47 protein-coding genes, 4 pseudogenes and 1 riboswitch (2 of these 52 cut by a window edge) are annotated in these 57671 nt (G+C 33.5%); of the genes and pseudogenes, 37 read left to right on the top strand and 14 right to left on the bottom strand.

What is annotated here, in order from left to right; all coding sequences use genetic code 11:
• From AC0IXC_RS13770 to AC0IXC_RS13730, 9 genes and pseudogenes are all read left to right on the top strand, one after another.
• Positions 1 to 164 carry the final stretch of a pentapeptide repeat-containing protein gene (locus tag AC0IXC_RS13770; protein WP_002031189.1) on the top strand. 442 nt of this gene lie to the left of the window's left edge, so 164 of the gene's 606 nt are visible here — the last part of the coding sequence; its start codon lies beyond the left edge, outside the window; it ends in the stop codon at positions 162 to 164.
• A 122-nt stretch (positions 165 to 286) separates the two neighbouring features.
• The gene (locus tag AC0IXC_RS13765; RefSeq protein WP_002086281.1) at positions 287 to 646 is read left to right on the top strand and encodes a YunG family protein; all 360 of its coding nucleotides are present in this window, start codon (positions 287 to 289) and stop codon (positions 644 to 646) included.
• Positions 647 to 699: 53 nt separating this feature from the next.
• Positions 700 to 2025, top strand: a complete 1326-nt coding sequence (locus AC0IXC_RS13760) for a bifunctional S-methyl-5'-thioadenosine deaminase/S-adenosylhomocysteine deaminase (protein WP_471652964.1) — start codon at positions 700 to 702, stop codon at positions 2023 to 2025.
• 164 nt (positions 2026 to 2189) lie between these two features.
• Positions 2190 to 3818 (top strand): peptide ABC transporter substrate-binding protein, encoded by a 1629-nt coding sequence (locus AC0IXC_RS13755; RefSeq protein WP_471652963.1) that lies wholly within the window; start codon positions 2190 to 2192, stop codon positions 3816 to 3818.
• 400 nt (positions 3819 to 4218) lie between these two features.
• A pseudogene (locus tag AC0IXC_RS13750) lies at positions 4219 to 5019 on the top strand (ABC transporter ATP-binding protein).
• Positions 5020 to 5050: 31 nt separating this feature from the next.
• On the top strand, positions 5051 to 5275 hold the full coding sequence (locus AC0IXC_RS13745; protein ID WP_307838400.1) for a hypothetical protein: 225 nt from the start codon (positions 5051 to 5053) through the stop codon (positions 5273 to 5275).
• A 77-nt stretch (positions 5276 to 5352) separates the two neighbouring features.
• Positions 5353 to 5733 (top strand): BA_1872 family lipoprotein, encoded by a 381-nt coding sequence (locus AC0IXC_RS13740; protein WP_002031172.1) that lies wholly within the window; start codon positions 5353 to 5355, stop codon positions 5731 to 5733.
• A gap of 339 nt (positions 5734 to 6072) precedes the next feature.
• Positions 6073 to 8118, top strand: coding sequence for a class I SAM-dependent methyltransferase (locus AC0IXC_RS13735; RefSeq protein ID WP_088032484.1), 2046 nt, complete (start codon positions 6073 to 6075; stop codon positions 8116 to 8118).
• Between the two features lie 27 nt (positions 8119 to 8145).
• Positions 8146 to 8292, top strand: a pseudogene (locus AC0IXC_RS13730) (radical SAM/SPASM domain-containing protein); the annotation flags it as partial.
• 166 nt (positions 8293 to 8458) lie between these two features.
• Here AC0IXC_RS13730 and AC0IXC_RS13725 read toward each other — a convergent pair.
• Entirely contained in the window at positions 8459 to 8983 is a 525-nt protein-coding gene (locus tag AC0IXC_RS13725) for a GNAT family N-acetyltransferase (RefSeq protein ID WP_002031168.1), read from the bottom strand.
• A 54-nt stretch (positions 8984 to 9037) separates the two neighbouring features.
• On the opposite strand from AC0IXC_RS13725, the pseudogene AC0IXC_RS13720 reads away from it, so the two are divergent.
• Positions 9038 to 9310 (top strand): annotated as a pseudogene (locus tag AC0IXC_RS13720) (M23 family peptidase); the annotation flags it as partial.
• A 59-nt stretch (positions 9311 to 9369) separates the two neighbouring features.
• Here the strand turns inward: AC0IXC_RS13720 and AC0IXC_RS13715 are convergent.
• Positions 9370 to 10665: an Nramp family divalent metal transporter gene (locus AC0IXC_RS13715; RefSeq protein WP_240380179.1), complete on the bottom strand. Its 1296-nt coding sequence runs from the start codon at positions 10663 to 10665 to the stop codon at positions 9370 to 9372.
• Between the two features lie 492 nt (positions 10666 to 11157).
• Between AC0IXC_RS13715 and trhO the strand changes: the two genes are divergently transcribed.
• Positions 11158 to 12117 (top strand): oxygen-dependent tRNA uridine(34) hydroxylase TrhO, encoded by a 960-nt coding sequence (gene trhO / locus AC0IXC_RS13710; protein ID WP_002086277.1) that lies wholly within the window; start codon positions 11158 to 11160, stop codon positions 12115 to 12117.
• A 58-nt stretch (positions 12118 to 12175) separates the two neighbouring features.
• On the opposite strand, the gene AC0IXC_RS13705 is transcribed toward trhO, so the two are convergent.
• A complete protein-coding gene (locus tag AC0IXC_RS13705; RefSeq protein ID WP_016103142.1) occupies positions 12176 to 13651 on the bottom strand; it encodes a hypothetical protein in 1476 nt (491 codons plus the stop codon).
• A 175-nt stretch (positions 13652 to 13826) separates the two neighbouring features.
• Here AC0IXC_RS13705 and panE point away from each other — a divergent pair, with 175 nt between their 5' ends.
• Complete coding sequence (gene panE / locus AC0IXC_RS13700; RefSeq protein ID WP_088293568.1) at positions 13827 to 14759, top strand: 2-dehydropantoate 2-reductase; 933 nt, start codon at positions 13827 to 13829, stop codon at positions 14757 to 14759.
• Between the two features lie 62 nt (positions 14760 to 14821).
• Here the strand turns inward: panE and AC0IXC_RS13695 are convergent, their stop codons facing one another.
• Complete coding sequence (locus tag AC0IXC_RS13695) at positions 14822 to 14950, bottom strand: hypothetical protein (RefSeq protein ID WP_002086273.1); 129 nt, start codon at positions 14948 to 14950, stop codon at positions 14822 to 14824.
• Positions 14951 to 15089: 139 nt separating this feature from the next.
• A riboswitch (cyclic di-AMP (ydaO/yuaA leader) is annotated at positions 15090 to 15236 on the top strand.
• A gap of 144 nt (positions 15237 to 15380) precedes the next feature.
• Here AC0IXC_RS13695 and AC0IXC_RS13690 point away from each other — a divergent pair.
• The 5 genes from AC0IXC_RS13690 (at position 15381) to AC0IXC_RS13670 (ending at position 22293) form a co-directional block, all read left to right on the top strand.
• On the top strand, positions 15381 to 17207 hold the full coding sequence (locus tag AC0IXC_RS13690; protein WP_471652962.1) for an APC family permease: 1827 nt from the start codon (positions 15381 to 15383) through the stop codon (positions 17205 to 17207).
• 604 nt (positions 17208 to 17811) lie between these two features.
• Complete coding sequence (gene nheA, locus AC0IXC_RS13685) at positions 17812 to 18972, top strand: non-hemolytic enterotoxin NHE subunit A (protein ID WP_002135640.1); 1161 nt, start codon at positions 17812 to 17814, stop codon at positions 18970 to 18972.
• Positions 18973 to 19009: 37 nt separating this feature from the next.
• Entirely contained in the window at positions 19010 to 20218 is a 1209-nt protein-coding gene (gene nheB, locus AC0IXC_RS13680; RefSeq protein WP_000162968.1) for a non-hemolytic enterotoxin NHE subunit B, read from the top strand.
• Positions 20219 to 20351: 133 nt separating this feature from the next.
• The gene (nheC, locus tag AC0IXC_RS13675; protein ID WP_471652960.1) at positions 20352 to 21431 is read left to right on the top strand and encodes a non-hemolytic enterotoxin subunit C; all 1080 of its coding nucleotides are present in this window, start codon (positions 20352 to 20354) and stop codon (positions 21429 to 21431) included.
• A 235-nt stretch (positions 21432 to 21666) separates the two neighbouring features.
• Positions 21667 to 22293 (top strand): LysE family translocator, encoded by a 627-nt coding sequence (locus AC0IXC_RS13670; protein ID WP_044440497.1) that lies wholly within the window; start codon positions 21667 to 21669, stop codon positions 22291 to 22293.
• 556 nt (positions 22294 to 22849) lie between these two features.
• Here AC0IXC_RS13670 and AC0IXC_RS13665 read toward each other — a convergent pair.
• Positions 22850 to 23503 (bottom strand): CPBP family intramembrane glutamic endopeptidase, encoded by a 654-nt coding sequence (locus tag AC0IXC_RS13665; RefSeq protein WP_326996442.1) that lies wholly within the window; start codon positions 23501 to 23503, stop codon positions 22850 to 22852.
• Positions 23504 to 24178: 675 nt separating this feature from the next.
• Between AC0IXC_RS13665 and AC0IXC_RS13660 the strand changes: the two genes are divergently transcribed.
• Complete coding sequence (locus AC0IXC_RS13660) at positions 24179 to 24769, top strand: TetR/AcrR family transcriptional regulator (RefSeq protein ID WP_107887682.1); 591 nt, start codon at positions 24179 to 24181, stop codon at positions 24767 to 24769.
• 387 nt (positions 24770 to 25156) lie between these two features.
• Positions 25157 to 26104, top strand: coding sequence for a sugar-binding transcriptional regulator (locus AC0IXC_RS13655; RefSeq protein WP_088039203.1), 948 nt, complete (start codon positions 25157 to 25159; stop codon positions 26102 to 26104).
• Positions 26105 to 26152: 48 nt separating this feature from the next.
• Here AC0IXC_RS13655 and AC0IXC_RS13650 read toward each other — a convergent pair whose 3' ends face one another.
• Positions 26153 to 26515, bottom strand: coding sequence for a hypothetical protein (locus AC0IXC_RS13650; protein WP_215591148.1), 363 nt, complete (start codon positions 26513 to 26515; stop codon positions 26153 to 26155).
• Between the two features lie 156 nt (positions 26516 to 26671).
• On the opposite strand from AC0IXC_RS13650, the gene deoC reads away from it, so the two are divergent.
• The 6 genes from deoC to AC0IXC_RS13620 all read left to right on the top strand — a co-directional run bounded on the left by deoC (position 26672) and on the right by AC0IXC_RS13620 (position 31437).
• Complete coding sequence (gene deoC / locus AC0IXC_RS13645) at positions 26672 to 27343, top strand: deoxyribose-phosphate aldolase (protein ID WP_002012110.1); 672 nt, start codon at positions 26672 to 26674, stop codon at positions 27341 to 27343.
• A gap of 105 nt (positions 27344 to 27448) precedes the next feature.
• Positions 27449 to 28630, top strand: a complete 1182-nt coding sequence (locus AC0IXC_RS13640; protein WP_002035026.1) for a NupC/NupG family nucleoside CNT transporter — start codon at positions 27449 to 27451, stop codon at positions 28628 to 28630.
• A 36-nt stretch (positions 28631 to 28666) separates the two neighbouring features.
• Entirely contained in the window at positions 28667 to 29968 is a 1302-nt protein-coding gene (locus AC0IXC_RS13635; protein WP_002165965.1) for a pyrimidine-nucleoside phosphorylase, read from the top strand.
• 33 nt (positions 29969 to 30001) lie between these two features.
• Complete coding sequence (locus AC0IXC_RS13630; protein ID WP_000358532.1) at positions 30002 to 30397, top strand: cytidine deaminase; 396 nt, start codon at positions 30002 to 30004, stop codon at positions 30395 to 30397.
• A 146-nt stretch (positions 30398 to 30543) separates the two neighbouring features.
• Positions 30544 to 30939 (top strand): DUF2871 domain-containing protein, encoded by a 396-nt coding sequence (locus AC0IXC_RS13625; RefSeq protein ID WP_326996443.1) that lies wholly within the window; start codon positions 30544 to 30546, stop codon positions 30937 to 30939.
• A gap of 15 nt (positions 30940 to 30954) precedes the next feature.
• Positions 30955 to 31437, top strand: coding sequence for a CcdC family protein (locus AC0IXC_RS13620; protein WP_060751261.1), 483 nt, complete (start codon positions 30955 to 30957; stop codon positions 31435 to 31437).
• A 50-nt stretch (positions 31438 to 31487) separates the two neighbouring features.
• Here the strand turns inward: AC0IXC_RS13620 and AC0IXC_RS13615 are convergent, their stop codons facing one another.
• Complete coding sequence (locus AC0IXC_RS13615; protein WP_002035023.1) at positions 31488 to 31718, bottom strand: DUF896 domain-containing protein; 231 nt, start codon at positions 31716 to 31718, stop codon at positions 31488 to 31490.
• A gap of 246 nt (positions 31719 to 31964) precedes the next feature.
• On the opposite strand from AC0IXC_RS13615, the gene AC0IXC_RS13610 reads away from it, so the two are divergent.
• Positions 31965 to 32882: a hypothetical protein gene (locus AC0IXC_RS13610; protein WP_326996444.1), complete on the top strand. Its 918-nt coding sequence runs from the start codon at positions 31965 to 31967 to the stop codon at positions 32880 to 32882.
• 51 nt (positions 32883 to 32933) lie between these two features.
• Here the strand turns inward: AC0IXC_RS13610 and AC0IXC_RS13605 are convergent.
• From AC0IXC_RS13605 to AC0IXC_RS13595, 3 genes and pseudogenes are all read right to left on the bottom strand, one after another.
• Positions 32934 to 33500 (bottom strand): annotated as a pseudogene (locus AC0IXC_RS13605) (urease accessory protein UreH domain-containing protein); the annotation flags it as partial.
• Positions 33501 to 33596: 96 nt separating this feature from the next.
• Entirely contained in the window at positions 33597 to 33770 is a 174-nt protein-coding gene (locus tag AC0IXC_RS13600; protein ID WP_193652712.1) for a hypothetical protein, read from the bottom strand.
• Between the two features lie 55 nt (positions 33771 to 33825).
• A complete protein-coding gene (locus AC0IXC_RS13595) occupies positions 33826 to 34818 on the bottom strand; it encodes a F510_1955 family glycosylhydrolase (RefSeq protein ID WP_471652959.1) in 993 nt (330 codons plus the stop codon).
• Positions 34819 to 35041: 223 nt separating this feature from the next.
• Between AC0IXC_RS13595 and AC0IXC_RS13590 the strand changes: the two genes are divergently transcribed.
• Positions 35042 to 36325 (top strand): aminopeptidase P family protein, encoded by a 1284-nt coding sequence (locus AC0IXC_RS13590; RefSeq protein WP_471652958.1) that lies wholly within the window; start codon positions 35042 to 35044, stop codon positions 36323 to 36325.
• A gap of 118 nt (positions 36326 to 36443) precedes the next feature.
• A complete protein-coding gene (locus AC0IXC_RS13585; RefSeq protein WP_471652957.1) occupies positions 36444 to 38078 on the top strand; it encodes a multicopper oxidase family protein in 1635 nt (544 codons plus the stop codon).
• A 51-nt stretch (positions 38079 to 38129) separates the two neighbouring features.
• On the opposite strand, the gene AC0IXC_RS13580 is transcribed toward AC0IXC_RS13585, so the two are convergent.
• Entirely contained in the window at positions 38130 to 38675 is a 546-nt protein-coding gene (locus tag AC0IXC_RS13580) for a hypothetical protein (RefSeq protein ID WP_002141309.1), read from the bottom strand.
• A 438-nt stretch (positions 38676 to 39113) separates the two neighbouring features.
• Between AC0IXC_RS13580 and topB the strand changes: the two genes are divergently transcribed.
• Both topB and AC0IXC_RS13570 read left to right on the top strand, forming a co-directional pair.
• On the top strand, positions 39114 to 41258 hold the full coding sequence (gene topB / locus AC0IXC_RS13575; protein ID WP_002012275.1) for a DNA topoisomerase III: 2145 nt from the start codon (positions 39114 to 39116) through the stop codon (positions 41256 to 41258).
• 399 nt (positions 41259 to 41657) lie between these two features.
• The gene (locus AC0IXC_RS13570; protein ID WP_471652956.1) at positions 41658 to 42905 is read left to right on the top strand and encodes a DUF4153 domain-containing protein; all 1248 of its coding nucleotides are present in this window, start codon (positions 41658 to 41660) and stop codon (positions 42903 to 42905) included.
• A gap of 125 nt (positions 42906 to 43030) precedes the next feature.
• Here the strand turns inward: AC0IXC_RS13570 and AC0IXC_RS13565 are convergent, their stop codons facing one another.
• Positions 43031 to 43996 (bottom strand): arsenic resistance protein, encoded by a 966-nt coding sequence (locus AC0IXC_RS13565; RefSeq protein WP_471652955.1) that lies wholly within the window; start codon positions 43994 to 43996, stop codon positions 43031 to 43033.
• 312 nt (positions 43997 to 44308) lie between these two features.
• Here AC0IXC_RS13565 and AC0IXC_RS13560 point away from each other — a divergent pair, with 312 nt between their 5' ends.
• The 3 genes from AC0IXC_RS13560 to AC0IXC_RS13550 all read left to right on the top strand — a co-directional run bounded on the left by AC0IXC_RS13560 (position 44309) and on the right by AC0IXC_RS13550 (position 47102).
• The gene (locus AC0IXC_RS13560; RefSeq protein ID WP_113734675.1) at positions 44309 to 45001 is read left to right on the top strand and encodes an FMN-dependent NADH-azoreductase; all 693 of its coding nucleotides are present in this window, start codon (positions 44309 to 44311) and stop codon (positions 44999 to 45001) included.
• A gap of 236 nt (positions 45002 to 45237) precedes the next feature.
• Entirely contained in the window at positions 45238 to 46596 is a 1359-nt protein-coding gene (gene brnQ, locus AC0IXC_RS13555; RefSeq protein WP_002141315.1) for a branched-chain amino acid transport system II carrier protein, read from the top strand.
• Between the two features lie 86 nt (positions 46597 to 46682).
• The gene (locus AC0IXC_RS13550; protein WP_002141316.1) at positions 46683 to 47102 is read left to right on the top strand and encodes a VOC family protein; all 420 of its coding nucleotides are present in this window, start codon (positions 46683 to 46685) and stop codon (positions 47100 to 47102) included.
• Between the two features lie 81 nt (positions 47103 to 47183).
• On the opposite strand, the gene AC0IXC_RS13545 is transcribed toward AC0IXC_RS13550, so the two are convergent.
• Positions 47184 to 48023, bottom strand: coding sequence for a dimethylarginine dimethylaminohydrolase family protein (locus AC0IXC_RS13545; RefSeq protein ID WP_002141317.1), 840 nt, complete (start codon positions 48021 to 48023; stop codon positions 47184 to 47186).
• A 217-nt stretch (positions 48024 to 48240) separates the two neighbouring features.
• Positions 48241 to 48960, bottom strand: coding sequence for a 4'-phosphopantetheinyl transferase family protein (locus tag AC0IXC_RS13540; protein WP_002141318.1), 720 nt, complete (start codon positions 48958 to 48960; stop codon positions 48241 to 48243).
• A gap of 324 nt (positions 48961 to 49284) precedes the next feature.
• Between AC0IXC_RS13540 and AC0IXC_RS13535 the strand changes: the two genes are divergently transcribed.
• From AC0IXC_RS13535 to AC0IXC_RS13520, 4 genes are all read left to right on the top strand, one after another.
• Positions 49285 to 50316 (top strand): serine hydrolase, encoded by a 1032-nt coding sequence (locus AC0IXC_RS13535; RefSeq protein WP_193653588.1) that lies wholly within the window; start codon positions 49285 to 49287, stop codon positions 50314 to 50316.
• A gap of 220 nt (positions 50317 to 50536) precedes the next feature.
• Positions 50537 to 51547, top strand: coding sequence for a fatty acid desaturase family protein (locus AC0IXC_RS13530; RefSeq protein ID WP_002141320.1), 1011 nt, complete (start codon positions 50537 to 50539; stop codon positions 51545 to 51547).
• 195 nt (positions 51548 to 51742) lie between these two features.
• A complete protein-coding gene (locus AC0IXC_RS13525) occupies positions 51743 to 52462 on the top strand; it encodes a thioesterase II family protein (protein ID WP_002141321.1) in 720 nt (239 codons plus the stop codon).
• Positions 52452 to 57671, top strand: partial view of an amino acid adenylation domain-containing protein gene (locus AC0IXC_RS13520; protein WP_471652954.1) — the 5' portion only. 549 nt of this gene lie beyond the right edge of the window; 5220 of the gene's 5769 nt are visible here — the first part of the coding sequence; it begins with the start codon at positions 52452 to 52454; its stop codon lies beyond the right edge, outside the window. Before AC0IXC_RS13525 ends, AC0IXC_RS13520 begins: the two co-directional genes overlap by 11 nt.

Raw genomic sequence — 57671 nt, 5'->3', positions numbered from 1 at the left:
ATTTAACGGGCGCACAATTAGGTAAGGTGAAACTTAGTGGGGCGGATTTAAGAGGAGCTGTAGTTGATAGAGTTGATTTTAAAGCTTTTGATTTAAAAAACGTGAAATTAGATATAGCGCAGGCGGTTGCAGTCGCGAGATGTTATGGAGCAAAGGTGAATTAAATCATTTGTAACACCGTTCAATATATTGAACGGTGTTACAAATAGTAATGATTTTTAAAGATTGCCTTTTACCGCTTTTATAATATGATGTGTGAAATTGCTAATGTCAGGAGATGCTGAATATGGATAGCATAAAGATTAAACAACTATATGAAGCATTAAGAAAATCTTGGTCAATAGAAACGAGTTCTAAGTGGACGAGCGAAAGCCCAGCAAAGGGACAATGTGGTGTAACGGCCCTTATTGTCCAAGAATTGTGCGGGGGAGAGATAATAAAGACGAAGATAGGTGAAGTATGGCATTTCTACAATAAAGTAGATGGGAAAAGGTATGATTTTACTAGGACCCAATTTCATGAAACATTAAACTATATGGACATGAAGTCGAGCCGTGAAGAAGCATTTGCAGATACAAATGAAAAACAATATAGCATTTTGAAGGAAAAGACAACGAAAGAATTAAAATTATCTTTTGACTCTTAATCTTCAATAAGTTACTATAATGGTGGTAACTAATTAAAGGGAACTTCATAGAGTTGAAAGGGGAAATACTTTTGAAAACAACTTATGTAAACGCTACAATTGCAACGATGAATGGACAAAATGAAGTGATAGAAAATGGATATATCATTGTAGAAAATGATCAAATTATAGATGTAAATAGCGGAGAATTCGCTAACGATTTTGAAGTAGATGAAGTAATTGACATGAAAGGAAAGTGGGTTTTACCAGGGCTTGTCAATACACATACACATGTTGTTATGAGCCTTTTGAGAGGTATCGGAGATGATATGTTATTGCAGCCATGGCTTGAGACGAGAATTTGGCCACTTGAAAGTCAGTTTACGCCAGAGCTTGCGGTCGCTAGCACGGAATTAGGATTACTTGAAATGGTGAAAAGTGGTACAACATCATTCTCTGATATGTTTAATCCTATTGGAGTAGACCAAGATGCAATTATGGAAACGGTATCAAGGAGTGGAATGCGTGCTGCTGTTTCAAGAACTTTATTTAGCTTCGGAACGAAAGACGATGAAAAGAAAGCAATTGAAGAAGCTGAGAAATATGTGAAGCGTTACTATAACGAAAGTGGTATGTTAACTACGATGGTTGCACCGCATAGTCCATATACATGTTCCACAGAACTGTTAGAAGAGTGTGCTCGTATTGCAGTAGAAAATCAAACGATGGTTCATATTCATCTTTCTGAAACAGAGCGTGAAGTACGTGATATTGAAGCACAGTATGGGAAGCGTCCAGTAGAATATGCAGCAAGTTGCGGATTGTTTAAACGCCCAACAGTTATTGCGCACGGTGTAGTATTAAATGAAAATGAGCGTGCATTTTTAGCAGAACATGATGTTCGAGTAGCTCATAACCCAAATAGTAATTTAAAACTAGGTTCTGGTATAGCGAATGTAAAAGCGATGCTAGAAGCAGGAATAAAAGTAGGAATTGCAACAGATAGTGTGGCGTCTAACAACAATTTAGATATGTTTGAAGAAATGCGTATAGCGACTTTATTACAAAAAGGTATTCATCAAGATGCAACAGCATTACCAGTTGAAACAGCTCTTTCTCTTGCGACAAAAGGAGCTGCGGAAGTAATTGGTATGAAACAAACGGGATCACTTGAGGTTGGTAAGTGTGCTGATTTTATTACGATTGATCCATCTAATAAGCCACATTTACAACCGGCAGATGAAGTGTTATCACATCTTGTGTATGCAGCTAGTGGAAAAGATATAAGCGATGTAATTATTAATGGTAAACGTGTCGTTTGGAATGGTGAATGTAAAACGTTAGATGAAGAGCGTATTATATTTGAAGCAAGTCGTTATAAACGAGGTTTACAAAGATAGGTATTTATATACCAGTTGAGAAAGCTATCCTTTCTAGAAAATAGAATAGGGTAGCTTTTTTTATTGAACGAATAAATATTCAAAAGAATGTCGCATCTTTCTATTGGTATTTCTGCTATAATATATAACGCTTTATAATATTTTATACTTAAGGAGAACAACTCATGAAGCGAAAAAAGAGCCATTTAATAGTAATGGCACTTGTTACATCTTTATTTTTAACAGCTTGTAATAATAAAGCGAATAAAAGTGAAACAGAGGCAAAAAAACAAGTATTAAATGTAACAGTATCAGAAGAAATTCCTTCTCTTGATACTGCGAAAACGATGGATGGTACATCAGCGCACGTTATGCAAAACATATTTGAAGGGTTGTATGTATTAGATGATCAAGATCAGCCTATTCCAGCAGTAGCAAAATCGTTTGAAAGAAGTAAAAATGGTAAAAAATATACATTTGATTTGCGTAAAGATGCAAAATGGTCAAATGGAGACAGTGTAACAGCCAATGATTTTATGTTTGCGTGGAGACGGGCGGTAAGTCATGAAACAGCGTCTCAATATGCGTATATGCTCTTTTACGTGAAAAATGCGAAAGAGATAAATAAGGGAACAATGCCTCTTGATGAACTTGGGGTTAAAGTTATAAATGATTATAAGTTAGAAGTGGAACTAGAACAGCCAATTCCGTATTTTTTACAGTTGTTAGCATTACCTATATACTTACCACAGCACGAATCATTTTTAAAAGAACAAGGAAAGAATTATGCATTGGAACCTAGTAATCTCATATATAACGGTCCATTTGTATTAGAGAAGTGGAAGCATGAACAAGAATTTCAATTAAAGAAAAATGATACATATTGGGATAAAAAGAAAGTGAAATTAGAAGAAATAAACTTTCAAATTGTGAAGGATACAATGACAGCAGTAAATTTATATGAAGCTGGCGATTTGGATCGAGTACCAATTAATTCTCAATTTGTAGACAAGTATAAAGGGAATAAGCAATTGCATATGTCGAGCGATCCTGGAATTGCTATGCTCCGTTTTAATGAAAAAAATAATGCGTTAGCAAATAAGAAAGTGCGTCAGTCTATTTCATTAGCGTTAAATAAAGAAGATTTTGTAGCTCACTTTATTAATAACGGGGCAAAACCTGCAAGTGGACTTGTACCAGTTGGTCATATAAATGAAGCGACTGACAAAGATTTTAGAAAAGAAAACGGAGATATTTCTCCATACGACTTACAAAAAGCGAAAAAGATTTGGGAAGAAGCGAAAAAAGAACTTGGAGTAGAACAAATAAAACTCGAGTTTTTAACGTTTGAACAAGATAACGCAAAACGTATGGCGGAATATATAAAAGGTGACTTAGAGAAGAATTTGCATGGATTAACGATACAAATTAAACAACAGCCATTTAAGCAAAAATTACAATTAGAACAAACAGGAGATTACGATATATCTATGGCAAATTGGGGACCTGACTATAAAGACCCAATTAGTTATTTAGAACTATTTACGACGGGTAATCCGAATAACAAAATGAATTATTCTAACCTTCACTACGATGAATTAATAAAGAAAGCGAAAAATGATTTTGTACTAGATCCGGAGAAACGATGGGAAGCGTTGGTAGAAGCTGAGCAGGTCTTATTAGAAGACGCTGCTGTGGCACCGCTGTATCATATTGGCTCAGCTTATGTACAAAAGGATTATGTAAAAGGAATTGAAAAACATCAATTTGGTGGTGTTTATACTTATAAGAATGCTTATATCGCTAATAAATAAATACAAAAAACCTTACTTTTTAAAAGTAAGGTTTTTTTAGAGAGGGCAGGGAAATCCTTTGGTGGTGTTCCCAGCATATAAAGAAGATAAATGAAAAATTGTAGTTACGCATTCATAAGAAGTTGCAAAAATCAAAAACAAAAACGGAAAGTTTTTTCGATTTGTTTAAAAATTGAATGTAGTTTCTATTCTTTGTAGGGGTGTAATATCGGAAAAAGAAGAATAGAAATATAGCATATATGGAATAAGAGAATGCAGTACAGATCAGCATACAAGCATTCTCTTTCTGTAACTACGTTTATTTTTAATTATATGAAAAGAATATTAGATTATATATTTTGTCCTTGGTATACTTAAAAGGTAATTTGGGGTATTAAGATGAATTGATAGAGGTGTTTGTGTGGAATTATTTGAGTATTATAAAAAAAGGGGACGGTTTAAGTGTTTAATTGGGACAGGGATTTTTCTCTTTGGATTATATTGTCTGTATAATAGTTGGGGTGATGTTAATTGGGGAGAAATAATATTTATGGTTATAGCTTCGTTTGTTTTTGGGGGAATTGGATTTTGGCAATTAAGAAAAGGGAACTTATTAAAAGAGAATATAGCTAAAAATGATTTGAAGTTTTGGGATATTGATACTTATGTTTTACTAGAATTACCTCAAAATAATAAACATTACGGTTTATATACTCCCGATGGGGCCTATATAGTAGGAACAACTATGATTTCAACTGATATAATTTCTTCAAAATTACCTTTTTAAAAAAACAAGCAAGTTATTGGGTTGGAAGCAAGGGATGGGGAAATTCTTGCATATTTTCATAGTGAAGTTGAAAACTATGATTGGGCTATTTATGACTCAAATTATAATTGTGTAGGTATGTTTAAAGAAAATATGATACAAGGATTTGGAATGGTACGTGGTTCTTTAATGAATGAAAAAGAGATAAAACTTTCTGAAGTAGAAGTTGAATTTGATTTTTTCGAAACTTCTTTTCGTACAATGGATAATCGGATATTAATAAACTGTAAAAGAGGATATATGCCTTTGGAATGGAGCGAAAGATTCGGATTAAATGTACCTATTATTAAATTAGGTAATAATGTTTCTAATGCTGAAAAGATATTTGGTTTAGGGGTTCTTTTCTACATTTTAGAAACAATTAAAGTAAGAAAAAGTAGGGTTTTTAATGATTAGGATTAAAAATTTGTGTTATGAAATTTTTTGAATGCGTTATTGGGATAGGGGGATATTCATGAGGAATATACAAGTTAGACCGGAAGAATTGAGGAGAATTGCAAAGAATTTTAAATATGCTAGTAATATTTCTTCGGAGTATAATTTCTTTTTGAATCATGAAGATATCTCTAGTGTGTTACATCTTGGTTTTATTAATGAAACAGAATTAGAGTTTCAAAAATTATTTAAAAAAGAAATTGAAGAAAAGCAGTGATCCTTTTAAGGTGTTGGTGTTTTTGAAATAGTTAAAGAATGAATCTTAATTCATATACATAAAAAAGGAGGATTTCTATGAAATCATTACGTTTATTTATGATTCTCACTCTTGTCGTATTGTTAAGCGCGTGCAATACAGCAACACAAGTTACAAAGGTTCAAAAAAATGGCGAAACGACTTTAAAAATTGGTTCCCTGCAAGGGTATTACGATGTGCAAACGCTTAAAGCTGAAAAAGGAAATGTGGAAATTCCTTATGAAGCAGCCGTTGAAGAAGGTACGATTTTATTGCAAGTTACAAAAGATGATAAGGTTATTTATGAAGAAGAAGTCACTTCTCAAAAGGAAGGTTTGCTTTCTTTTGAAGCGCCAAAATCCGGATCATATGATTTAATTGTACGCGTGAAGGGTGAAAAAGAGAAAGCAAAAGAAATTCAAATACATACTAAGCTATGAAAAAACGGCAAGTGGAGTGCACCCGCTTGCCGTTTCCATTTTCAGTTGATTCTGTTACAACATATGTTTATGAAGTGATCCGCTGAGTCCTGATGTTTATTCCGCCGAAATTCCTGATGAAGTTAAAATAAGAGATGAACAAAAGAATGTGTTACAAACTTGGCATGTTAGTAACGAAATTGATAACTCTCTTTTACATGATAAAAAGACTGGGTTTGATACATTTGTATTTGAAAGAGATGTAGATGGTAAAAAGCAAGTAGTAGCACTCAGGGGGACATAAGGTGATGATCTTTTTGGAGAAGGTGTCCCAGACCTTACTACAGATATTGATTATATATGGGGGTAAATAAGTTGAAAAACATTGAAGTTCTAAATAAATACATTGAAGGGTTTTCTGATGATCTCCCTACGTGGTTAAAGCATCTAATCGAGGCAGAGGAGATACATCAAAACTATGAGAATGTACAAGTACTTGGTGAATTAAAAACAGATGCGGTGTTGTACTATGTACACCGTACGCTGCAAGTGTTAGATGGATTGTCTTTAGATGAAGAAGCGTATCGCATTATTGAAAAAGTACTAACGTATAGTGAGCTTGCAAAGGTAGGCTCTTTAAAACAGCGAGAGAAATGGAAGAAGAACGGAATCAATCTATTGGTACATAACGAGGGTTCTGCTGATATCTTTAGTGATATTCAGTTTATCGAACATATAGAGACAAACTTAAACTCTACTGAGTATTTGTTTGTTCGAGATTTAATTAGAACACATGGATTAATCGGGCAGTATATCCGCGGAGAGGCTCGTTTGAACTCTCATATTGATTTAATTGACACATATAAAGAAGAATACGGAGACGTTAGGTTAAAGGAGATTCTATACTATCTTAATCAATGTATTATTGAAGGTGTATCAAAATCTTTGTGGAGCGAAGTAAAGAACGATGTGAAGATTACAATTGATGGGCTATTTGATGGTTATGTGGAGCCATTTACTTCTCGTGTACATAGACTCACGCCAAAACATAAGGAGTCAGTATTTGAAAAAGATATAATTATGGGGAGCGAGAAGAGAGACGTTCAAACATTTTTATCTGATAAGGATTTGTGGTATGTAGAACCGTCTATGCATGCCCTTAGCTTCGAGGATATTTGGACAGTTTTTGTTATGTTAAAGAACGAGATAGGCACTAGAAAGGTTCAGCATATCCATTTCGAGAAATTGATGCAGCAGTTGCACTATGATTTCAAAGGCGAGAAGAAGGACAACGTGTATCGTAAGCGGGTTATTGAGAAGTATCTACGGGAGTACCGTGAGAACGAGAAGCCGAATACAACACATGTTTCTTTTGAGGTTAAAGTCGATGAAGATATGAAGACTGCGTATGTGTCGTTTCAGTTTTCTGCTGTAGGTGAAGCGTTAATCATCTTCTGTGTAGAGGCAGAAAAGATAGATATGATGCATGCTCGGGCAAATGTACTGCTCTTTGATTTCTTCGGGTTACGAAAGGATGCATATGATAGATTCCATAACGAAGAAGTGTATTTGGAGCATATGAATAGTTCGGCTGATGATAAACGAATTATTCTTGATTATATAAAGGGAGATACGATTGTAGATGTCGGATCCGGTGGTGGTGTTATGCTAGACATGATTGAAGAAGAGACCGAGGATAAACGAATCTACGGTATCGATATTTCCGAAAATGTGATTGATACGTTGAAAAAGAAGAAACAGGACGAAAGTCGTTCTTGGGACGTCATTAAAGGGGATGCTATCAACTTAGGTAGCTCGTTTGATAAAGAATCGGTTGATACGATTGTGTATTCTTCTATCCTTCATGAGCTGTTCTCTTATATTGAGTATGAAGGTAAGAAATTCAATCATGAAGTAATCAAAAAGGGGTTACAGAGTGCTTACGAGGTGATAAAGCCAGGAGGTCGTATTATCATTCGTGATGGCATCATGACTGAAGATAAAATGTTAATGCGTGTGATTCATTTTAAAGATGCAGGTGGAATGAAGTTCTTAGAGCAGTATGTCCGTGAATTTAAGGGGCGTATAATCCAGTATGAGGTACTTGCAGACAATACAGTCAAAATGCCTGTTAACGATGCGATGGAGTTCTTATATACGTATACATGGGGTGAGGATTCCTTCGTTCACGAGGTGCAAGAGCAGTTTGGAATCTTTACGCCAAACGACTATCAGGATTTCGTAAAGGGTATCTTTGGAGATAAAGTAAACATCGTTCAAGCTATGAACTATTTACAGGATGGATATACACAACATCTTAGCGAGAAAATCGATTTTAAAGATGAGTCTGGGAATGCGGTTGTGCTACCGGATAGTACGTTCTTTATGGTTTTAGAAAAGAGGTAATGGTATTGAAAACTTATAAAAAGTTTAGTTTGTGGGTTTCGATATGTTTGTGGAGGATCTCGTTCTAAAGCATATGCAATGACGGGAGATTACATGGAAAGCGAACCTTTCTGTGTATACATTCCAAAAGCATTGCGAAAACAGAAAAAGAACGTAAAAAAGGGACATGAGTAAGAATATGCTCATGCCCTTTGTTTAGATTATATAATTTATTGTACTTCGCATCAGTCGTATGATGATCTAAGAAATGAAAAACGCTCGGTTTCCCATCTTTCGTTAAAAATCCACTATCTTGATTCATTATGCTGAAACGAGTTTTTACGTATAATTTCTATTAAACTCATTTTAATAAAGAATAATAATTCGTATCATATGGGATATCATCTTGATACATATAATTTTTTAGAACGCCTTCTTTTTCAAATCCTAATTTTAATAGCACTTTATTGGAAGCTTCATTTTCAAGAAAGACAATTGCTCCGATCCGTTTTAAATGAAGTGTGTGGAAACCGTATGATATAACTTCAGAAACCGCTTCAGTCGCATATCCATTTCCCCAGTGTTCAGGCAAAAAGGCATAACTTATATTTGCTCGTTTATGTTCGGAAGACCAATCATGAAAACCAATTGTTCCAATGAGCCCTTTCTTGTCTTTTAATTCGATTCCCCATTTAATGCCGCTTCTTGCGTTGTAACCCAACTTAAAATTAGTAAGGATTTGCTTTACTTGATCCAAGTTTTGCAATGGTTTTTGGCCATAATGGCGCAGGACATCAGTATTAGAAAAGCATTGTAGTATACTCGGTGCATCTTCTTCGGTAAGTTCTCGTAAAATGAGTCGGTTGGTTTTTAATATAGGAAACATATTTTCACTCCATTTCTTATGAAACTAGAATGTATTTGTTATTATATAATTTAATCTGAAAATAAAGATTATTCAAGAGGTAAGGATGATTTTGAATCTATGGCTGTTAATCATATTGATTTACGACTAGATGAATCGGGGGTATTTTTGTTTCTTGCCCAAGTCGGTAACTCAGGAAGTTCAAGTGAACCACATTTACATATCCATCATCAAAGGCAGGATCCATCCAAGGTGAGTATGTTTTTCACGGAAGGCTTGCCACTTTATTTTCGAACTGAAAAAGGTGCGATAATGCCGGAAAGAGGGACATACATAAGTGGTAAGTAGAAGGAAATCATTTCATACAAAAAGGGTATTCCAAATCAAATTTGGAATACCCTTCTTCATTACCCTACAAATGTTTGATACAGTAAGAAAATATTTAAAACGATAATAAGTGCAGCGATTAACCACGCGATAAATGTTGTAATGCGATGGTTGACGAGTGCGCCCATAATCTTCTTATTACTTGTAAACATAATAAGTGGTACTAATGCAAAGGCAATACCGAAAGATAAGACAACTTGACTCATAACGAGAGCGTAAGTTGGATTTACACCTAAAGCGATAATAACGAGAGGCGGAATCATTGTTATAAATCGGCGTAAGTATAACGGAATATGCATTCGAATGAATCCTTGCATAATAATATCACCAGACATCGTACCAACAGAAGAACTAGATAAACCTGCTGATAAAAGTCCAATCCCAAATAATGCAGCCGATACAGGACCGACTAAATTACTGAACTGGTTAAAAGCAACATCAAGGTCTTCAACGTGCAAGCCGTTTTTAAAGAATAGTGCAGCTGCTACAATTAACATACTTGCATTAATTGCTCCAGCGATAACCATTGCAATAATAATATCGATGAATTCGAAGCGGAAAATCTTTTTCTTTTGTTCATCATTTGTTCCGACTACACGGCGCTGCGTTAAGGCCGAATGTAAATATATCGCGTGCGGCATTACTGTCGCACCTAAAATTCCAGCTGCTAAAAGGATGCTATCTACACCTTGGAATTTTGGAGTGAAAAGTCCTGAGAGTAGAGGGTTTAATTCCGGTTTTGCGTAAAAGACTTGGATACCAAAAGCGATAACAACGATAAAAATCATACCTGTTATGATAGCTTCTAATGGACGAAAGCCTCTGCGTTGAAATTCAAGAATAATAAATGATCCAACTGCTGTAATTAAAGCAGCTGGTAACATCGGAATTCCAAATAGTAAGTATAAGCCAAGTGCTGCCCCGATAAATTCAGCTAAATCTGTAGCCATAATAACGAGTTCCCCTTGTATCCATAAACCGATGGAAACTGGTTTGGGGAAGTTTTCGCGAGCTACTTCAGGAAGATTTCTCCCAGTAGCGATTCCTAATTTAGCTGATAAAGTTTGAATTAATACAGCCATTAAATTAGAAGCGAGTATTACCCAAAGCAATAAATACCCATATTGTGATCCAGCTGCGATATTTGTAGCGAAGTTCCCAGGATCAATATAAGCAACTGATGCGATAAAAGCAGGTCCTAAGAATGGTAACAGTCTTTTAAAGCCTTTTGTTTGTCCACTTAACGCTAAATGGGCTGATTGAACTGTTGTACTTTGAGAAGGGACTTGTTCATTTTTTGTTATATCTTTATTCATAGTAGTATTCCCCTTTGAAATCTTAACTTGATTAAAGTTTCACTTTATTCTTACTCGTTATTTCAATACGTTTAGATATATGATGTGGCAATTTCATTTGAACATAAAAGTTTCCTTAATGCAAATTATATGACTGTATGCAATGAATGGTGTGACGATGCAAAAAAAATTGGGAGTTTATGGTTGCTGACTAAGGGAGAAGATAATAAATTATAGGGTTGTTTTTGAAATTTATGTGAACATACAGCCTATATTACAGCATATTAATTGATGGAAATGAAATTGTATGATATATAATATATTGGGATTACAACCTAACCGTAGTGTTTTGTTCTGTAATCTTGTTTTTATTTCTGTTAACTTATAGAAAAAATTGTAAATAGAAGAAAATAGGCTAAGTACAATTTAGTATGTATTTTCTTATTATATATGTTTTGATATGAACGTTAACTTATACATGATTTTAAAATTTAGATAGGTGGTAGAAATACATTGGCAACTACAAAACCATATAGAGTATTACTGTATTACATGTACACAACAATTGAAAATCCAGAAGAATTTGCTGAACAGCATTTAGAATTTTGTAAATCACTTGAGTTAAAAGGAAGAATTCTTGTAGCGACAGAAGGAATTAACGGAACTTGTTCTGGAACTGTTGAACAAACAGAAAAATACGTGGAAGCGATGAATAATGATCCACGTTTTGCTGGAATCGTATTTAAAATTGATGAGGCAGATGAACATGCATTCAAGAAAATGCACGTACGTCCTCGTTCAGAGTTAGTTACACTTCGTCTAGAAGACGACATTAACCCGAAAGAAATTACTGGGAAGTATTTAGAACCAAAAGATTTTTATGAGGCAATGAAACAAGAAGATACAGTTATTATTGATGCACGAAATGATTATGAATTTGATTTAGGACACTTCAAAGGTGCGATTAAACCAGATATTGAATCATTCCGTGAATTACCAGATTGGATTAGAGAAAATAAAGAAACACTTGAAGGTAAAAAGATTTTAACGTACTGTACAGGGGGAATTCGTTGTGAGAAATTCTCAGGTTGGTTAGTTCGTGAAGGTTATGAAGATGTAAGCCAGCTTCATGGCGGAATTGTAACGTACGGAAAAGATCCAGAAGTACAAGGTGAACTTTGGGATGGTCAATGTTACGTATTTGATGAGCGTATCGCTGTACCAGTAAACCAAAAAGAACATGTTATCGTTGGTAAAGATCACTTTACAGGTGAACCTTGTGAGCGCTATGTAAACTGTGCAAACCCTGAATGTAACAAGAAAATTTTATGTTCTGAAGAAAGTGAAGCAAAACATTTACGTGCATGTTCTCATGAATGTCGTGTACACCCACGTAATCGTTATATCGTGCAACACGAATTAACAGAAGAGCAAGTAGCTGCTACATTAGAAAAAATCGAAGCAGGTAAGTAAGCAAAATTAGCTTAATAAAAAAACAGATGGTAGCATCGTGCTGCCATCTGTTTTTTAGTTACTTTGTACTATCCTTCTCTTTCACAGCAGATAATACAGTTTGTTTTACCCATGCTTTTCTTCGTTTATGTTGTACACTCCATTGGTATAAACTTTGTATACCTAAAATAAGTGAAATGACTATACCACTAATCGCTATTAATAGAGCAAAAAATTCAAAAGGCGATGATATTTTGTTTGAATCGGTGTTTCTTAAAAGATCAATCATAGTAAACCCTAACATTTGGCCTACAACAGAGTAGAGCGTTAAAATTAATAATAAGAGGCTATCTTTTTTTGAAGCAACATTTTCTTGATATTTAAATAAACTATCGAGATTTTGTTTCGCGTTCGTGTACAGTACTTCAATGTTAAAAAGTTTTCTTAGACGAAAGAAAATATCTTCACTTTGTGATTGGGATACTAATTCTAAAGAAAAATAATTAGCTGTAAACGAATTTATTGAATAAATTAATTTCTCTATCTCATTTGTATCTTGTTCAATATTTAGTTCAGCATAAGCGTTTGCCATCTTTAATAAAACAACTTTATGAAATAAATTTAATAATAAAGCGTAATAAAACTCCCCGTACATTTGACTAGCAAGTTTAGTGACTGCTTGTTCACCTTCATTTGTAATACATGTGAAAATATGTTCTTCCATAATAAAGTAACGGTTAGGAGCCCATCTTTGATAAGAATGTTTTGTTAAATAATCGTGAATATAAGGAACATTATTTGCACTAATATATGGCTTACCATCATCTGATAATCCGGAAAGACTGGAAGTTCGATATACATCGATTATATGAAGGTCTGACTCTTTGTTTATGGATAATAGAGTTTGTACATACATTCGCTGGTCTTCAAAGAAAGGGAATGTTTGAAAATAAGAACTCCGCAATCTCTTGTTCTCAAAGAAGTCTGTTAAACCATGAAATAAATCACCGAATATAAGTTTTTCTACTTGTGAATATTTTTTTCCATCACATTCAATACAAATAGTCTCAGTCGTATCACTTTTAGTTTCAAGTACACGGAAGCGAGCCGCGAATTCAATTGCTTCTGATAATGTCATGTTAGGAGCGGTTTTTATTTCTGTCCGAATTGTTAAGAACCCAAGCTCATAAGGACAAAGTGTTACATCAATAGAATGTATCTTGAATGGAACGGAAATAAGGTTAGTTGTTAAATGTCCATTTAAATTAAGGTCTTTAGAATAGCGCTGTAATCCTTTTTGATGTTCTGAATGAGGAAAGAGAATTTTATTTGTAAAGGAAAGATAGTATGCTTCCATATTTTGATGTGAAACTTGAAATTTCCCGTAATATGTATTTTCATCTTCAAGATGATCGAGTCGAAAAGGTCGAAAATCATTTTTTTGTAAGAAAGGGAACATATTTTGTTCATATCCAGTTTTAAACGAAAACGGGAATATAAATTGAAATATAGCTGTTGTTACATCTTTTTCCTCGATTGTTTGTATTGCCTCCATTTACATTGTTTCCTTTCCGTATAAGCTATAGAAACAACATGCCCAATTTTTCTTGAAAATAACCTCTCTTGTTCATTAGATTAAGAATGAAAATTCAGCTTATTTAACAAGGGACATGTATAATGTTATGTATACTAAAATTAGTATAATTGTGTTAGAAAAAGGGGGATGTTGTATGCGTATTTTAGTATTAGGAGCTGGGGGCGTTGGCGGATTTTTCGGTGGCCGATTAGTAGAAAAGGGAGAAGATGTTACATTTCTCGTTCGCAGCAAAAGAAAACAGCAATTAGAAGAAAAAGGCCTTGTTATTCGTAGTGTTAATGGAGATTTTTCATTTCAACCGAAATTGGTAACGAAAGAAGATAGAACGACTCCATTTGATGTGATTTTATTTTCAACAAAAGCGTATCATTTACACGAGGCGACCATAGATTTAAAGCCGTTTGTAGGTAAAAATACTGTAATAATCCCATTGTTAAATGGTATCGCTCATTTATCACTATTACAAAAGGAATTCGGTGAAGAAAAAGTAATTGGCGGTCTATGCTTTATAGAGACGACATTAAACGATCAGGGAGAAATTGTACAAACGAGTGCTGCCAACAGACTTGTATTTGGAGAAATTAAGTCTCAAGATTCAGAGAGAATCAATCATATTTCCAAAGCATTTGCGGGTACGAAATCTAGTTTTGTTTTAAGTGAAAATATTACGCAAGATATGTGGCATAAATATTTATTTATTACTGTAATGTCAGGTGTGACAACATTAATGCGTGCACCAATAGGACCGATTCGCGAAAGCGAAGGTGGACGCGATTTTATCCAAAACTTATTTGAAGAATCTGTGCAAATCATGAGGGCATTAGGAGCTCCGGTAAAGGAAAACATTGCCCAGGAACATATGAAAACAATTGATAAAATTTCGTATGATATGAAGTCATCGATGCAACGGGATATGGAAAAAGGTTCGCTCATTGAAGGGAAGCATTTACAAGGATACTTATTGAAATTAGCAGAGGAAATGTCTATAGATGTGCCTTTATTAAGTGTTGTGTATCAAAATTTAAAGGTATATGAAAAAATGATTTTTACTAAAGAAATGGTATGAAAAAGAGTAAAGGATAGCAAAATATAAATGTTGCTATCCTTTTTTTATTTCTTTTTGACAATTTATTCGTTTCTTTTCGGTTTATCTGTCGTATTTCGTTCTCTTTCACGTTTACCATATAGCTGATTAATTTCATTTGCTACTGCATCTAAATATGAATCGGAAAAAAGTGGCTTCTTTTCTTTAGACATACGGGTCTCCTTTGTGGATTTTTAGTATTCATTATGTATATTTTTCGGTGGATTATGCGCAATCATTTTAATTTTTTTCTTTTTTAAAATTTTTGTTTACTTTTTGAAAATAAAGGAGTATTATAATCCACAGTTTCAATTTTCTAAATCGCTGAAGCCGCATGGTGCGGGGGACCCGTTCTTATGGATTAGTACTTAATCCAATGGGGTGAATCCTTGAAAAAGGTAGGGCTACTCATAGGCCCGAATCCGACAGCTAACCTCGTAAGCGTTATATTGAGAAGGAAGGTGGAGCTTGTGCGACAAAAAAAATAATGTCTACAAGTCTATTTCATTATGGCTTGTAGACATTTTTTGTTTTCTGAAGAAATAGTTTATCCGCTGTAATTAGCAGAAAAATTCGTGCAAAATTATTGGAGAGTGGACAGCGTTGGTTTCATCTATCAAAAGGTTTTTAATTGGAAGGCCGTTAAAATCAACAGAGTTAGGAGAGCAAAAGCTTAATAAAACGAAGGCGCTAGCAATTTTATCTTCTGACGCATTGTCATCGGTTGCATACGGACCAGAGCAAATATTAATTGCTTTAGCAGGTCTTGGAGCGGTAGCTTATTGGTATTCCATTCCGATTGCAATTGGGGTATTAGTATTATTGACAGCTCTTATTTTATCTTATCGACAAATTATTTTTGCTTATCCTCATGGTGGGGGTGCATACGTAGTATCAAAAGAAAATTTAGGGATGAATCCGGGATTAATAGCTGGAGGATCTTTATTAGTCGATTATATTTTAACGGTTGCAGTAAGTGTATCTGCAGGTACAGATGCGCTCACATCAGCTTTCCCTAGCTTACATGCACATAATGTAATCATTGCGATTATATTTGTCATATTGATTACCATCTTAAATTTAAGAGGCGTAACGGAATCAGCTTCCGTTTTAGCATATCCGGTTTATTTATTCGTTGTAGCATTATTTATATTAATTGGTGTAGGAATATATAATATTTTGACTGGTCACGTTTCACCCACGCTGCATTCGCCAATTGGAACACCAGTTGCGGGAATTAGTTTGTTCTTACTGTTACGAGCATTTGCTTCAGGAAGCTCTGCTTTAACGGGTGTTGAGGCGATATCTAACGCAATTCCAAACTTTAAAGATCCTGCACCTAACAATGCAGCAAAAACATTGCTTGCAATGGGTGCATTACTTGCAGTTTTATTTTCTGGAATTGTCTTTTTAGCTTATTATTACGGAATTAACCCAAGTAAGGAAGTAACAGTCGTTTCACAAATTGCTGAACAAACTTTTGGACGTAATTTCATGTACTATTTCATACAAGGTACAACAGCTTTAATATTAATTCTTGCGGCTAACACAGGTTATTCTGCATTTCCGCTATTAGCAGTTAACCTTGCAAAAGATAAATTTATACCGAGAATGTTTACGATTAGAGGAGACCGCCTAGGTTATTCAAACGGTATTATTATACTTGGGATTTCTTCGATTATTTTAATTGTAGCTTTTCAGGGAAAAACAGAACACTTGATTCCGCTATATGCAGTAGGGGTATTTATTCCGTTTACACTTTCTCAAACTGGAATGGTACTAAAATGGCTTCGTGAAAAGCCTGAAGGATGGGCTTTAAGATTAACGGTCAATTTAATTGGTGCAGTCATTAGTTTTATCGTTATGAGCATGTTCTTTTTAACTAAGTTCGCACAAGTTTGGTCAATCCTTATTTTCTTACCTTTCATTATCTTCTTGTTCCATCGAATTAAGAAGCATTATGATGCAGTGGGCGATCAATTAAGTTTAAAAACTTGTGAACCACTTGTTCCGATTGAAGGGAATGTAATTGTCGTTCCTGTAGCAGGTATGACTCATGTAGTAGAAAATTCACTGAACTATGCTAAAGCTCTTTCTGCAGATCAAGTTATCGCTGTGTATGTTGCTTTTGACAGAGAAGAGGAAAAGAAATTTGAAGAGAGATGGGAGAAGTGGCAACCTGAAGTAAGGCTTGTTACATTACATTCTCATTATAGAAGCATTATTCAGCCGCTTACAAAATTTATTGACACAGTGCAATATAAAGCGAGTGAATCAAATTACCGAGTTACGGTCGTTATACCACAGTTTATTCCGAAAAAAGGTTGGCATAACATTCTTCATAATCAGTCTAGTTTACTCATTCGTGCGTATTTACTCTATAAAAGAAATGTTGTTATTACGACAGTACCGTATCATTTGAAAAAGTAAGGAAATTTTTTAAGGATAACTTCACGAAAGTGAAGTTATCCTTTTTGTGTATATGCTATGCATAATTGCATATGGATTTAAAAAATATATTAGTATAATTTTAATGGTTATGAATATGTAGTGTTTCCTGTTGTGGTATATAGATAGTTTAATCGAGAAAGTGAATTGAATTTTATTTTGGGATAAGGACATGAGAGCTTGAAAATAAAGGGAATTAAAATACTTCTTTACGTTATATAAATAGCTGTGTTTAAATGACCTTACAGTACAAAACTTACATGAAAACAAAACGAAATTTCATACTTTCACACGTTAATTAGTTTAAAATGAATAATATTTTCATGTAATATATTCACTGTGTGAATGTGGAAATCGCAATAAAATAGAAAATTTATACAGTTTTATTCATACTAAGCACATATGAAAAGTTATGAAGTGTTTTATAGCAATAAGTAAGTACTGTAGAAATAAAGTTTGAGAGAGGTGGTTCGTACATGACTCACGGTGAGAACGTTCTCTATTTTTAACCATCTCAAATCATTTGCAAGAAAATAGAATACTAAAATGCGATAGTAATAGTTGCTAATACATAGGAGGAGTTAAAGTGAAAAAGACTTTAATTACAGGGTTATTGGTTACAGCAGTATCTACGAGTTGCTTCGTTCCTGTAAGCGCTTACGCTAAGGAGGGGCAAACAGAAGTGAAAACAGTATATGCGCAAAATGTAATTGCTCCAAATACATTATCCAATTCAATTAGAATGTTAGGATCACAGTCACCGCTTATACAAGCATACGGATTAGTTATTTTGCAACAGCCAGACATTAAGGTAAACGCTATGAGTAGTTTAACGAATCATCAAAAATTTGCAAAAACGAATGTACGAGAGTGGATTGATGAATATAATCCGAAGCTAATCGACTTAAATCAAGAGATGATGAGATACAGCACTAGATTTAATAGCTATTATAGTAAGCTCTATGAACTAGCAGGAAAAGTAAATGAAGATGAACAGGCAAAAGCAGATTTTACAAACGCATATGGAAAATTACAATTGCAGGTCCAAAGCATTCAAGAGAGTATGGAGCAAGATTTATTAGAGTTAAATCGATTTAAAACGGTATTAGACAAAGATAGTAATAACTTATCAATTAAAGCTGATGAAGCAATAAAAACACTGCAAGGATCAAGTGGAGATATTGTGAAATTAAGAGAAGACATAAAAAGAATTCAAGGGGAAATTCAAGCTGAACTAACTACTATTTTGAATAGACCACAAGAAATTATTAAAGGTTCTATTAATATCGGTAAACAAGTATTTACAATCACAAATCAAACTGCACAAACGAAAACAATCGATTTTGTTTCTATCGGTACGTTAAGTAATGAAATTGTAAATGCAGCAGATAGTCAAACGAGGGAAGCAGCTCTTCGTATTCAACAAAAGCAAAAAGAGTTATTACCGCTTATTCAGAAGTTATCACAAACTGAATTAGAGGCGACTCAAATTACATTTGTTGAAGATCAAGTAAGTAGCTTTACAGAACTAATTGATCGCCAAATTACAACTTTAGAAACGTTATTAACGGATTGGAAAGTTTTAAACAATAATATGATCCAAATTCAAACAAATATTGAAGAAGGCACGTATACAGACAGTAGTTTACTTCAAAAACATTTCAATCAACTTAAAAAAGTAAGTGATGAAATGAATAAGCAAACAAATCAATTTGAAGATTACGTTACAAACGTTGAAGTACATTAAACAGAAAAATAATTAGCGATATAGGGAGAGAAGAAAAATGACAAAAAAACCTTATAAAGTAATGGCTCTATCAGCACTTATGGCAGTATTTGCAGCAGGGAATATTATGCCGGCCCATACGTATGCAGCTGAAAGTACAGTGAAACAAGCTCCAGTTCATGCTGTAGCAAAAGCTTATAATGACTACGAAGAATATTCATTAGGACCAGAAGGCCTGAAAGATGCAATGGAAAGAACAGGTTCAAACGCTTTAGTAATGGATCTGTACGCTTTAACAATTATTAAACAAGGTAATGTTAACTTTGGTAATGTATCGTCTGTTGATGCGGCTTTAAAAGGGAAAGTGATTCAGCACCAGGATACAGCTAGAGGAAATGCGAAGCAATGGTTAGATGTATTAAAACCACAGCTTATTTCAACGAATCAAAATATTATTAATTACAATACGAAATTCCAAAACTATTATGATACTTTAGTCGCTGCGGTAGATGCAAAAGATAAAGCGACTCTTACGAAAGGTTTAACTAGATTATCAAGTAGTATTAATGAAAATAAAGCGCAAGTAGATCAGTTAGTAGAAGACTTGAAAAAATTCCGAAACAAAATGACGTCCGATACGCAAAACTTCAAAGGTGATGCAAATCAAATTACATCTATATTAGCTAGTCAAGATGCAGGAATCCCGCTTCTGCAAAATCAAATTACAACGTACAATGAAGCGATTAGTAAATATAATGCAATTATTATCGGTTCATCAGTTGCGACAGCTTTAGGGCCAATTGCAATTATCGGTGGTGCAGTAGTTATTGCTACAGGTGCAGGAACGCCGCTAGGAGTCGCGTTAATTGCAGGTGGTGCAGCAGCTGTAGGTGGTGGAACAGCTGGAATCGTATTAGCGAAGAAAGAGCTTGATAATGCACAGGCAGAAATTCAAAAGATAACAGGACAAGTTACAACTGCCCAATTAGAAGTGGCAGGACTAACGAACATTAAAACACAAACTGAGTATTTAACAAACACAATTGATACAGCAATTACAGCGTTGCAAAATATTTCAAACCAATGGTATACAATGGGATCGAAATATAATTCATTACTTCAAAATGTAGACTCTATTAGTCCAAACGACCTTGTTTTCATTAAGGAAGACTTGAATATAGCTAAAGATAGCTGGAAAAACATTAAAGACTATGCAGAAAAGATTTATGCTGAAGATATTAAAGTAGTAGATACGAAAAAAGCATAATAGCGATTAAACTGTTACAACGTTATGTATAGATAATTGGTTATTATAAAATAGAGAGCTCCTGTTCAGTAGTGAGCAGGAGTTCTTTTACCTCTAACGTTTCATATCCTCATAAAAAGAATAGGTGATAAGTATGCGTAGTAATTTCTATAAAAAATGCCTTTTAACGATAATGATTGCTGGAGTGGCAACGAGTAATGCATTTCCTTTACATCCTTTCGCAGCAGAACAAAACATAAAAACATTACAAGAGAGTGCAAAAAATTATTCTCTCGGACCAGCAGGGTTCCAAGATGTAATGGCGCAAACGACATCAAGTATATTTGCGATGGATTCATATGCAAAATTAATTCAAAATCAACAAGAGACTGATTTGAGTAAAATAAGTTCAATTAATGGTAATTTAAGAGGGAATATGATTCAGCACCAAAGAGATGCAAAAATTAATGCGGCGTATTGGTTAAATAATATGAAGCCTCAAATTATGAAAACGGATCAAAATATTATTGATTACAACAATACTTTTCAAGCGTACTATAGTGACATGCTATTAGCGATTGATCAAAAAGATAGCGTAAAGTTAAAAGCGGATTTAGAAAAGTTGTATGCGGACATTTTAAAGAATCAAAATGAGGTAGATGTATTATTAAGGAATTTGAAAGCTTTTCGCGATAGAATGGCGAAAGACAAAAATAGTTTTAAAGAGGATACAAATCAATTAACAGCGATTTTGGCAAGTACGAATGCTGGTATTCCAGCTCTAGAGCAACAAATAAATACATATAACGATTCGATTAAAAAGAGTAACGATATGGTGATTGCTGGTGGTGTACTTTGCGTAGCACTAATAACATGTCTTGCTGGCGGACCGATGATTGCGATTGCGAAAAAAGATATTGCAAATGCAGAACGAGAAATAGCCAGTTTAAAGAATAGAATTTCTGGAGCACAAGCAGAAGTGGCAATTTTGACAGATGTAAAAAATAAAACAACAAATATGACAGAAACAATTGATGCAGCAATTACAGCACTGCAAAACATATCAAATCAGTGGTATACGGTAGGTGCGAAATATAATAATTTACTACAAAACGTAAAAGGAATCAGTCCCGAAGAATTTACCTTTATAAAAGAAGATTTAAATACAGCGAAAGATAGCTGGAAGGATGTAAAAGATTATACAGAAAAATTACATGAAGGCGTGGCGAAATAAATAGCGGACTAGTTCCACTGTTTATTTTTTTTATCCCGTTTTTTGTGAGAGACGAGCTTGTAATTTTACCCATAAGTTTGCCGTGTGTTTTATCAATGTAACTTTAGGATAATGTTTGATCAAATTGATACTAATAACCTCGATAAACTCCTGATCACGCTTTTTATATTTAATATTTTTAGTAAAAAAGCTATACTATAAGAAAAACTAAAAATTGGAAAGGAAATACTAGAACATGGAAAATTATTTGTTATTTATCCTTACAGCAATCCTAATCATAATAATGCCTGGTCCCGGTTTTGCTTTAGTTACAAAAAACACTATCTCGCATGGTAAAAATGGTGGGATAAAGACTGTTTTAGGAACGATATCTGGAATGATGATTCATACAATAATGGCTACACTAGGACTTTCTGCTATCCTAATGAAATTTGCTATGCTATTTACATTTATAAAATATGCTGGAGCTTTTTATTTAATTTTCTTAGCTGTAAAGTCAATTAAAAGTGCCTTACATAAAAAAGAAGATATGTCAGGTTCAGTGGGAATGAACTCTAAGGATATTGGAACGATTAAAAGTTTTAGACAAGGATTTACCACGGCAATCTTAAATCCAAAAACTGCTGTGTTTTTCCTTAGTTTTTTACCCCAATTTATTGTGAGTAATCAAAATCATTTCCTACAATTTCTTTTATTAGGAGTCACATTTACGACTTTGACAGCAATATGGTATTTACTTTATATCTCACTAATACGTCAATTAAGAACTTTTTTAAGAAAAGAAAAAGTGAACCGTACAATAGAGGGTATTACTGGCGCAGTATTGTTAGTATTTGGAGTTAGGTTATTTTTCCAAAAATAAATATGTATATGAAAAGAGAAATAATCAATGGTGGTTATTTCTCTTATTCTAAAACTATCATTTTACAATTGACTTCAAACCTTCATACTAATCTTATATACCTATCTAACATGGGCTTTAAAAATGAGGTCCTTAATCACTTGACACATTTTGCTGTATAAGAAAAAATCAAGGTAGTTTAGATAATTTAAGCAAAATTGATACTTCATCTTTTCTCTTAACTAAGCAATTTAATTTTTATGTATTATAACTTAAGGGCTGAGGAACAAATTTTTCTTCAACTACTAACCCGCTAATAAAATTCTGGATATTTCCCAAAAATGTTTACTGTAATGGGATATAAGGGGAACCTATATTAGGCATGGTATTTCCTTTTTTAGTTTGATTGTGATGCGGTGGGCCCCCTATATAAAAGAAACCGCAGTTTACATCCAAACTGCGGTATTTCGACGTACAAGGAATTTCATAAATCATTAGTCACTGTCTAAATTGTACTCCTCATTTATCAATATCTGTTTCTATTTTTTTACTTTGCAAAAGAACTAAGTCTAATTTCTTATAGAATGAAACCAAGGCAATTGTTTAATATATGTATCGCCATAACATATGCAAGGGATCTTTTAGAAATAAGATAAGCCGCAGTAAGTATTACCGATCCGGGTAAATATATAGCAATATCCGAAAGCTGGTTCGTATGAAGAACTGTAAAAATTATAATCGAAATGATAGATGCAATAGCAGTACCAATATAATGTGAAAAACGATTTAATATTATATGACGAAATATAATTTCTTCAAGTATTGGACCCAGAATACCAAATACAAGCAATGTAAATATAAGAGGTATCTCCGCGCCCGTTTCAAGGAGCTGTTCTTGGTTCTCTGGCTGACCAGTTGCTAGAAAACGCATAACAGACTGTTCCACAATTACCGTAAATAAAACCACCATAGGAATACTTACTATTTTCAAAATTGTCTTCTCTTTAAAATAAGTAAAACTTTCAATAATTTCTTTCCTAAAGAAAATTATTCCCAAAATAGCAGGTACAGTCAAACCGATGGCACTAAGAGCAAATTCTGATTCAACTAAATTGCTGTTAGTTAAAAGTGATATGCCAAATAATATGAACAAGCCAATTTGAAGTAGTGCAAACATTGTATAAACTATTAGCATAATAAGTTCTTTTTGATTCATTTTAATAAAGTTCACCTTATTACCTCCATAATTAAATTACTTAGAATCTTTGAATTTTCTTTCTGCATTAGGTTCTCCTTCTAAATATATTTATACAAGATTCTAAACCGGACGGTTCGGTCCGAAAGCTAATAATACTATAAGTTTCTAGTTTTGTTAATCCTTTTTACAAATTATTAACAAAATCAAAATGGCAAAAGTACAAAATACTTATATGTCAGTTTCTTATTTACAATTAAATTACAGTACTCATTAATTATTAAAGATTTCCTTTTTATAGAATGAAGTGATAAGGCTTTTAATCGCAAGGAATGCGGTAGATATCCTAATATATGAAGTGAAAGTGGGGGTAGTTCAAACACTTTAGCTAAACATATTAATAGAGATTATATATAATAACCATATGTCTATACACTAAAATATATATTTTTACATCTTCTACGATTTTAGGTAAAATTAGTTGTATAACATGACTGAATTAAACAATTGGTCATGTTATTTTTGACAGAAAATTCACTCGGATGATATAGATGATACAATTTGATTAACCTCTTTTCAAACTGTATTGTTTGAGGTTTCCATAAGATATTTCTGTTCCAAACTTATTTATACTTACAAAAAAATTAAAAAAATAGAGGGTAAACATTACCTGGAATATTAAGAGCGTTTTTATTAGGAGGATTACAAAGCATGACTAAAGTTGATAAGGTAAAAGAAAAAATTATTGAAACATCTTTATATTTATTTAATACTAATGGGATAACTCGTACATCCATCCAGGATATAATGACAGCTACTGAACTACCTAAAGGATCTATTTATCGTAGATTCAAAAATAAAGAAGAAATTGTCCTTGCTGCCTACGACAAAAGTGGTGAGATTATGTGGAGTCATTTTCATAAAGCAATGGAAAATAAAAAGACAGCAATCGATAAAATCCTTGCAATATTCCTTGTATATCAAGATGCAGCTAATAATCCTCCTATTGCTGGAGGCTGTCCATTACTTAATAGCGCAATTGAAAGTACTGGAATATTTCCAGAATTACAAAAAGCAGCAGCAAAAGGTTATGACGATACAGTAATGTTAATGGCTTCTCTCATAAAAGAAGGAATAGAGAAACAAGAACTTAAAGAAGATATAGACATTATATCACTCGCTTCTTTTCTTGCATCTTCAATGGAGGGAGCTATTATGGCAAGTCGAGTATCTAACGATAATATACACCATCATTATTTTATTGAACAAATAAAACATCATCTTTTCACTTATTCTAAATAAGTGAGAACTTGCATTGTTTTCATCCGATTTTTATAGACTTAAATTGAATAAATACCCCTCATAAACAGTATCTTCTGTTTATGAGGGGTATTTGAATAGTTTCTAGTAAAGGGAGATTTTTAGACGATGTTTCATGTTTCTTATTGAACGGCTTTGTTATCGTTACTACAGAAAAAGCAAAAAAGAATGAATTACATATAAATCGATTTATATGTTTCAAGTGTATCTATGTTGAGGGTGTAAATCTATACAATAAGTTTTCATTGTAAATACTAAGCGTAGTAGAAGTTCAGTTAGATAAAATTCGGTAGTCGAATTTTTTTGCATAAAGCTGTATAATGCTTGTAACGAAAAGGAAATACAGGAAAGGATATGTAATGAGTTACTATGGATAAGGATAAACAACAATTAAGCGTTGAAGTTGCAAGATTATATTATCAATCAGATTATAGTCAGCAAGAAATTGCTAATAAATTAAATATTTCAAGACCGACGATTTCTAGATTATTGAAGTATGCGAAAGAAAAAGGATTTGTTCAAATTAGTATAGCTGATCCATTTGCTGACTTAGATAACGTTGGGAACTTACTTAAAGAAAAGTACAACTTGTTAGAGGCGCATGTTATATTTTCTCCAGTACCAGAATATGCAACGATTACGGAGTATATTAGTAAGTATGCTGCTGAGTATATGGAAAAGACAGTGAAAACTGGTGATATCGTTGGTGTAAGCTGGGGAATGACGATGTATGAAATCGCTAGAAAAATCGTACCGCAACATGTGAAAGGTGTAGAGGTTGTCCAGTTAAAAGGTGGCATTAGTCACTCAAGTGTAAATACATATGCGAATGAAACGATCGCGTTATTTGCAGATGCTTTTCAAACGACGCCAAGAAATCTACCTCTTCCAGTTATATTTGATAATGCGGTGACAAAAGAATTAGTGGAGCAAGATAGACATATTCATCACATTATTGAAATGGGGAAACAAGCAAATATTGCAATTTTCACTGTTGGAACAGTGCGTGATGAAGCGTTATTATTCCGATTAGGATATTTAGATAAGGATGAAACGAACATTTTGAAAGAACAAGCTGTCGGTGACATTTGTTCACGTTTCTTTGATGGAGACGGAAATATTAGTAGCGAAGAAATTAATAAGCGTACAATTGGAATTGAGTTAGAGGAACTTAAATTAAAGAAACGTTCTATTTTAGTTGCAGGTGGTAATAGAAAAATAAAAGCAATTGACGGTGCGTTACGTGGCGGGTATGCAAATGTACTAATTATAGATCAGCATACAGCGAAAGAATTGTTACATTATCAAAAAGGTTAGAAATAAAAGGCTTTCTCAAAATATTAATTTTGAGAAAGCCTTTTATTTTTAGTATGAATAAATCAATGTGTAGTACCTTGTAAAGTATTTGTAAGGAACGCTCTTTGATTGATCTCCTTTTTCAAAAATTAGTGAGTTAGCCATAATATCTCTATCTACAAAACTCCAGCCATCTTGCTCCATCATATCGATAAAAGGTTCCATTTTTCCGCGCTTTACTAAGTAGGGGTATTGATTATCTATCGGTTCTACTTCCATCATTTCTTTATCTTGAATAACCATCTTAGACATAGCTAAAGCAAATGGAACTGGGTTTCCTTCTTGGAAAATAACATCCCTTTTATAAAAAATAAATATGGATAGTGAGGTGCATACTAGCAATGTGAATATAAAGAATTTTGACTTAAACAAGTGGTTCACATCCTTTATTTACAAGCTTATACTACTTTCAATGTATTACTAGAAATTCCCTTCTAAAAAAGAATGAACAAAAGTTCAAAAGTGTATTTACATTTGTTCAACTAAGGGTTAGAATGAAGTTGTTAAAAGATATGAGGAGTGAAGATAATGAACATTGCAAAGTTAATTGATCATACAATTTTAAAACCAAATTCTACAAAAGAAGATGTTATGAAAGTAATCGAAGAGGCAAAGCAATACAAATTTGCTTCAGTTTGTATTAATCCTACATGGGTAAAGCTAGCTGCTGAAGAATTAGCTGGACATGATGTAGACGTTTGTACTGTAATCGGTTTCCCATTAGGAGCAAGCACTACTGAAACAAAAGCATTCGAAACAAAAGATGCTATCGCAAAAGGTGCAACTGAAGTTGATATGGTAATCAACGTAGGTGCTTTAAAAGATGGCGACAATGAGTTCGTTGAAAAAGACATTTATGAAGTAGTACAAGCAGCAAAAGGAAAAGCTCTTGTAAAAGTAATCATTGAAACTTGCCTTCTAACAGATGAAGAAAAAGTTCGTGCTTGTGAATTATCAGTAAAAGCTGGCGCTGATTTCGTAAAAACTTCAACTGGATTCTCAACTGGCGGAGCAACTGCTGAAGATATCGCGTTAATGCGTAAAACAGTTGGACCAAACGTTGGCGTGAAAGCATCTGGCGGCGTTCGTACACGTGAAGATGCAGACAAAATGGTAGAGGCTGGAGCTTCTCGCGTTGGAGCAAGTGCTAGTGTTGCAATCGTATTAAATGATGCAAAAGGTGCTACAGATAATTACTAATTAATAAAGTGTGAAAAGCAATAGATACACGTTTAAAGTAAAGTGTATCTATTGCTTTAACAATTGAAAATAATGTAAGCGGATACGAGTGGGAGGAGACGGCTTATGAAATACTTAATCGGTGTTTTAGGCCTCGTATTGATTTTAGGTATCGCTTGGCTTGCTAGTAATGATAGAAAGAAAGTCAAATATCGCCCAATCATAACGATGGTTATATTACAATTCATTTTGGGGTTTTTATTATTAAATACAAGCGTAGGGAATATATTAATTAGCGGAATAGCAGATGGTTTTGGAGAATTATTAAAATATGCCGCTGATGGTGTGAATTTCGTATTTGGTGGATTAGTAAATCAAAAAGAGTTTTCATTCTTTTTAAGTGTATTAATGCCAATCGTATTTATATCAGCTTTAATAGGTATTTTGCAACACATTAAAGTATTACCTATTATTGTGAAATCTATCGGTCTAGTATTAAGTAAAGTAAATGGGATGGGGAAACTCGAATCATATAACGCGGTAGCTTCTGCGATTTTAGGACAATCTGAAGTGTTTATTTCAGTTAAGAAACAACTAGGATTATTGCCAGAGAAAAGAATGTATACATTATGTGCATCTGCAATGTCTACAGTATCTATGTCTATCGTTGGATCATATATGGTGTTATTAAAACCGCAATATGTTGTAACCGCTTTAGTGCTTAACTTATTCGGTGGCTTCATTATTGCTTCTATCATTAACCCGTATGAAGTTACTGAAGAAGAAGATATGTTAGAAGTACAAGAAGAAGAGAAAAAGACATTCTTTGAAGTATTAGGGGAATACATTATAGATGGATTTAAAGTTGCGATTACAGTAGCAGCTATGTTAATTGGTTTCGTTGCCCTTATCGCATTCATTAATGCAGTATTTAAAGGTGTAATCGGTATCTCATTCCAAGAAATTCTTGGTTATGTATTTGCACCATTTGCATTTATTATGGGTGTTCCATGGCATGAAGCAGTTAACGCAGGGAATATTATGGCGACAAAACTTGTATCAAATGAATTTGTTGCGATGACAGATTTAGCACAAGGAAACTTTAATTTCTCAGATAGAACGACAGCGATTATATCTGTATTCTTAGTTTCATTTGCAAACTTCTCTTCAATTGGAATTATTGCTGGGGCAGTTAAGAGCTTAAATGAAAAACAAGGGAATGTAGTCGCAAGATTTGGTTTGAAATTACTTTTCGGTGCAACATTAGTAAGTTTCTTATCAGCAACAATCGTTGGCTTATTATTTTAACAGATTCATATAATATAAAAAGGAATGGTGATTGTAATGAGAATGGTAGATATTATTGCGAAAAAACGTGATGGAAAAGAATTAACAACTGAAGAAATTAATTTCTTTATTAACGGTTATACAGACGGAAGTATTCCTGACTATCAAGCGAGTGCACTTGCAATGGCAATTTTCTTTAAAGATATGACGGATCGTGAACGTGCAGATTTAACGATGGCAATGGTTGAGTCTGGAGAAACAATCGACTTATCAGCAATTGAAGGCATTAAAGTAGATAAGCATTCAACTGGCGGTGTTGGTGATACAACAACATTAGTATTAGGACCATTAGTCGCTGCTTTAGATGTACCAGTAGCAAAAATGTCTGGTCGTGGTTTAGGACATACGGGCGGGACAATTGATAAATTAGAAGCGGTAGAAGGATTCCACGTTGAAATTACGAAAGAACAGTTCATTGATATTGTAAACCGTGACAAAGTGGCTGTTATCGGACAAACAGGAAACTTAACACCTGCTGATAAAAAGATTTATGCATTACGTGATGTAACAGGAACAGTAAATTCAATTCCTCTAATTGCAAGTTCAATTATGAGTAAAAAAATTGCAGCTGGTGCTGATGCAATCGTACTTGATGTAAAAACAGGTGCTGGTGCATTTATGAAAACCGAAGAAGATGCAAAAGAATTAGCTCATGCAATGGTACGTATCGGAAATAATGTTGGACGTCAAACGATGGCAGTAATTTCAGATATGTCACAACCTCTTGGTTTTGCGATTGGTAACGCTCTAGAAGTGAAGGAAGCAATTGATACTTTAAAAGGCGAAGGTCCAGAAGATTTAACAGAATTAGTACTTGTATTAGGAAGCCAAATGGTCGTACTTGCGAAAAAAGCAAATACATTAGAAGAAGCTCGTGAAATGCTAATTGAAGTGATGAAAAATGGAAAAGCAACTGAGAAATTTAAAGAGTTCTTAAGCAACCAAGGCGGAGACAGCTCGATTGTAGACAATCCAGAAAAAATGCCACAAGCGAAGTATGTAATTGATGTACCTGCAAAAACTTCAGGTGTGATTTCAAACATTGTTGCAGATGAAATCGGTATCGCAGCTATGCTACTTGGTGCTGGCCGTGCAACAAAAGAAGATGAAATCGATTTAGCAGTAGGACTAATGTTACGTAAAAAAGTTGGCGATGCAGTAAAAGAAGGCGAGCCGTTCGTAACGATCTATGCAAATCGCGAAAATGTAGAAGATGTAAAAGCAAAAATCTATGAGAACATTTCTATCGCTGAAACAGCAGTGGCTCCTAAATTAGTTCATACAGTTATTACTGACTAATCAATATTACATTTACTTTGAGGAGGAAATAATATGGATAAGAAAAAATATATCGAAGAAGCAAATAAGATGTTATCGAAAGCGTATATTCCGTATTCTAAATTTCCTGTTGGTGCAGCATTAGTTACGAAAGAAGGTAAAATCTATACTGGTTGTAATATAGAAAACGCTTCTTACGGTTTATGTAACTGTGCAGAAAGAACAGCAATATTTAAAGCAGTATCAGAAGGTGAGCGCGACTTTAGTTACTTAGTCATTACAGGAGAAACTGACGGACCTATTTCACCATGTGGTGCTTGTAGACAAGTTATTGCTGAATTTTGTGATCCGAAAATGCCTGTATTACTAACGAATGTAAAAGGTGATGAAAAAGAAGTGACTGTGGAACAGTTACTGCCAGGTGCTTTCTCAATTGAAGATTTAAAATAAGTTAAAAGGCCATTCCACAATGAATAGTTGTGGAATGGCTTTTTTATTTTCAAAAATAGAATGTAATATTCCGTTCATATTCCGTTCATAAACTTTGCATAAAATGATTGCATCGAATATGGAAAGTTTACAGCAGGAGGAATATGATGAAGAAATTATATAATGCAGCATTCATTTACTTAATTATTGGTTTATTATCAGGTGTATTTGCTAGAGAGTATACGAAAGCGCAAGGAATTAAAGGATCCACTATGTTGCAATTAGTGCATACACACGTATTAGTGCTCGGCTTCGTATTCTTTTTGATCGCTTTAGCTCTATTTAAAGTATTTAATGTCCGTGAAACAAAAAGTTTTCGTGCGTGGTTTGTTGTTTATAACATAGGACTTATTTTTACAATCGCTACAATGGTATTTAGAGGTATTCTACAAGTGAATGGAACTGACTTTAATGGTTTAAGCCATATGGCTGGATTAGGTCATGTCATTATAAGTATTGGGCTCGTTTGGTTTATGATTTTGCTCAGAAAATCTTTTAAATAGATAGGAGTGGAGAGTATGAGTTTAGCACTTTTATCAAGTATAGTAGCGGTTTGTATGGCTGTTGGAGTTATGTTTCTTCGCTTTAAGTCAGCGAAAAAACCGGTAACGAAAAAGAAAATTATATTACCGCCAATTTTTATGAGCACTGGTGCAATGATGTACTTCTTACCAGAGTTTCGATTAACGTCTTTAGAAATAGTAGAGGCAATTAGCGTAGGACTTATTTTCTCTATATTTCTTATTAAAACATCTAAGTTCGAAATAAGAGGCGAAGACATATATATGAAACCATCAAAAGCGTTCATATTTATTTTAGTTGGTTTATTAGCTGTCCGGGTAGCATTAAAATCATATTTAAGTCAATCAATTGATTTAGCACAATTAAGCGGGATGTTTTTCTTACTCGCATTTGCGATGATTGTATCGTGGAGAATTGCGATGTATCGCTCGTTTACTAAATTAGAAAAGACAATAAAAAGAGCTGGAATTTCTATATAGGAATTTCAGCTCTTTTTATGTTTTATACGATTGTTTTTTTAGCTTTGATTTCATTTGCTTAATTTTAAACGGATTTGAGCATCTTGTAATGCAACTGGTGTAACGTTAAGACCATTTTGATCAACGATTTTTGTGTTTAATAAAATGGAATCTAAGCTCCCGCGAAATGTTTTTGTATAGTTTTGACGCAACATTTGTTGTTCTTGTTTTTCATCAACTGTTAATCCAGATGTTCTTTCTTTTTTTGATAATTCGTTAATACGGAATAAAATGTTTTTCATTTGTTTTCACCTCTAGTTAGATTTAATTACATTAGTTACTTACTAATGTATAGTTATTGTAACGTATCTTTTAATAAGTGTCAATGCCTGTAAACATGCCTTGTTTTGTAAGTGTATGGGGTGATAAAGAATGAAAAAACTACAAATACTTGAAATAGAAAAGATGTTAATATACAATACCTAAGTAGGGTATATAGGGTGTTGTTTTACTTTATGAGAGTAATAAGCAAAAAGGAGTATGTAATAATGAATTCAGTAATTTCAAGGAAAGAAACAATCATATCATATAGCATTGCAATTCTATTTATATTAGCGATGGTTACAGCTGGTGTACTATTAGATGATCCAGAAGTAATTTTGCCGGAAATAGCTGCGATGGCAATAGCTTTATGGGCATATCGTGAGCCGGGATGGCTAAGACAACCAGAAAAAATCTTTATTGCGCCGTCAATAACAGCTGTTATTGGTTTTGCAGTGAATCAAATGGACATTTCCTATATAGGAAAAGTTAGCTTAACACTTATATTAATGATGTTGTTTTTACGTGTTATTCAATCCAATTTAGCACCATCTATTGCGACAGGTTTATTACCATTAGTAACAAATGCGACGGAATGGTCATTTGTTATCTCAGTCTTCGTTTTGACATTTATTTTAATGATTGGTGTTCTTATTTTTAAATTGAATAACGGTATTGAGAGAAAAGTTAAAATCCAATATAAATATATGGTTGTATTTCTATTTTTAAATTTTGTATGGATCAGTTTATGTTGGATAACTGGTTATGAACAATTAGCGGTTATTCCGCCAATTCTAGTCGTTGTGTATGAATCGCTTCAAAAACCGATGTACAATGAAAAGATGGCATTTAAACAAATAGTAGTATTAACTATATCGGCGACTGTTGGAACTTTATTGTACTTTGCGATTGATTCATGGATTGTAGTCACTTTATTCAATATGATATTAATGCTAATTTTATTGAAAATCGTTGGAGTACGTATTCCAGCAGCGTATGCATTCCCATTACTTCCGCTCGTATTTCCTGATGAAATGATAAAGATGTTACCAGTAGGTTCATTTGTTACGGGGGTATTCTTATTTGGTACAGTACTACTGTATAAAAAGTGGGAGATGAAGCAAAAGGGCATGCAGAAGAGTTAAATATAATTGGTAAAAAGGTAAGTTCAAGTCACTGGAACTTACCTTTTATATTTATACCCAATATAAGGATATATCATAAAGTCCAACTAAAATGAGTAGTACCCCTGCTATAAGTTGAATGTTTTTTCCTATTTTTCGGCTCTTTTTAAGTAGTGTGTCATTTAATCCAAGGTAGGAGATGATGAACATTAATATAACGATAGGTAGAGCAGTTCCTATCGAAAAGAATGTCGGAAACAAGTATCCATAATTAGATGAGAAAGATAAAGGGATTAACGTTCCGAAAAATAGAACGAACATAGTCGGACAGAAGGCTAAGGAAAAAAAGAATCCAAGTAAAAATGAGCCAACCTCATTTTGTTTTCGTATAAATTTGATTGAGAAGAAACTTCTTCCTTTTATAATACCTGCCAACATTAGCCCCATTAAAATTAATAAAGGTCCAATTATTTTTCGTAACCATGGGAAATACAAAGTTAATATTTGCTGAATCTCTTTTCCTAAGAACCATACTAATAGTCCAAGTGTCGTAAAAGCTATTATTTTTCCTAAAATGAATAACAATATATGTTTCCATGCATGTCCCTTTTGTAAAGATTGATTGCCATAAAGTGAAACTTTAATCAGTGGGGGTTTTGTTCATCCCCCACTGATTATTAGCCTTCACCAATCGGGCATTTACGGGCAGTTGATATCCCACCTAACTTCTTTGTACTATCCGAATTTTGAGGTGGGAGTTTTACTGCCCGTTAATGCGGGATAAAGTGTAATAGCGCTAATGCTTCCTGTTAATTGGCAAGGAGCAAGGGTACCTACAATGCCTAATAAAAACGCAAATAAAAGAGGAATTGATTTCGTAGCATTCGCGATATCCATTAAAGGAGACATGAGTTGATAACTCCACTCGCTAACTGTTGAAAACACGTTATATTCACCTTTCTAACTAGTTATATTGTAATGTTCCATTTTTAGTAATCTGCTTCCACGTTTTACCGTCATCCATAGAAAGAAAGACATTTGCTTTCATTGTAGCAAAAACTATTTCAGCTGAATTTTGAGGATTTTGTGATATGTACATAATTGTATCTTTAGAATCTAAAGATGGAATCTGTAAGTTTGTTTCTTCATTTGTAGCAATTGATTTCTTCGTAATCAGTTGCTCAGTTTGCTTATTAATAGAGGCATAGATAATGTCTTCATTACTTAATGTAACTGCGGTCGATTCAACTGGTTTAGAAAATAGTTCAAATGTATTTCCATAATCTGTAGACAAATATACACCGTCTTTAGTACTTACCGCGACTACACTAGATTGATCTGGATGTGCTGAAAAGGAATGGATTGTACTTGAAAGACCGTTTAATTTACTATTTTTCCAATCTTGTCCGTTGTTCGTACTGAAATAAAAACCTTGTTGTAATTTAGAATTTGGACGCTCATTGTATAAATAAATTGCTTCCGTATTATATCCGACAGCAAGGTTATGAAAATCAGATTCTCCATAAAACGCTAGCTTTTCGAGGGTATTACCGCCATCAGAACTTTTCATTAGCCCTAAAGGATTTTTTAAATTTGCACCTGGTTCAGGATGACCGCTGGCAACGAATCCATTCTTTGTTGCCTGAAATCCCATGTAATCATGTAGCTCAGTCGTAGTTTCAAACCATTTACCATCTTGATAAACTTTTATACCACTGTGAGTTGCGATAGAAACCCCAGGCATATTTCCCGCGTAGCCAATTCCATGAATGTGCTCGATTTTTCCAGAGGTAATTTCTTTATAGAAGTTTTGCGGAATCGTATTTGCTGTTTCTTTATTTTTTGGCTGAGATTGCATCGTTTCTTTTTTAGCTGGTGCTGTTTCAGCATTGCTAGAACATCCTGTAATTATTAATAAAGAAGTAATTGCTAACCCTGTTGCTACATAATGTTTCACTTTTGTAGACTCCTTTCCATATATATGAGATTTTAAGTATATGGAATAAATGTCAAGAAATTGTGGAGTGGTATGCATAATTTAGAGTGGAAGGGGCCCTAGTAATGAAGATTTTCTTTTCTCTATGAGCACTATTAATTGACGAAAAATTATAACAATAATAGAATGAATTATATTGGATAATCAGTTTCAAAATTATACATAGAATGCTAGGGGGATTATTATGAAATCAACATTTTTTGCTCAAAATAGAGAACGATTAGTAAACACATTACCGGATGAATCTATTACTATTTTATTTGCTGGGCAAGCACCTCATATGTCAGCCGATGCACATTATAAATTTGTGCCGAATCGAAATTTTTACTATTTAACGGGAATCGATGAGCCAAATGTTATTTTCATGTTGAAAAAGTTTGGAAATAGTGTGGAAGAAACTCTTTTCATTGAAAAATCAGATCCAGTAATGGAAAAATGGGACGGTAAAACAGTTTCTAAAGAAGATGCAGAACAAATTTCAGGCATAAAAAAAGTTGTATATATAGAAAGCTTTGAGAAGACAATGGCAAATACACTTTTCACAGAAAATGTGAAGCATCTGTATTTAGATTTAGAGCGTCGTGAGTGGAAGGGTACTGAGACGAAAACGTTAGCGTTTGCTAAATATGTAAGAGAACAGTATCCACACGTTTTAATTGGTAATGTATATCCGCATATTTGTGAATTACGAGTGTTTAAAACGGAAGAAGAAATTGAAATCATTAAAGAAGCGATTGCTGTAACTAAAGAGGGTATTTATAACGTGCTGAAGCATGCAAAAGCAGATGTGATGGAATATGAATTAGAAGCTCATTTTGATTTTACGCTTAAATCATCTGGAATTAAACATCATGCATTCAATACAATTTTGGCGAGTGGTAAAAATGCTACAGTCCTTCATTATGAAGATAATGATGCACAAATTCAAAATGGTGATTTAGTGCTGCTCGATTTAGGTGCTCAAAAAGATTACTACAACGCTGATATTAGTTACACATTCCCAGCTAGTGGAACATTCTCTAGTCGCCAAAAACAAATATATAATATAGTGTTAAAAGCATTGAAAGAAACAACTGAGCTTATTAAGCCAGGATTAAAGTTTGCTGCATTAAATGAGCATACAAAAAAGGTACTGGCAGAAGAGTGTAAAGCAATTGGTTTAATTCAAGAAGATGAAGAGTTATCAAAATACTATTATCATGGCGTCAGCCATTTCCTTGGTTTAGATACTCACGATGTAGGAACATACAAAGATAGAGTGTTAGAAGAAGGTATGGTTATAACAATCGAACCTGGTCTTTATATTGAAGAAGAATCAATTGGAATTCGTATTGAGGATGATATCCTTGTAACAAAAGATGGGTATGAAAACTTGTCAAAAGATATCATTAGAGAAGTTGAAGAGATTGAAGAGTTTATGAGTGAAAATAATGTGAATGTAAAAGAAGATGAAGTTGTTACGAAATAATTATTAGAAGAGGCGCTCAATTTTGGGCGTCTTTTTATTTAGGCCATTTTAAACCTCCATATTTTCTTGAAAATTGTCTTCTATAATAATCTTGAAAAAGAAAAAGGAGGGATTTTCATTGAAGAGATTTGTATTAACAGCAGTTACAGTCTCCGTAATATCTTTAATTGCTGCATGTTCTGCGACCACAAATACAACAAATGATCATAAAAATATGAATGATAAAAAAGCAGAACAGACTGAAACTGCTACAAAACCATTGAAAGTTATAAAAGGACCAGAAGTTACTTTAGTAGCGAAAGAAGAAAAGCAAAAGCTAAGTAGCGGTGTTATTGTTCCGGTCTGGACATTTAATGGTTCATCTCCTGGACCAGAAATCAGGGTGAAAAAAGGTGAAAAGGTTAAAGTGACATTAAAAAATGAATTATCTGCACCAGTATCTATTCATTGGCATGGATATCCAGTCCCAAATAACATGGATGGAATTCCGGGTGTGACACAAGATGCGGTTGAATCAGGAAAAAGTTTCACCTATGAATTTGAAGCGAACGTACCAGGAACGTATTGGTATCATTCACATCAAGATTCTGTAAATCAACTAGATAGAGGTTTGTATGGTGCTCTTATTGTAGAGGATACAAGTGAAAAGTATGATAAAGATTACACATTAATGTTAGATGAATGGGTAACAGATAAAGAAGAAATTAATAAGCAGTTAAAAGAAATGACAAAAGGGCCAACAGGTAATAAATCTAAGGGGAATGAAAATACGAAAAAGAATGATGATATGAAAGGCATGGATCATTCCGGTATGGACAGTGATAAAAAAGACTCTAGTAATATGGCAGGAATGGACCATGGAAATATGAAGATGGAAGGTCATGATATGAGTATGTATGACTTATTCACAATCAATGGTAAAAGCGGAGATTTAGTAGAGCCATTAAAAGTGAATAAGGGTGATAAAGTTCGTCTTCGACTCGTTAATGCGGGTTATCTATCACATGATATACACGTTCACGGTCATGATTTAAAAGTAATTGCAACAGATGGTCAACCAATTAATGATCCAAAAGTTATAAAAGACAAAATAATTTCAATCGCACCGGGTGAACGTTATGATATTGAATTTACAGCTAACAATCCTGGGAAATGGTACGTTGAAGACCATTCGAAAAATAAGGGTGCAAAAGGAATGAAAGCTGTTATTGAATATGAAGGTAGTAAAGAGATGAAAGATAAAGCAAACGAAAAAGAAAAACTACCAAAATTAGATATGACGAAATATGGTGAGAAAAAATTAGGTAGTTTCACGTTAGACCAGCAGTATACTGCCACATATAATATGGACTTGAATACGCAAATGAATGGAAAGGAAATGGTATATACAATTAACGGAAAAATATTTCCGGATATTGATCCAATTCCAGTGAAAAAGGGTGATTTAGTAAGAGTAAAATTAGTAAATCGCTCTAAAGCGGACGATCATCCGATGCATTTATACGGTCATTTCTTCCAGGTGTTAAGTAAAGACGGAAAACCGGTAGAAGGTTCTCCAATTGTTAAAGACACTTTGAACTTAAAACCAGGAGAAGAATATGAAGTAGCCTTTGTAGCAGACAATCCGGGTGATTGGATGTTCCACTGTCATGATTTACACCATGCTTCAGCGGGGATGGTAACAGAAGTGAAATATACAGATTATAAATCTGATTATGTTCCAAACCCTAACATTCCTAATAAGCCAGAATAATATGAAGCAGTTATCCTATGGATAGCTGCTTATTTATTTTCGTTGCAAGTGTTAATGCATATGTTGATCGTGCCCGGATGAAGATGGGGGAGTATGATCGGGGAATGTCACGAACACGGCAACGATAATTACCACACTAATTGAAAGTAATAATAAAAAACGCCGTTGGATAAAAGTAGAAAAGGTTTCTGATAAAAGTTGAATTATACATGACATAGTTATTGTTATAGTAAGTAAAAGACTAATGAACAGTATACTGTGGGCTTGTTGAGCGTTTAACATTTCTGTAATCATAGCTCCCATCATACTTGCCATTAATCCAGAGAACAGTCCTTCTAAAGCAGTATATAGGTGAAAACGTAGACCGACTAAAAAACCGATAAACCCACTAATCAAAATAGCAAGCAAAGTAGAATATAGTAATTCTCCTTTGAAGAGAATCCCTAAATAAAAACCTATACTTAAACCGATACACATACTAAAAGACATAATAAATACCATATACTCCATTAGGGTACCCTTACGTTTAGAAATATATGATGTAATAATAATCGAGATACAACAAAGTGTTAAGGCAGTTAACGTATAAGCGAACATCATGATACCTCCCTGTCCTATCATTCACTTCATCATATGTTCAAATGGAGAGTACTTATGCTAATATATATCTGCAAATTATCTGCACAATTTAAAAAAGGTAAGTTCAATATAATTTTCAAATAATGATGGTTCTCTTAGTGGACGATGCTTCATAAAGAATTGTTGTATTTTTATTTTGAGAGAATATATGTAAGCAAGTAGTAGTGAATGGAAAAGATGTTCGATTTTTGAGCGTCTTTTTTGTCTATAAGCATGAGAAAGAAAGTGTTATATAATGAGTTTCTATTGTGAAGCCATAAAGAATAAGCGTATAATATTATAGGTCTCCCATTTGTGAGGCAAACCGCGAATGATAAATAAGATGGTTGTTTTATCATCGCTTCTAAACAGATAGACAATGAAAGTAACACTGGAATACAGATAGGGAGTTAGAAGATGAAATTAATTATTGCCGAGAAACCAGATCAAGGTTTGGCTCTTGTTTCACAGTTTAAATATCGCCGGAAAGATGGGTATTTAGAAGTAGAAGCAAATGAGTTATTTCCAAATGGAGCGTACTGTACATGGGCAATTGGTCATTTGACGCAGTTATGTAATCCAGAACATTATCACGCTGAGTGGAAGAAATGGTCACTTAATACATTGCCGATGATTCCAGAGCGTTTTCAATTTGAGGTAACAAAGTCAAAGTATAAGCAATTTAACGTTGTGAAACAGCTGTTACATAATCCACAGGTAACAGAAATTATTCACGCGGGTGATGCTGGGCGTGAAGGGGAACTGATTGTAAGAAATATTATTAATCTTTGCAACGTGCAAAAGCCAATGAAGCGTCTTTGGATTTCATCTTTAACGAAGCAAGCTATTTATCAAGGATTTAAAAACTTACTAGATGAAGCAGATACGATTAATACATATTACGAAGCATATACAAGATCTTGCGCTGACTGGGTCGTTGGTATGAATGCATCGCGTGTCTTTAGTATTTTGCTAAAGAAAAAAGGAATGAATGATGTGTTTTCCGCTGGTCGTGTACAAACACCAACATTAGCACTCATTGTAAAGCGTGAAAAAGAAATAGAGAACTTTAAGTCAGAGCCGTTTTGGGAAGTGTTCGCAACCTTTAATATAGAAGGAAAGAAATATGAGGGGAAATGGGAGAAAGATAATGAGTCCCGCTTAAATGACCCTGATTTGGCAAATAAAATTGCAGCGTTTTGTCAAAACAAACCGGCTGTAGTAAAAGAAATGAAAACGGAGCGTAAAGAGTTTCAGCCGCCGTTTTTATTTAATTTATCAGCACTGCAAGCGACAGCGAATAAAGCCTTTAAATTTTCACCAAAAAAGACACTTGATATAACGCAAGCACTATATCAAAAAGGGATTGTCTCTTACCCTCGTTCGGATTCTAACTATGTAACACAAGGAGAGGCAGCGACGTTCCCTGATATTTTACAGAAGTTAAGTCAGTTTGATGAATATAAAGGTTTATTGCCAGCACCAATTGAATCGATTATGAATAATAAGCGTTATGTGAATGAAAAGAAAGTTACAGATCACTACGCAATTATACCGACAGAGCAAGTTACAAATCCAAGCAAACTATCAGGTGATGAAAAGAAAATTTACGATATGATCGTAAGAAGGCTGATTGCGGCGCATTATGAAGTAGCAATCTTTGATTACACAACGATTACAACTCTTGTAGACGAACGTGCTGCGTTCATTTCGAAAGGAAAACAGCAAATTCAAGAAGGTTGGCGTAAAGTTATTTTCCAAGACGATAAAGATGACGAAACGATTCTTCCAATTGTAGCTGAAGGTGAACAAGGAAAAGTTGTAAAGGTGAAAGTGAAAGAAGGAAAAACACAGCCACCGAAACGTTATACAGAAGGACAACTCATTACGTTAATGAAAACGGCCGGTAAGTATTTAGAAAATGAAGAGCTTGAGAAAGTATTGAAGAAAACAGAAGGTTTAGGTACTGAGGCCACTCGTGCTGGTATTATTACAATGCTGAAAGACCGTAAATATATAGATGTACAGAAAAACCAAGTGTACGCAACCGATAAAGGGAAAGTATTAATTACAGCAATCGGTGATAAAATACTGGCTTCACCAGAAATGACAGCAAAATGGGAGCAACGCCTTGCGGAAATTGGAGAAGGTACAGCTTCACCAGCGACATTTATGGAGCAAACGAAAAAGCTATCAGCTAAAATTATTGAAGATGCGGTAGAAATGTCGGAGAAATGGGATTTCACCGGATTACATGTTGAATCGATTGAGCGAAAAGGATCGAAATTTACAACAGGTAAAAAGGTCGGGAACTGTAAAAAATGCGATGGCGATGTTATTGATAAGTCGACGTTTTACGGTTGTTCTAACTACAATACAACACAATGTGATTTTACCATCTCGAAGAAGATTTTAAGCAAAGCTATTTCGCAAAAAAACATGACGAAACTATTAAAAGGTGAGAAGACCGATTTAATTAAAGGCTTTAAAAAAGGCGAGAAAACGTTTGATGCGAAGTTAGAGTGGAAAGATAATAAGATTAATTTTGTGTTTGAGAATTAAGTGGTTTTAACAAATGAAAAAGCTCTTTCCCGAGTAAGATGTGCTGTATTAGGTTTGAAAATATAGATAGAAAAGAAAAAGCATGACAATTTTATGTCATGCTTTTTTATTTTATAATTACAGAGTTTTGTATACTAGCACTAAAATTTATTTGAAATAATTGTTTGAAAAGGTGTTATTAAATTGGACGTTTATATCATTTTGATCATTTCTTTGAATGAGGAATGCTTTTTGTTTTTGCTTGGAATAAAAATATACAACAAAAATACTATCTAAAATAATAAAATTTTATTGCAAAACGATAAATTCTATATTAAAATCAAAAACATAATAAATAAGTGTGGTGCTTTTTATGGAAAAGGTAACAACTTTATTTTTTAAAATAGAGGAGGTATAAATATGGAGGTTAACAATTTAATAATTGAAAATATGGATAACCCTCATGAGTTGGAGAGACTGTATAGAAAAGACCCGAAAGCTTTTAAAAAGTCATTCTCACAAGCATGGGATGAAAACCCTGATTCTCAGCTTCTAGCTGCTTGGTATGAAAGGATGCATTTCAAGGAAACGGAAAATGCAGAAAAAATATCGCTGTTTCAAAAAGGTTTCTTATTCATGGGCATGTTAGCTATTCTAGCTGGGCTAAGCACCAGAATCATTTTTCACTTTGTCGAGCAGGAAGCAATTGCTCCAATTAACCTAGCTTTTGGTGTAATTCCTTTTATTGTTGCTTATTTTATTTACAATAATACTCCGAAGAAAAGTATTATTTATTTCCTTGCGGCGTTGTTCCTAATTTCCGGGTTGTATCTTAATATGTTGCCATTAACTTATAAAGACAGCATTATCCTTGCTTATTTACATCTTCCTATATTGTTATGGGCCTTAGTAGGGTTTGCGTTTACAGGAAATGAATATTCAAAAGGAAGTACGAGATTAGCTTATATTAAATTTAATTTGGAATATGGTATTCTCTACGCCAGCATGGCAGTGAGCGGAATGGTACTAGCAGCATTAACCATGCAGTTATTTAGGTTTGTTGACTTGAATATAGAAGACTTCTATTTTAGTAATGTTATTTTATTTGGTGCTGCCGCTCTCGCTATTGTGGCTGCATACTTGGCATCAATGAATCTTAAACTTGCTAAGAATATTACACCATACATATCTAAAATTTTTAGTCCTCTCGTCCTGATCACATTGTTGATTTATCTTATAACGGTTATATGGGTCGGGAAAAATCCGTTCTTGGACCGCAATTTCCTAATGGCCTTCAACGGAATACTCCTTGGTGTATTGGCTGTTACCATATTTTCCATTGTTGAGAGTGAATCAGACGAGAAAAAGAACATTTCAGATTATATCAATTTTGCCTTAATTGTTCTTGCGCTTATTATTGACACTGTAGCTTTGTCAGCCATCGTATTCAGACTTTCTTCTTATGGGATTACACCTAATAGACTTGCTGTTTTAGGAGTAAACATACTGATTTGGGCAAATCTCATTTGGATTATGTTATCCTATATGCGTTTTCTACAAAACAAATCAGGACCGACAGCTATCCAAGACGCCGTTACGAAGTATTTGCCAATCTACGGACTTTGGGCAGCTTTCGTTATATTTACTTTTCCTATAATTTTTAATTAGAAAGACTTTGTTAACGTAACGACAAGCTAATTTTCTATAACGTATAAAATCCTTAGAGCTGATAAGTATCGTTACTTCTATACTTTCTCGACAATAAAAAAAACGTCCCAAAGTAGGACGTTTTTTTATGTGTATTGCTGTTTTTTCTTAATAAGTAATAACACTTGTGACACACACGCTAGTACTGGTAGTTCTATTAACGGTCCAATCACTAATGCAAGCGCGATAAGAGGTTCGTCTGGAAAAGCTGTTACAGCAATAGCGAGTGCAACAGGCGAGTTTCTCGCTAATGTTGTTAAGCTTAGGCTTACAGTGTCTTCATAGGATAAATGCATCATACGTCCTACAAACTGTCCTAGTATAAAGTTAATTATGAAGAACAGTAATACTGGTATAAGTAACAATAAAACAACATTCATATTTTGTAATAAGCACTTACCTTGTGAGGCAAACATCGCTACTATTGCTAAACTTAAAAATACAATTTGCGCAGAGCTGAAAAATGGAATGAGTTTATTCTCGAGTGTTTCAGCTTTTTTCATTTTATTCATAATGAATTTTGTAGCGTGTGCAAGTACAAATGGTAAGACGATTACGATAACAATGCTTTCCACTAAAACAGAAAACGCTACAGTCTTCATGACACCAGCAAATAAAAATAAATAAATGGGAAGGAGTAGTACTTGCAATATTAAATTTACAGGTAAAATTGCAGTAGAAAGTGCTACATTTCCTTTTGCTATTTCAGTAAAGATTAAGTACCAATCTGTACATGGAGTAACCATTAACATAATAAATCCAACCCAAAGTGCCGGGTGATCTGAAAGAAATAGTGCTCCTAACCCCCAAGCGAGTAAAGGTGTCCATAAAAAATTAATGGTGAGGCTCGTTCCAGCGAATTTTAAATTACGGAATCCATTTTTTATTTCTTTCAATGGGATGCTGAGGAATAATCCATAAAGCATGAAAAATAAGAAGGGAACAATAAATTTTTCCGAATACATATGTATCATATTAAATTGTCCTAATATAACCCCGAATATAACAGCTGCAAGAATGATAAAGGTTTGAATCTTTTCTAAAGTACTCATTAATAAATCCTCTCTATAGATGAATTTCTCTCTCTAGTTGTATTATACAAGGGATTTCACTTATGTGTTTTCGAATTTATCATTTTGAATGAGGAAATATATTTCTTTATTGTTTTTAATCCGAGATATTTTTCTTTTTAAGAAGTCACTTGACTAAAGTAAGTAGATGTATTACAATCACTTACATAAGGTAATTAAATAACAAAAAGTTTCGAGTTACTTAGGTTAAGGTATCTATTGGAACTTTTTATTAGAATAAGAATTTTTATGATGATGAATAATGAATATGATAAGAAAGTTTAGGTGAAGAAAATGGGATTATTTAGCTCGTTATTTGGTAAAAAAGAAGAAAATACAAAAGTAGAGGAGAATAAAACAATGTCAAAAGTATTATTTGTAAAAGCAAACGATCGTCCAGCGGAGCAAGCAATTAGTTCAAAAATGTATGAAACATTTGTAAGTGCTTATAAGGAAGCAAATCCGAATACAGAAATTACGGAGTTAGATTTATTCGCATTAGATCTTCCGTATTACGGAAATATCGCTATTTCAGGTGGATATAAACGTAGTCAAGGAATGGAGATAACAGCTGAAGAAGAGAAGGCAGTTGCTACAGTGGATAAGTACTTAAACCAGTTTTTAGAAGCTGAAAAAGTAGTATTTGCATTCCCATTATGGAACTTTACAGTACCAGCACCATTAATCACGTATATTTCATATCTTTCTCAAGCGGGAAAAACGTTTAAATATACAGCGAACGGTCCAGAAGGTTTAGTTGGTGATAAGAAAGTAGTTGTTTTAGGTGCTCGTGGTTCAGATTACTCTTCTGAACAAATGGCTCCTATGGAAATGGCTGTTAATTACGTTACAAACGTACTTGGGTTCTGGGGAATTGCAAATCCAGAGACAGTTGTAATTGAAGGACACAATCAATATCCAGATCGCTCACAGCAAATTGTTGAAGAAGGTTTAGAGAACGTTAAGAAAGTAGCGGCGAAATTTTAATTAATGATAGTAAATGTAAAACCAACATGGATGACCATGTTGGTTTTTTAGTCTAATTTCCATGTTAAAAAATGTATATTCATAAAATAAATGAAAAGTTTGAAAATAGTATTGCAAAATATTATATAACAAACTATAATGAGTTCAAGAATAGTTGATACTTAAATTAAATATTCAGAAAATTCAATTAGTTAAAATTGGAAATAAGATAAGGAAATTTGAATGGGGGTTATATTATGGCGAATAAAGTACCGTTTTCGTTCATAGTAGTTATCGGATTAATGTTATTTGCACTATTTTTTGGAGCAGGAAATTTAATATTCCCAGCGATGCTTGGTCAATCGGCAGGAGAGAATGTATGGATTGCTAACGCTGGATTTTTAGTAACAGGAGTAGGTTTACCATTACTAGGTGTATTAGCATTTGGGATTTCAGGTAAAGAAGATTTACAGTCATTAGCAAGCCGAGTGCATCCAGTATTCGGAATTGTATTTACGACAGTTTTATACTTAGCAATCGGTCCGTTATTCGCTATTCCTAGAACAGGAAGCGTTTCTTATGAAATTGGTATTAAACCTTTCGTGCCAGAAGGCTTAAGTTCTACAGCGCTAATTCTTTTTACAATTGTATTCTTTAGCATCACTTGTTTTTTTTCGCTAAATCCTGCGAAAATTGTCGATATTGTTGGAAAAATCTTGACGCCAATTAAATTAACGTTTATTGGAATTTTGGTAGTCTTTGCTTTTATTCATCCAATGGGAGAAATGCAAGCACCTGCAGAGGCTTATACATCACATGCGTTCTTTAAAGGGTTCCAAGAAGGATACTTAACAATGGATACGTTAGCATCATTCGTATTTGGTATTATCATTATCAATGCTATTAAAGAAAAGGGCGCAAAAACAAAAAAAGAAATTATGATTGTTTGTGCAAAAGCAACATTGATCGCTGCATCTATTTTAGCAATAATTTATTCAGCACTTTCATTTATGGGAGCTTCAAGTGTTGCAAAACTTGGTCACTTAGATAACGGTGGTGCAGTGTTAGCAAAAGTTTCAAGCTATTATTTTGGTTCATATGGCGGAGTTATATTAGGTATAATGGTTATAGCAGCGTGTTTAACAACTAGTGTTGGACTTGTCTCAGCGTGTTCTTCATTTTTCCATAAGCTATTCCCAAGTATTCCATATAAAACGATTGCAATTATGTTATCAGTTTTCAGTGCAGTTGTTGCAAATGTAGGTTTAACACAATTAATCTCAATTTCAGTTCCTGTATTAACAGCGATTTATCCATTAGCAATCGTATTAATTTTCCTAACGTTCCTTCACCCATTGTTCAATGGAAGAGCTGAAGTGTATCAGGGAAGTTTATTAGTAACATTTATTGTAAGTATGTTTGATGGATTAAGTGCTGCTGGTGTGAAATTAGCAGTAGTGAGCGATATTCTTACTAAGTTACTTCCAATGCATGAGGTTGGATTAGGCTGGGTGTTACCAGCAGTAATTGGTGGATTAATTGGATACGGCATTAGCGTTGTGAAAATGAAAAATGGAGTTCGCCCAGCAGCTAGTGCGAATAAGAAAATAAGTTAAATGAAAAAAGTTATAGAATTTGATTCTATAACTTTTTTTGTTACTATTGATAAGAATAGAAAAAATAAAGTAATAGGGGAAATAAAATGAAAAAAACAATTGACCATATCGGGATCGCAGTTCGTGATATAGATAGTACGATACAGTTTTATGAAAAGGTTTTATCAGGAACTTTAATAGATCGATACGTAAGTGAAGCACCTGGTGTTGAAAGCGAAGTAGCTATTCTTGAAGTTGATGGTGATAGAATCGAATTACTTGCGCCAACGAATAATTCGACTTCTCCAATAGCACGATTTATAAAGCAAAAAGGGAAAGGTGTCCATCATGTTGCGTATCGTGTAGACGATTTAGATGTAGCTTTAGAAGAATTAAAGGAACAAGGGATTCGAACGTTAGAACATACGCTTCGAATTAATAAACATGGTAGACGATTAATTTATCTTAACCCAGCGGATACAGAGGGAACAATCATTGAGTACTGTGATTATCCGGAAGAGAAGTAAAGGAAGTTTATCCTTGAGAAAAGGTGTTACGTAATAACGTAACACCTTTATAATGTGAGCTTTTAATTTTTAGTTTTTTAATCATCCCCTTTGTAGAGGAAGAGTGCAGCAGCGAAAAGATCCGCCAGATTTTATAATTTCTCCAAAGTCGATTTCAATAACCTCATAACCTCTAAGTCTCAGCTCTTTATTTGTTGTAGTATTAATGGGTAAACTAATCATCTTTTTATTGCCTAAAGATAATACATTGGTTGCTAAAGTAAATTGCTCTTTTTTAGATACTTCTATTAAATTATAACGATCTGATAACATTTTTAATGTACTATTACTAAATGCATGTGGATATATTAAGGCTTCTTCCTTTGAAATGATATTAAAAACACAATCTAAATGTAAAAAATCTTTGGAAAAAGGAACAGGAATTATTTTATAGTGTGTGAGCAACTGTTGAAGTTTTATTACAGAGTTAAATAACGTTCGATTGCTTACGCCAATATATACAATATCTTGATCGATAATGACGTCGCCGCCTTCTATATGACTATTAATACAATCTATATAAGTAATATCTTTTTCTAATAATATTTTCTTGAAAATTTGCTCTTCTCCTTTACGAACTTCATTTTTCATGTTAGAAATGAAAACAGTTTCCCCTACAGTAAAACCGATATCTCTCGTGAAAACTTGTTCGGGAAAGCGTACTTCAGGAGGTAGCATTAAAGTGTGTATTCTATTTTCTTTAAGTATATCAATAAATTTTGAGTATTGTTCTCTCGCTAGATTTACATTAAAGCCTAAATTGATAAAATATTTTTGGGTCTTGTTTATACCGCTAGAAATATTCATATATAATGGTTCGCATAGTACAACTTTTTTTAACGTACTATATTCACTTGAGCAATATGACTTTAAAATACTCATTCTAATAATCCTCCAATATAGGTGATTTTTAAATTGTTATACGATGATTGAAGCTTAAAATATTTTTGGATACAGAAGATAAAACGTAATAAAATATCAACTTAAAAAAGATTGAGCTTATAATAATTAAAGTGATTATTATAAGTTGTTATTTTTCTGTATTTTCAGTTTTTTATAACGACGGGTGTATCATTGCTCTAGAAAAAACGTAAAATAATTATAGGAACTCAGAATAATCCAGTATCTTTATAGATGAATTGTTTATCTGTTCCAAATCTGTATAACAAACCGCGATAGTGTAATTTTGCTCTAACCGATTTAGGCAGAAATAGAATTGACTAAAATCGGAATTAGTGTTCCGTAAGGTTATTTTATTTTGGGACCAATCGTCCATATTGAAGCCAAAACTATCTAATGGATATAGAAGTCCTTTTCCAATTGCTTTAACAAATGATTCTTTTAGAGTCCAAATATCAAAGAAAAACGATAACTGTCTATCGTGAGGAATATACTGAAAATAGTCAATTTCTTCTTGAGTAAAGCATAGTTCGGTTACGGAAAGATCTATAGGTTGAATTTTTTCAATGTCTACACCAATTCGTCCAGTTGAAGCAAGTCCACATATAATCCATTCTTCAGAATGAGATAAATTAAAATCCCCCTTCCAACCATGATATTTATTTAAAAAAGGGCGGCCTGTTCGATCTCTTTTAATAGAGATAGTATCTGCAGGTATGAGCAATAATCTTTGCAAACGTTTTCTGATGCATAGATGAGCTAATAATGTTCTTTGTTGATCTTCTAATTTATGAAATCTTAAAATTCTTTCCCTTTCATTTTTAGGTAATTCTGTGAGTTTCAGCTCTATGTCTTTGTAGGGTAGTAAAATTCCTAATTTAACTGCAATAATTTCTAAGTAACTATCAATTTTTTTCATAATGACCTCACTAACAATATAAATAATAGTCTCAAGAGAATTTAAATGTATAATTAATTTTATTATTTATCAACTACCATTAAATTATAGAGAGCGATATAAGATTTATTGAGAAATCATGTGAATTATATTAAGTGTTATTGTATAGCTATTTTGAAGAAATGAACAAACTTATGTTTTATTTTTTTTTGAAGTCAATTCAATTATTAAAAAAGTTTCTCAAGGTTTGTTATGTATTTTAGATTGCTTTGAAAATTAAATGAAGTTACAATTAATCCTGTTTAATAGTTGGAAAAATCAGAAAAATAAAAGGGGATTGGGTAAGTGATAATTTCTGGAGAAATAAAAGAATTTATAAAGAATTATGATGATAAATTACCATTCTCAGGTGCGATTTTAATTCAAAATAAAAAAAAGATCTTTGAAGATGGATTTGGATATGCGAATAGAAGTGAACAAATTTTTAATACATCACGTACTCGGTTTGGTATGGCTTCTGGGTGTAAAATTTTCACTGCAGTGGCAATATGTCAATTAGTTGAAAAGGGTGTTTTAACTTTTGATACCTGTTTGAAAGAGTGTTTAGAAGACTCATTCCCACATTTTTATGAAGGCATTACAATTCATCATTTATTAACTCATACTTCGGGCATACCAGATTATTTTGATGAAGAAGAAATGGATGATTTTGAAGATTTATGGAAGGATACCCCAATGTATTCTATTAAATCTCCTGCAGATTTTCTGCCTATGTTTCAAAATTATCATATGAAGTTTAATCCTGGAAGTAAATTTTCTTATAGTAATGCAGGTTATATTTTACTTGGGTTGATTGTAGAAAAATTGACAGGGATGAAGTTTGCAGAATATGTAAAAGAGAATATATTTCAGGTTTGTGGCATGTCAGATTCAGGATATTTCCGGATGGATCAACTGCCGGAACGAACTGCACTTGGATATATAGATAATAAAGATGATAACACTTGGAGAACTAATATCTATTCGGTCCCTATAATTGGTGGGCCAGATGGAGGGGCTTTTACAACAGTTTTAGATTTAGGAGAATTTTGGAATGGATTATTTAATGGGAAACTCCTAAATAAAGAGTACACTAATCAGTTGTTAACTCCTTATGTGAAAAATAATAGTTTACATTATGGATATGGTGTTTGGATTTCAATGGAAAATGATGAGATTCTCAAATATTTTGTATTTGGATTTGATCCAGGTGTGAGGGTTCATTCATCTGTAAATGCAAAGTCTAAGATGCAATTCCATATTATGTCTAATGTGGAACGAAATGTAGTTCCTCTTAAAAGTGGGATTGATAAATTAATTTCTGAAAAAAAGATTTAGTTTTTGAGATTCATGGATGTTTTTTGATACCTACAAAATAAAAAAGGATATGAATATTTAACTAAGAGTTAATATGCTTATAAAAACTGTTGGATTGTTCGCTTTAAATGATTAATTAGAGTATAAATTTTGAGAGCCTAAGGGTGTTTGTTAAGGATTTAAATGAAGGATTCCTGATATAAATCAACAGCATTAATTTCTATATAAAGGAGTTAATAATATGATTAGAGGAACTACCGATTTAGGGGAAAGTCAAAAGAAAGAGTTAGAGAAGCATCGTTTTTCGAAAGAAATCAACTTGGAAATTCGCGAATTACAAAAAACCAACAATTGGTATAATTTTTTTGCCATAGGATTGGATTGGGGTATTGTGTCCTTAGTAATTGCATTGAATTATTTTATCCCTACTATGTGGATGTATTTGATTAGTATTGTTATCATTGGTAGCCGTATGCGTGGCCTTGATATTATGATGCATGAGTCAAGTCATCGTATGCTTTTTAAAAATCGTAAATTAAATAAGTGGGTTGCATGTTTCTTTGCTGCTTATCCGATAATGATTTCTTATAAAGCATATTGTAAGAGTCACATGAATCACCACAGGTATTTATGGAGTGAGATAGACCCTGATAAGCAAAGGTATCAAATTGTTGGGTTAGATAAACCGACTAAAAATAAAATGGAATTTTTTATTCAGCATTGCTTAAAGCCTTTGTTCTTAGTACATGTGCCGAATTATTTGATTGGAATGATCAAAGTAACAGCATATGCAAAAGAGGAACCTAGATTTGATCAAATAATCAGGACTCTATATTGGGGCGCTATCATTATTTGTTCAATTGTTTTCGGTTTCTGGCAAGAGTTGATTTTATTTTGGGTAGTTCCGTTTTTAACAACTTTTCAAATGTTAAAATATTGGGCTGAAATGGCCGAACATGCAGGACTAGAATCGGAAAATGAGATATTTGCATCAAGAAATTCTTTTGGGAATTTTTTTGAGCGTTTTCTCATTCATCCTCATAGAAACTCATACCATTTGGTACATCACTTGTTCCCTGCTGTTCCACACTTTAATATAAAGAAGGCTCATCTTATTTTAATGAAAGATGAAGAATATCAAAAAGCGCATCATTGTACAGGGTTCTTTTTTTCCACTGCACCAGGATTCTCTTCTGTAATAGATGATATACAAGGACGGATACCATTTTGGAATAAAGTGAAAGGGAAATAGATCATTATACATGTTGTGCTACATAGGCTGTATGGAAATTTAATGGTTTACCAAAGATAATTCCTGATTGCACCCTAAAATATAAATGGGAGCTAGATTAATAAAAAAAATTGGGAGATGTTAGGTGGCTAATTAAGTTCTATAGAGCCTTTTAAAATTTAGTAAATAATTTTAATTCATAGGAAAGGAGAGTATATGAATAACACGATGCTTTTTTGTTTTCCTTATGCTGGTGGATCCGGTTCGATATATAGTAAGTGGAAAAATTACTTACATCCTAGTATTGAATTGAAACCAATTCAATACGCAGGAAGGGGTAAAAGATTTCAAGAAGATTGTTATGATGATATGAATCACGCGATTAATGATATATTCGAATGTATATATAGAGTTGTAGGTAATTGCGATTACGCGTTTTTTGGTCACAGTATGGGCGGGCTTATCGCTTATGAACTTTGTAAGGAAATAGAAAGTAGAAATCTTAATGCTCCTGTGCATATTTTTCTATCAGGTGTAAAGCCCCCAAATTTTATTAGAGAACAAAAAGTGTCTAACTTACCAGAAAAAGAATTTAAAGATGTGATATTAAATTTAAATGGTACTCCAAAAGAAATTCTTAATAATCAGCAGTTAATGGATATATTTATCCCAATTTTAAGATCTGACTTTAAATTGATAGAAGAATATAAATTCAGTAATGAATTGTACAAGTTAAATACGTGTATTACTGCAATGTACGGTAAGCTGGATGATGTTACTGAGGAATACATGAAAAAATGGTGTGAGTTTACTTCGAGAGATACTGTTGTTTATGGCTATCCAGGAGATCACTTTTTTATTAATGAAAATTACATTGATATTATAAATCTTATTAATTCAACATTGGTTGGGAGAGGAGATTATTATGAGCAATGATGTTTATAATGCAGATTTGTTAACTAAAGAGGAGAAGTTTTGGTTGGATCAACTATCAACGGATTTAGAAATGAGTAGTTTTGTAAATTTTAATAAAAAAGTTGGTGTGAAAAATCAGGAAGAAAAAATATTTACATATAGGTTATCAGAAAACATATCACATAAAATTAGTGAAATAAGTAATCATTCTGAATATGGAATGCTTATCATTTTGATTGCTAGTGTGAAATATTTGCTCTCAATATACACGGATAGTAAAGATATTTCTATTGGAACGCCAGTAATTCAATCAAAATCTGGCACAGCATATTATGATCATCTTTTGATTATAAGAAGTAATGTCCATAGTAATATGACATTTAAAGAGCTTCTATTAAAAGTACAACAAAACATTACAGAGGCAAATAAAAATCAGAAAGTATCGCATAAGCGATTAGCAAAACTTTTAGGAGATGAGAATGCAAATTCTAATAAACTGAATCCTCGTACAGTCATACAGTTTGAAAATATTCAACATAATATTTCTAATCATTATACAAATGCAGATACCGTCTTTAATTTTACATGGCATGGAGATAAACTAGAGTGTTGTATCACTTGTAAAGAAAGTGTAGGAGACTTGATTGAAAGAGTTATAAATCAATTGACTCATTTGTTAAAAGCAGTAGTAGCTAATCCGAGTATAAGGCTCTCTGAAATTGATATTTTATCCAATGAGAGAAATCGTATTCTAAATGAGTTTAACAACACAAAAACAGGTTTTCCTAAGGATCAATCTGTTGTTGACTTGTTTGAATTTCAAGTAGCTAAAAGTCCACATAAGCTAGCAGTCTTTTACCAAAATCAAAATTTAACTTACGAGGAATTAAATATAAGAGCAAATCATATAGCACATAAATTAGTTGAATTAGGAGCTAAAAAAGATTCTGTAATAGGAATTATGTTAGATAGATCGCTCGAACTTCCAATTGGTATATTAGGTGTTTTAAAGGCAGGAGCTGCATATTTACCCATTGATCCAAACTATCCAAATGAACGAATTAATTATCTTTTAAGTAATTCTAATGTAGATATCATTTTGAAGTGCAGCAATAATGAATTTAATTTTATAATTGAAAACACTAGATTTATTGATATAGATACAACTTTGAGAGACGGTACACCTATAGAAATGAGTGGGAATTTAGAATTGAAAATCCCATTAGAGAGCTTAATGTATGTTCTTTATACATCTGGAAGCACTGGTGACCCTAAAGGAGTTATGGTGAAAAGAAATTCATTTATGAATTTGCTCAACTGGTATACCAATGAATTTGATATGAATCCAACCGATAATGTATTATTAATTGCCCCAATTAGTTTCGATACAGCGCATAAAAATTTATTTGCTCCATTGATAAAAGGGGGGCGATTGCACCTTTTTGAGTCAGGTATGTATGATTACAATAAAATGTCTGATTATATAAATATTCATAAAATCACGAGCGTTAATTGTACCCCAAGTGGTTTTTATCCATTGGTTGATTATAATGAGAGAACTAATTTTAGCAGGTTAATCACGTTGAAGCGTATTTTTTTAGGTGGTGAATCGATAAATTGTAAAAAACTCAAACCTTTAGTTAAATCAATAAATTTCAAGAGCGAAATTATAAATACGTATGGTCCCACGGAATGCACGGATTTAGCCGCTTTCTATAGAATTAGTAATCAAGAGATAGAACAATTGAAGGTGATTCCAATCGGGAAGCCTCTTAATAATGTCGAAATATACATTGTTGATCAAGAAATGAATCTTGTACCTATTGGTGTAACAGGAGAACTGTGTATTGCTGGGGTTGGATTGGCACGTGGGTATTATAATGCTCCAGATTTAACGAGAGAAAAATTTGTAGAGTTTCCGAAAATTACCGAAAAAAAAGTTTATAAAACAGGAGATATGGCAAGGTGGATGCCTGATGGGAATATTGAATTTATTGGAAGGAAAGATAATCTTACGAAAATAAGGGGGTTTCGGGTAGAAGTTGGGGAGATAGAGACTGGTCTTATGAAGCATCCAGATGTAGATGAGGTTGTTGTTGTTGCAATCGAAGATACTTTCGGTACGAAAGTATTAAGTGCTTATTTTGTTGCCAATGTGAATATAACAAACTCAGAATTAAGAAATTTCCTTATTAAAAGTTTGCCGAATTTCATGGTGCCAACCTACTTCACTCAACTGAAAAAAATGCCACTCAATCAAAACGGGAAAATTGATCGTAAAGCATTGCCAGTGTCCAACTTGGATCCAGTATCAGACTTCGACTATGTTGCACCAGAAGGCGAATTGGAAAAAAAGGTTGCACATATATGGAGAGATGTTCTTAATATTCAAAAGATAGGAGTGTATGATAATTTTTTTGAGTTAGGTGGGCATTCTTTAAATGCTGCTTCGATTATATTGAAAGTTAACCAAGAATTTGACGTGAATATACACTTAAGTGAAATGTTTAAAAAGCCAACTATAAAAGAATTTACAACTCTAATACTGGATGGGGAACAACATAAAAGTTCAATTATATTACCTGTTGAAGCAAGAGAATACTATCCTGTTTCATCACAGCAAAAAAGGCTATTTATTATGTGGCAACTTAATCGTGATTCAGTAGCTTATAATTTACCGTCGGGGACAATCATAGAGGGTGATCTCGAATATGATATGTTGGTGAGAGCTTTCCAACATCTTGTTGATCGTCATGAATCTTTACGTACATCGTTTTCATTCATCAATGGACAAGTGGTGCAGTATGTACATCCTAAATTAAAGGTTATTGTTGATATCGTTGAAGCATCGGAAGAAGAATTAATGGAGTATGTACATGGGTTTGCTACACCTTTTAATCTGGGACAACCTCCTCTATTTAGAATCAAAGTTATTAAAATCAGAGAAAATAAGCATTTGCTGTTAACTGATGCTCACCATATTGTCTTTGATGGTATATCGATGGACATAATTATGGAGGAATTTTATGATAGTTATTTAAATAAAGATTTGCCTCCGATTAAATTACAATATAGAGACTATGCAGTATGGCAGGCAGAATTTTTTCAGACTGATGATTTTAAGAGTAAAGAAAAGTATTGGCTAAACATATTTAAAGATGAACCTCCATTACTGGAGTTAAATACAGATTATCCACGACACCCGGTGCAACTTTATGATAGTGATTATGTACCAATTATGGCGGGATACGATTTGACAAAGCGTTTGAAAAAGATAGCGAAGGAGAATGGGACAACCCTATATACGGTGCTACTTGCTGCTTTAAATGTATTGTTTTTAAAATATACGGGTCAAGAAGATATTACGATTGGTACCCCTACAGCTGGCCGATCTCGTCCAGGTTTGGAACGGACTATTGGTATGTTTGTGAATACGGTAGTAATAAGAAATTTCCCATGTCGCAAAAAAACATTTCTGAATTTTCTGGATGAAGTGAAGGATAATACAATAAAAGCCATTGATCATGAGGAATATCCGTTTGAATTGTTAGTAAATCAAGTAGATGCTTATCGAAATACAGGGAGAAATCCAATATTTGATATTATGTTTTCTTTGGATAATGATGAGTATTTCTTTAAGGATAAAGGGGAATTAACTTTCCGAAAATCCCCATTTGAAAGTAGTATGACTCAATTTGATATGTTCATTCATGTATTAGAAATTAATGAAGATATGCATTTTAAGTGGAAGTATCGTAAGGATATATTCAAGAAGGATACAGTACAAAGATTAGCAGAACATTTTATTTATCTACTTGATGAGATTACCGAAAAGATGGATATACCATTACAAGATATCCAGATGATGTCTGAATCAGAGATGAAAACCGTTCTTTATGAATTTAATAATACGACGGATGAATATTCGTATCAAATGACGGTGCATGAGGTATTTGAGCAGAAAGTGAAAGAAGGTCCATCAGAAAATGCCATCGTGTATAAAGAAATGACACTAACGTACTCTGAGCTGGATGCAAGGGCAAATCAACTGGCCCGCACTTTAAGAAAAAAGGGAGTGCAAAGAAATAGCGTTGTTGGACTTATTGCAGAGCCTTCCTTAGAAATGGTCATAGGAGTTCTCAGTGTGCTAAAAGCAGGAGGGGCATTTTTACCGATTGACCCCACTCTTCCAATAAGCAGGATAAAATATTTTTTGAGAGACAGTGATTGTCAGTTGGTTCTGGCCCGAAATAATATGAAGGAACGCTTTACTTTTGAACAGGAAGTAATTAGGTTGGATGATGAAATAAACTGTAAAGAAGATGGTTGTTATCTTGAAAACATAAACCAGCCCGACGATTTGGCATATGTAATTTATACCTCTGGAACAACCGGTAACCCTAAAGGGGTTATGGTCGAACACAAGAATATTGTGAATCAGTTGATAGGACTCATTCGGAAATTAAAATTTAATCAAGAAATGAATCATTTATTGCTAGCAAAAATCACATTCGATGTTTCTGTTCAACAAATCCTTCTCCCGATTCTCTCTGGGGGTAGGTTATATATTCCTGAGGAAGAGCTAATCGCTGAGCCAAGAAATATGTGGAACTTTATTGAGAAAAACAAAATTAATGTCTTGGGTGCTGTACCTACCCATTTGAAAGTTTTAATAGATAATATTGTCATAAGTCAACCTCTTAACTATGTTCTTGTAGCCGGTGAGGTCTTTACAAAGAGTCTTTATGATCAATTAAAGAGTACTGTTAATGCTGAGATGATTATTAATCTGTATGGTCCAACCGAGACGACGATTTTTTCAACATACTATATTTGTCGTGAAAATGAAGAGGGTTCGAGCATACCAATAGGTAAGCCTCTAAGTAACTATAGGGCATATATTTTAAATCAAGATTATTATCCTGTACCTATTGGTGTGACTGGGGAGTTATATATTGCTGGGGCAGGTGTAGGAAGGGGATATATCAATAAGTCAGATTTGACAGATGAAAAATTTATGTCCAATCCATTTATTCCAGGTGAGAAAATGTATAAAACGGGAGACCTTACAAGGTGGCTCCCTAATGGGGACATTGAGTATCTTGGAAGGATTGACCATCAGGTAAAGGTTAAGGGAGTCCGAGTAGAGCCAGATGAAATAAAAAACCACATTTTAAATCATGAATATATTGATAATGCAATTGTTGTTGCGAAACAAAATCAAAGTAAT

This window comes from Bacillus sp. AC266 (assembly GCF_979253805.1).
Note: the sequence above shows the minus strand (reverse complement) of the source record. Positions and strands in the feature narration are given on the sequence as shown.

Bases quoted from the DNA above. Each gene is read 5' to 3' on its own strand.
- AC0IXC_RS13765 (WP_002086281.1), top strand. From the start codon at position 287: ATGGATAGCATAAAGATTAAACAACTATATGAAGCATTAAGAAAATCT.
- AC0IXC_RS13755 (WP_471652963.1), top strand. From the start codon at position 2,190: ATGAAGCGAAAAAAGAGCCATTTAATAGTAATGGCACTTGTTACATCT.
- AC0IXC_RS13745 (WP_307838400.1), top strand. From the start codon at position 5,051: ATGCGTTATTGGGATAGGGGGATATTCATGAGGAATATACAAGTTAGA.
- AC0IXC_RS13740 (WP_002031172.1), top strand. From the start codon at position 5,353: ATGAAATCATTACGTTTATTTATGATTCTCACTCTTGTCGTATTGTTA.
- AC0IXC_RS13735 (WP_088032484.1), top strand. From the start codon at position 6,073: ATGGGGGTAAATAAGTTGAAAAACATTGAAGTTCTAAATAAATACATT.
- AC0IXC_RS13725 (WP_002031168.1), bottom strand. From the start codon at position 8,983: ATGTTTCCTATATTAAAAACCAACCGACTCATTTTACGAGAACTTACC.
- AC0IXC_RS13715 (WP_240380179.1), bottom strand. From the start codon at position 10,665: ATGAATAAAGATATAACAAAAAATGAACAAGTCCCTTCTCAAAGTACA.
- AC0IXC_RS13705 (WP_016103142.1), bottom strand. From the start codon at position 13,651: ATGGAGGCAATACAAACAATCGAGGAAAAAGATGTAACAACAGCTATA.
- panE (WP_088293568.1), top strand. From the start codon at position 13,827: ATGCGTATTTTAGTATTAGGAGCTGGGGGCGTTGGCGGATTTTTCGGT.
- AC0IXC_RS13695 (WP_002086273.1), bottom strand. From the start codon at position 14,950: ATGTCTAAAGAAAAGAAGCCACTTTTTTCCGATTCATATTTAGATGCA.
- nheB (WP_000162968.1), top strand. From the start codon at position 19,010: ATGACAAAAAAACCTTATAAAGTAATGGCTCTATCAGCACTTATGGCA.
- nheC (WP_471652960.1), top strand. From the start codon at position 20,352: ATGCGTAGTAATTTCTATAAAAAATGCCTTTTAACGATAATGATTGCT.
- AC0IXC_RS13670 (WP_044440497.1), top strand. From the start codon at position 21,667: ATGGAAAATTATTTGTTATTTATCCTTACAGCAATCCTAATCATAATA.
- AC0IXC_RS13660 (WP_107887682.1), top strand. From the start codon at position 24,179: ATGACTAAAGTTGATAAGGTAAAAGAAAAAATTATTGAAACATCTTTA.
- AC0IXC_RS13655 (WP_088039203.1), top strand. From the start codon at position 25,157: ATGGATAAGGATAAACAACAATTAAGCGTTGAAGTTGCAAGATTATAT.
- deoC (WP_002012110.1), top strand. From the start codon at position 26,672: ATGAACATTGCAAAGTTAATTGATCATACAATTTTAAAACCAAATTCT.
- AC0IXC_RS13640 (WP_002035026.1), top strand. From the start codon at position 27,449: ATGAAATACTTAATCGGTGTTTTAGGCCTCGTATTGATTTTAGGTATC.
- AC0IXC_RS13635 (WP_002165965.1), top strand. From the start codon at position 28,667: ATGAGAATGGTAGATATTATTGCGAAAAAACGTGATGGAAAAGAATTA.
- AC0IXC_RS13630 (WP_000358532.1), top strand. From the start codon at position 30,002: ATGGATAAGAAAAAATATATCGAAGAAGCAAATAAGATGTTATCGAAA.
- AC0IXC_RS13625 (WP_326996443.1), top strand. From the start codon at position 30,544: ATGAAGAAATTATATAATGCAGCATTCATTTACTTAATTATTGGTTTA.
- AC0IXC_RS13620 (WP_060751261.1), top strand. From the start codon at position 30,955: ATGAGTTTAGCACTTTTATCAAGTATAGTAGCGGTTTGTATGGCTGTT.
- AC0IXC_RS13615 (WP_002035023.1), bottom strand. From the start codon at position 31,718: ATGAAAAACATTTTATTCCGTATTAACGAATTATCAAAAAAAGAAAGA.
- AC0IXC_RS13610 (WP_326996444.1), top strand. From the start codon at position 31,965: ATGAATTCAGTAATTTCAAGGAAAGAAACAATCATATCATATAGCATT.
- AC0IXC_RS13600 (WP_193652712.1), bottom strand. From the start codon at position 33,770: ATGTCTCCTTTAATGGATATCGCGAATGCTACGAAATCAATTCCTCTT.
- AC0IXC_RS13590 (WP_471652958.1), top strand. From the start codon at position 35,042: ATGAAATCAACATTTTTTGCTCAAAATAGAGAACGATTAGTAAACACA.
- AC0IXC_RS13580 (WP_002141309.1), bottom strand. From the start codon at position 38,675: ATGTTCGCTTATACGTTAACTGCCTTAACACTTTGTTGTATCTCGATT.
- topB (WP_002012275.1), top strand. From the start codon at position 39,114: ATGAAATTAATTATTGCCGAGAAACCAGATCAAGGTTTGGCTCTTGTT.
- AC0IXC_RS13570 (WP_471652956.1), top strand. From the start codon at position 41,658: ATGGAGGTTAACAATTTAATAATTGAAAATATGGATAACCCTCATGAG.
- AC0IXC_RS13565 (WP_471652955.1), bottom strand. From the start codon at position 43,996: ATGAGTACTTTAGAAAAGATTCAAACCTTTATCATTCTTGCAGCTGTT.
- AC0IXC_RS13560 (WP_113734675.1), top strand. From the start codon at position 44,309: ATGGGATTATTTAGCTCGTTATTTGGTAAAAAAGAAGAAAATACAAAA.
- brnQ (WP_002141315.1), top strand. From the start codon at position 45,238: ATGGCGAATAAAGTACCGTTTTCGTTCATAGTAGTTATCGGATTAATG.
- AC0IXC_RS13550 (WP_002141316.1), top strand. From the start codon at position 46,683: ATGAAAAAAACAATTGACCATATCGGGATCGCAGTTCGTGATATAGAT.
- AC0IXC_RS13545 (WP_002141317.1), bottom strand. From the start codon at position 48,023: ATGAGTATTTTAAAGTCATATTGCTCAAGTGAATATAGTACGTTAAAA.
- AC0IXC_RS13540 (WP_002141318.1), bottom strand. From the start codon at position 48,960: ATGAAAAAAATTGATAGTTACTTAGAAATTATTGCAGTTAAATTAGGA.
- AC0IXC_RS13530 (WP_002141320.1), top strand. From the start codon at position 50,537: ATGATTAGAGGAACTACCGATTTAGGGGAAAGTCAAAAGAAAGAGTTA.
- AC0IXC_RS13525 (WP_002141321.1), top strand. From the start codon at position 51,743: ATGAATAACACGATGCTTTTTTGTTTTCCTTATGCTGGTGGATCCGGT.